The following is a 57671-nucleotide window of genomic DNA, read 5'->3' on the forward strand; positions in this document are numbered from 1 at the left end:
CGCTTTAAAAGAAAGCACCATGTGCTCGTTTAAAACGTTGGCGATTCTCGATTGCTCAAGAATCTATATTCTCACGACGATCTTCATCATCGCGACTCACTTACTGTTCAGTTTTCAAGGAGCAAACTGTATTTCTCGTTTCTGTCGCTCAGCGTTTCGCTCGCAGCAGCAACTCTTATATATTAGCATGTTCGTTTTCGTTTTGCAAGTCTTTTTTGAAATCTTTTTTTCGGCTTCTTTCGAAGCTTCTTTTTCGATCTCATCTGGACTCGCTCACTTTTTCGAACCGCACCGGCGCTCTCTCAAGGCCGTTCCTAGAATATATCATGCTGATATTCAGAAAGCAAGCACTTTTTCAAAAAAAGGCATCGAATTATTAAGAATTATGATAAATCGTGCCTTTTCGACCTTTAAAGCTGCTATTTTACGCTTCGAATTCTTGCTCTCGGCCCGATTGAAGCATGCCGTTCAATTTATGCTTTCGATCTTTTCGTATTTCTTCTATATGTTTTCTTACTATAGATTCAGCTTTTTATTAAGCCTGCTGCTTACTTCTTGCTTTCTCCCCTTTGGGCCAAAGCGTATAGCTGAAGCTAATCAGGAAATCAATGCCCAACACGAACGCCCACCGCAAGATCCACTGCCGCAGTGCTTCCGACTTGCTCGCGTCCCCGATCATCCAGATCATTCCGGCCAACAAAGCGCTGCCGATCGTCCAAGCGAGCAAGTGCCGATACCACCCGCGTCTTTGCACAGCCGCATGGGCGTATCCCGTCTTTGGCGATTGAAGAGGTTGTGGTCCGTTCGCATAACGGTACGCGAAACGTTCGTCCGCCCATTTGATAATCCGATGTCCGAACGCGACGGTGCTTCCGATATACACGGCTGCCAGTCCGTGCACGAAGCCCGCTTCCGTACCCTGCCGAATATCGATCACGGTCGCACCGAGCAGGATTAGGTCGACCACAGGCGTCATCGCCAGCAAAATGGCTCCCGCCTTCTTTTTCTTCCATACGTAACGCGTTATCAATCCGGCTAACACGATGACCCAAAAGCCGATTTCGCAACTCACGATTAACCAGCCAATCATATTCATTTTTTCTCCTCCTTTTTTAGTACGAATGTGTTATAAAAATATACTAGCACAGTCGTATTAAAAAGAAAACTATTTTGTGTGCCGGTGTTATAATTGGAGCATGCCGAAAATAGTCGATCATGAACAACAAAAAATAAAAGTCGCCGAAGCCGCTTGGAGAGTGATTCGTCGCGCAGGCATCGAAAACGCTTCGGTGCGCAACGTCGCTCAAGAAGCCGGAATCTCTCCGGGGTCGATGCGCCACTACTTTTCCACGCAGGCCGAGCTGTTTTCTTTTTCCATGAGCCTGGTCTCGGAACGGGTCGTGGCCCGCGTCTCTTCCTTGTCTTTCGATCGCCCGATTCCGGAAGTAGCCAAAGACGTTTTGCGGGAACTGGTTCCTTTGAATGAAGAAAGCCGTCCGGAAATGGAAGTTTGGCTCGCGTTCGTGTCAAAATCGTTGTCGGAACCATCCTTACGGGATCACGCGGACCGCGTGTACGAGGAATTGCGAAATACGATGTTTTTTATCGTACGGGGGCTGGTTCAGTACGGATTCGCGCCGAAAAACTTAAACATCGAAGAAGAAACGGAACGCATGCAGGTTTTCGTGGACGGCGTTGCTTTGCACGGAGTGACTTACCCCGATCGGATGACGCCCGCGCGCATGGAAAAGCTACTGGACGAGTATATCGATTCTCTGTGCACAAAGAAAAGTTGAAGTTTAGCAAACCGGATTGCGAAAGGAGGACAACTAAAAAAGAGAAGGCGCGAATCGCGCCTTCTCTTTTTTGTTTCACAACCCTTACAGGTTACGCATATGCGGGAACAGCAGCACGTCGCGGATCGACGGCGCATTGGTCAGCAGCATCACCAGGCGGTCGATGCCGATACCCAGTCCGCCTGTAGGCGGCATGCCGAATTCCAGCGCGCGGATGAAGTCCTCGTCCATTTCGTGTGCTTCGTCGTTGCCTTGTTCTTTCTCCTGAAGCTGCGATTCGAAACGCTCGCGTTGATCGATCGGATCGTTCAGCTCGCTGAACGCGTTCGCGTGCTCGCGCGCCACGACGAATAATTCGAACCGGTCCGTGAAGCGCGGATCTTGATCGTTCTTTTTCGCAAGCGGAGAGATCTCGAGCGGGTGGCCCGTTACAAAGGTCGGCTGGATCAGCGTTTCTTCGACAAATTGTTCGAAGAAGGCGTTCAGGATATGACCGAACGTCATATGCTTCTCGACCGGAACTTTGTGTTCTTTTGCCAATGCGTGCGCTTCTTCGTCGGTCATATGAACGCCGAAGTCTACGCCTGTTACTTCTTTAACGGCATCAACCATCGATACCCGGCGCCATTCCGGCTTGAGATCGATTTGTTGGCCTTGATACTCGATCGTAGTCGTGCCCAGCACTTCCTGCGCGATATGAGCGACCATGTTTTCCACCAGGTTCATGATGTCCTTGTAGTCGGCATACGCTTCGTACAGTTCGATCATGGTAAACTCCGGATTGTGGCGCGTCGACGTGCCTTCGTTCCGGTATACGCGGCCGATTTCGTACACTTTTTCCAGACCGCCGACGATCAGACGCTTCAAGTGAAGCTCGATCGCGATCCGCATGTACAGCTCCATGTCGAGCGCGTTATGATGCGTCACGAACGGACGCGCTGCCGCGCCGCCCGCGATGGAGTGCAGGGTCGGCGTCTCGACTTCGAGATAGCCGAGCGAGTCCAGGTAACGGCGCATCGATTGAATGATCTTCGAGCGCAGAATGAACGTTTGCTGCACTTCCGGGTTCACGATCATGTCCACGTAGCGCTGGCGGTAACGCAGTTCTACGTCTTTGAGGCCGTGGTATTTGTCCGGGAGCGGTTGGAGGGACTTGGTCAGAACGGTCAGTTCGGCCACTTTGATCGTCGTCTCGCCCGTCTTCGTCTTGAATACCGTTCCGCGCACGCCGACGATGTCGCCGAGGTCGAGAATGGTAAACGCATCGTACTGTTCTTCCGGCACGCTGTCTTTACGTACATATAATTGAATACGACCGGTCAGATCTTGAATATGCGCGAAGCTGGCTTTACCCATAGCACGCTTGGCCATGATGCGACCCGCCAATGTAACTTCGATCGCTTTTTCTTCCAGCTCGTCTTTTTCGATCGTATCGTACTTGGCAATGATACCTGCTGCTGTCTCGTTGCGTTCAAACTTGGCGCCGAATGGATCGATGCCCAGTTTCGTCAATTCGCCCAGTTTTTCGCGACGTACCTTGAGCAGTTCGCTCAGTTCGATTTCCTGGTTTTCTTGGTTTGTGTTTTCTTCAGACACTTGGGGTTCAGCTCCTGTCCTTATCGTCAACCTATATTATCGTTCCAAATCGCCTTGTTCGTCAACCGCGAAAGCCGCTTGAGTGCAGGGTAAATCCGCGTTTGCGGAACTTTTTACAATAAAAAACTTCCTGCTTCCGTTTAGGCAAAAGCCAAACGGTCACAGGAAGCCGAGTACCCGAAGATGCCAAACGGCATCCGGTCGGAAACGTCATTATTTTTTGATCTCGATAATTTCGTATTGAAGAACGCCTGCCGGAACGGTAACGTCGACTTTTGCGCCTTTGGACTTGCCGAGAAGCGCGCTGCCGACCGGGCTTTCGTTGGAAATACGGTTTTCGAGCGGATTGGATTCTGCCGAACCCACGATCGTGTATTCCATCTCGTCGCCGAACTCCAGGTCTTTGACCAATACGGTCGATCCCACGCTAACGATATCCGTACCGATTTCGTCGGCATTGATAATCCGTGCGTTGCGCAGCATTTTTTCCAATGTAATGATTCGACCTTCGATGAAGGCTTGTTCGTTCTTGGCGTCTTCGTACTCGGAGTTTTCGCTGATATCTCCGTAACCGATTGCGACTTTAATACGCTCCGCGACTTCGCGGCGCTTTACGGATTTCAGGTTTTCCAACTCGTCTTCCAGCTTCTTCAGCCCGTCCTGGGTGAGAATGACCTCTTTATCGCTCATCTGTACCGATTCTCCTGTCATGTGAATAGTAGATTTTCGCACTCTCACATCCGGTTAATTACGAAATCCCTTTGAAGACGGCAACGGCAAAATAGAAACGATCACGCCTTAAAGACATAGACGTGTTCCGTTTCTCGAATGAAGAAATATAGTGACGGGCAGCCAGGGCCAAAGCCGTTATATCTCCAAGAACGTCGGTGACTTCTATTGACCGATCGGTCAACGCAAACCACCATTCGCGTCTATCGAATGCCGCATCCAGACAAAGCGTGCATATTCCGCATTTTGGAATTTATGTTGCTGAGGCGAATTTTATACTGACAAATTATATGGGAAGGACTACGAAAAGTCAATGCGTTTCCTTGCTCGATTGTAACCGTTTTATTTCAACAAAAAAGGACCGGATTCGCTGGCCCTTTTCGTCGAAAGTTCGAGAATTTTGCCTAAAGATGTTCCACGGGGAGCATTCAAGCTTCCGCAGCGACCAGTTCCGGCAGGTTGGCGAGATAATGATCCAGTACTCCGATCATCTCGCTGCGGGTCGTGCCTTCCATAATGGAGTCTTTGATCCGCGACGAACCTTTCAGTCCTTTGAGGTACCATGACAGATGTTTGCGCATTTCGCGAACCGCCACGTGTTCCCCCCGAAGCGCGATCAGACGATCCATATGCAGCACGGCAATCCGAATCTTTTCTTCCGGTGCCGGATCTTCGATCAGTTCGCCCGTTTCCAGATAATGAATGGTGCTGTACAGCATCCACGGATTGCCCAGCGCGCCGCGTCCGATCATGACTCCGTCGCAGCCGGTCGTGTCCAGCATGCGCTTGGCGTCTTCCGGAGTATTCACGTCGCCGTTGCCGATGACCGGGATGTTTACCGATTCTTTAGCCAGCTTAATCCAACTCCAATCGGCCGTACCGGTGTAGAGCTGTTCGCGCGTACGCCCGTGCACGCTGATCGCACTGGCTCCGGCGGCCTCGGCGGCTTTGGCATTTTGTTCGATAAAGATATGCTCGCTGTCCCAGCCGATCCGCATTTTCACGGTAACAGGCTTTTGCACGGCGGCGGTAACGGCGCTCACCATCTCGTAGATTTTTTCCGGGTTTAGCAGCCAACGCGCACCCGCATCGCATTTGGTGACTTTCGGGACCGGACAGCCCATGTTGATATCGATGATATCGGCATTGGTATCCTGATCGACGACTTTCGCCGCTTCGACGAGCGACGTACGGTCGCCGCCGAAAATTTGCAGGCTGAGCGGTTTTTCCCGGTCGTCGACGAACAGCATTTCGCGCGTACGCTTGTTGCCGTTCAGGATCGCTTTGTCGCTGACCATCTCCGCGCAAACCAGCCCCGTTCCGAACTCTTTGGCGATCAGGCGGAAAGCGGGGTTGCAGACGCCGGCCATAGGAGCCAGCACGACGCGGTTTTTCAGTTCGATATCGCCAATCTTCAGCATGATGAAATCACCTCTTAGATAGAAAAAGAATAAAATGAATCAAATTTGAGATATGGCGGATGCTTTCATCGAAAAACAGCCGCCTGCACGCAGTCAACGTTATCAAGCAGAGTTAAAGAAACAAAGGGCTTCCAAAACGGACGATGCCCGAGGCTTCTCCAAGCTCGATTAGCGAATCGTCCACAAGCTTGCGCAAGCCCGAAGGCTCATCCTGCGGCACGACGTCGTCAAGCGGGATCAGTACGAAAAAGCGCTCATGCATCCGCGGGTGCGGAAGCGTCAGGTCCGTGCTCTCGATCGAAAGCCCGTCCATCCACAGCAAATCCAGATCCGCCGTACGCGGTCCGTAGCGGATATCCCGGACCCGGCCGAGCCGATTCTCCACGTCCTGCATCACGGCCAGCAGTTGATGGGGAGCAAGCGCTGTCCGAAGGGCCGCGGCCATATTCAAAAAAGCAGGCTGGTCCGCATATCCCACGGGATCGGTCTCATAGACGTCCGAAGCGCGAACCACGTCGATCTGCGAATGTTCATTCAGCATCCGGAGCGCTTCGCGCAGCGTCTCTTCGCGGCGACCCAGGTTAGCCCCCAAAGCAATATAAGCCTCTGATCGCTCAGAGGTGAAATTCGGCGTCGTATCTGTCATCGTCTACCGGTCTCTCTTTCGGCTGCGCCGGATTTCTACCGTCACGCCTTCGAAATGGATATCGAACGGCGGATGCGGCTTGGTTACGCGTACCGTCGCAGCGTCCACCCTAGTATACGTGCGCAATACGGCGGATGCAATACGCTCGGCCAGCGCCTCGATCAGTTGGACCGATTCCCCCTCAACAACCCCTTTTACCGTCTCATGCACTTCTGCATAGTTAACCGCCTGAGTCAGATCATCCGTCAATCCGGCAGCGGACAGGTCCATCTCAAGCTCCAACCCGACATAAAAACGCTGCCCCAATCGGCGTTCTTCCTCGAACACCCCGTGGCGTCCGTAATATTCCATGCGCGAAATGATCATTTTATCCATAGAGTGAACCCCGCCTTTTCATAAAAAGTCATGGTAATGTCGTTAAGTGAGTGCCGTATAGGATCGACCTGGCTCTGCGTACAACATGGCGTCGCACATTGCAACGGTACGCTTAACGGAAGCTACATCATGCACGCGCACGATCTGACAGCCCTGGGCAATGCCGAAAGCCACCGTAGCAGCCGTACCTTCGACAACGTCGTTGACCGGAAGATCCAGCACTTCCCGGATGAACCGTTTGCGCGAAGTGCCGAGCAGCATCGGGAATCCCAGCTCCACAAGTGAGTCAAGCTGCGTCATCAGACGCAAATTTTCCGCTCCGTTTTTGGCAAACCCGATTCCGGGGTCAAGAATGATATGGGCATCCTGCACACCGGCCGCACGAGCGATTTGGACACTCTCCATCAAGTCGGAAGCAACATCCGCATACAGATCGGCGTAATCCGTTTCCGGCCGATTATGCGTCAGAATGACCGGACAACCTGCATCCGCGGCAACCTGCGCCATGCGGGTGTCCGCTTTGCAGCCCCAAACATCATTGATGATGTGCGCGCCCGCAACCAACGACTGACGCGCGACCTCGGCTTTGTATGTATCGACCGATAACGGAATGCTGGGCAGCTCGCGACGCAGCGCTTCGACTACGGGCAGAATGCGCGACAATTCCTCGTCCAGCGATACCGGATCGGCTCCCGGGCGCGTGGACTCTCCCCCGATATCGATCAAGTCCGCTCCGGCTAACACCATCTCGCGCGCATGCCGCACGGCCGATTCCGCGTTCACGTAGCGGCCTCCGTCGGAGAAGGAGTCCGGTGTCGTATTCAGAATCCCCATGATGCGAGTGGCACGTCCCAGATCCAAACGAACGTCCCCCCAGGCGTAGTGGCGGATATGAAGGGTAGGCTTCATGTTCAATTCCCCGTTTCTTTCGTATAGTGGCGGTACTGCTCGGTCAGCTTGAGGGTAAGTGGGCCCGGGCATCCTTTGCCGATCATCGCTTCCGCAGCCTCTGATTCTCGAAGCAAGCGAACCGGAACAATCTCCTGCACCGAGCCGGTCAAGAAGATTTCATCGGCTTGTTTTAAATTCTCCAACGTGTAGATGCCTTCTTCGGCCTCGATTCCCATTTTGACGGCAAGCTCCAGTACGAAAGCTCGAGTGATGCCGGGCAGGATGCCGGTATCGATCGTCGGCGTGTACAATTTTCCGCTTTTCGCAAAAAACAGATTGCTGACAATGCCTTCCGCGATATGTCCCTCTCGAGTCAGCATCAACCCTTCCGCGCCTTGCGCGCCGGGAATGCCGCTCAGTTCGCGACGCCCCAGAATGCCGTTCATATAATGGAGCGATTTTAATCGCTGCGACCCTTCCGGCGTATTGCGAGGCGTACGAAGCACCTGAAGAGTCCGCCCCTGGGCGTACCAGGATTCCGGCGATTTCGGCAACTCCTTGATGTATACAATGCGAGTCGGCGATTCGTAGAGCGGCCCCGTCGGCAGGCCCATCTCGTCTTCGCCCGCAGTGTAGGTCAAGCGGATATAGGCTTCGGCGAGCTGATTGGCTTTTAAAAGAGAGGCAATCTCGGCATGCAGTTCATCGGCGTCGATGTTCCATGCGATTCCCAGCTCGGCTGCCCCCTGCTCCATCCGCTCCAAATGGCGTTGCAGCAGAAAGGGCTTGCCGTTATAGGTGCGAAAAGTCTCGAATAGCCCCATGCCGTACATCAGTCCGTGATCCATCACCGAGACGGACGCAGACGCGGCTTCGACGATCCGGCCATTTAGGCCGATCAGGTTCGCGCCTTTGCTCATGACGATGCGCCTGCCAAACGTTCACGGCCTAAAAAGCGGGCAAGCATCCGGTGTCCGTGTTCGGTAACGATCGATTCCGGGTGGAACTGAACGCCTTCGATCGCATATTCGCGATGGCGCAGTCCCATAATCTCGCCTTCCGCCGTCCAAGCCGTGATCTCCAGGCAGTCCGGCAGGCTCGTCCGCTCCACGATCAACGAATGGTATCTCGCCGCGGTCAGCGGCGAAGGAAGCTCTTCGAAAACGGACGTACCGTTATGGAGCACAGGAGATGTCTTGCCGTGCATCAATCGCTCGGCCCGAATGACCTTTCCTCCGAATGCCTGCCCGATCGCCTGATGGCCGAGACATACGCCGAGAATCGGAATTTCTCCTTTGAACGCCTCAATGACCTCAAGCGTGATGCCGGCCTCATTCGGCGTGCAAGGACCCGGCGACAGCAAAAGGCGATCCGGAGCAAGCTCTCGGATACCGTCGAGATCAATCTCGTCGTTGCGCCGCACCGTCACCTTCTCGCCAAGTTCGCCCAAGTACTGCACAAGGTTATAAGTGAAGGAATCATAGTTGTCGATGACCAGAATCAATGTACTCCCCCTCCCTCGTCAGCATCAGCCGCCGCACGTTCCGCACACCAGACGGCACGACCTACGGATCTTGCCTTGTTATGACACTCCCGATATTCCCGATACGGCTCGGAGTCGATCACGATCCCCGCTCCGGCCTGCATATGACCCACGCCGCCTTGAACGACGAGTGTACGAATAATAATATTTAATTCCATATTGCCTGCATAGTCAATCCAACCCATCGAACCGGTATAGGGTCCGCGTCGGACCGGTTCCAGTTCTTCGACGATCTGCATGGTGCGCACTTTCGGCGCTCCCGTGATCGTTCCGCCGGGGAAGACTCCGGCGATGACGTCGTACGCCGTTTTGCCCGGTGCCAGATCCGCTTCGACCTGGGACACCAAATGCATCACGTGGGCGTAACGCTCAATCGTCATCAGCTCCGGCACGTGAACGGAACCGTAAGCCGCTACGCGCCCCAGATCATTGCGCTGCAGATCGACAAGCATGATATGTTCGGCCCGTTCCTTTTCGCTGCCGCTAAGTTCTTCGGCCATGCGCCGATCTTCTTCGCCGTTAGCCCCTCTTCGTCTTGTCCCCGCTATCGGCCGAGCTGCCAATCGACCGTTTTCCAATCGAACGAGCAGTTCGGGAGATCCCGACACCAGTTGGAAATCCGGGAAGCGAAGAAATCCCATGTACGGCGAAGGGTTCACGATGCGCATCCATTCATAGACTTGCTCGGGCGAAGCTTCAAGTTTACGCTGTTTGCGAAGCGAAAGATTGACCTGAAATACGTCGCCGCTGCGAATATATTCCTGAATGCGAAGCACGGCGTCCTGAAAAGCCTCTTGCCCAAAAGCCGTATCGAAGCCGTCGACATCGCTGCGCCCTGACATATGCCGTTCCGCTTCGGCGATCACATCGTCGCGTCGAGCCTCGCTCCAAGGCAACTCCGCCTGTTCAAAGTTCCGCCAGCTTTCCAGCATATGCCGGGCTTCTGCGGTCGCACGCTCATAAGCAGCAGCAAGTTCTTGTTCGCGAGAAACCGAATCCGTTTGCGCAAGTTCGTCGATCGGCACGGAAACGCAGGCATATACCGCCTGCTGTTCGTGGTCGATTACCCACAACTGCCGCAGGCGCATAAAAGCATAATCCGGCAGCCCGGCCCGAGCCAGATCGTCATCAGCCAGCAGCGGCAGCTTTTCGAGCGAACGCGCTACGTCGTACGCCAAATATCCGACTGCGCCGCCGAAGAACTTCGGTGCATCGGGCACGCGCGGCGAACGGTGCGGCTCCATCCACCGGCGAATTACGTCAAGAGGAGCACCTTTGCTTTTTGACGACCCCGATTCGGATGGAGCCCCCTGATTCTCTGCTTCCGATGTATGAGGTTCATATTCGTAATCCGTGACTTCCGCTTCTTCTCCCCGGCCGCGAAGCACAGACTCGGCTTCAAGTCCCAGAAACGTATAACGACCTTCTTTGCCGCTTTCCAGCACGAAGGCATGCGGAGAAGCTTCGCTCCAGGCCTTCAACCAGGACTCCGGCCGTCTTTGCAATTGATCACGCAATAGATAAGGAAAACGGGTATACCCCTGTTCCTTCCACTCTGCCCACTGTGCAAGAGTTGTCAGGTTCTCGCTCAATCTGTCCGCACTCCTTCGAATATCAGCTAAATGATCCGATTTGATTTTTGTTCATTATACGATGAAGGTGCCGGATGCGGTAGCCATAAACGGAAAGTGAAAGCCCCCGACTCATGCAATCGCACGAATCAGGGGCTTTCCATTCGATTTTGTATAACGCTGTTCGTCAGAAAACGAATTAAGCTTCGAAGTTGTACAGCGGCGTGCTGAGGTAGCGTTCGCCGTTACTTGGCACGATCACGACGATCCGTTTGCCTTTGCCCAGTTCCTTCGCTACTTTGAGTGCCGCGAATACGGCTGCGCCGGACGAGATACCCGACAGAATGCCTTCTTCTTTGGCTACATTGCGCGCAGTCTCGAACGCTTCGTCATTTTCCACGTGCAGAATTTCGTCGTAGATCTTCTGATTCAAAATATCGGGAACGAAGTTGGCGCCAATCCCTTGAATTTTGTGCGGGCCCGGCTTGCCGCCAGCCAGAATCGGGGATGCCGCAGGCTCAACCGCGTATATCTTCACTTCCGGGAAGCTCGCTTTCAGCACTTCGCCGGCACCGGAAATCGTACCGCCCGTACCGATACCCGCGATGAATGCATCCAACGTACCGCCGATGGACTGAATCGCTTCAACGATCTCGGGTCCTGTCGTCTCGCGGTGGATTTTGACGTTCGCTTCATTCTTGAACTGCTCCGCCATGAAGTAATCCGGATTCTCCTTGAGCAGCTCTTCCGCTTTGCGTACTGCGCCGTTCATGCCTTCCGCTCCCGGCGTCAGTACAAGTTCCGCTCCGTAGGCACGCAACAAGTTGCGACGCTCCAAGCTCATCGTTTCCGGCATGACGATTACGGATTTGTATCCTTTCGCCGCTGCTACCATGGCCAGGCCGATCCCCGTGTTGCCGCTGGTCGCTTCGATGATCGTGCCGCCCGGCTTCAGGCGTCCGTCTGCCTCCGCAGCTTCCACCATACTGATCGCGATCCGGTCTTTCACGCTTGCGCCCGGGTTTTGGTATTCCAGTTTGACATAGATTTCCGCGCTGTCTTCCGGTACGATCCGGTTCAGTCGGACAAGCGGTGTATCTCCGATCAGATCGGTAATGCTGTTAACGACTTTGGCCATGGTAAATCCTCCTTCGGAATGGGTGAACTTATACGCATCTTGTTTGCACTCGATATTTTTGCCGACTTAATCCGAGTGAAAAAGTAGGCTTTTAACTTTCTTTATCTTAGCAAATCCCGACGCAAGCTGTCAACGAACGCAAGCCCGGATTAGCGACGTATTTCAAACTTTATTCCGTTTTGGATTTATTTAGAGACGTTTAAAATCGGGAGCAGCGGGTAATTTTCCAATAAGAAATTCACGCAACCCAAATTATCCGTACGCAAAAGGAGGACGACAACATGAAACGGAAAAACACACTGCTTGGAGTCGCTGTCGGTCTGGGAGCCGCTTACCTGCTTCGCAACAAGGATTCCCGCGGCAAACTGATGAATCAGATTCAATCGATGGGTCGCAGCAAATCGGACAAGACCAGCAATAGTACCGTGATCTAAAATCAAGATAGGTTTGATCGGAATAGTAAAAGACCGTTCCTTCCCGGGAACGGTCTTTTTGTATGTTCTCGATTTATGATCGTACAAACTTTCCTCCGTACCGCGTAAAAATAGGCTGCGGCGGGGTTGATCGGATATTTTTAAGCGCGAGTCTGTTCCAAAATATGCTCAAGGTCTTCGCGTTCGAATTGGTAGGCTTCGTTGCAGAAGTGGCAAACCACTTCCGCCACGCCCTGTTCGTCGATAATCGCCTGAATCTCTTCCGATCCCAGACTGATCAGCGTGCGTTCGACGCGTTCGCGCGAGCATTCGCATTTGAATTGTACATCCATCGACTCCTGAATCTGCACGTCCGGGAGTACCCATTTGATCACTTCTTCCGGAGACAAGCCCTGATCGATCAAAGCGGACACCGGAGGCAGGGTCGAAATGGCGCGCTCGATCGCGTCGATCTCGTCATCCGCCAGGCCCGGAAGCAGTTGGACGATCAATCCGCCCGAGCTGATCACCGCGCCGTCAGGAGCAACCAGCACGCCGATTCCGACTGCGGAAGGCGTCTGTTCGGAAGCTGCGAAATAATAGGTGAAGTCTTCGCCCAGTTCGCCCGATACGATCGGTACGCTGCCCCGGTAAGGTTCTTTGAGACCCAAGTCTTTAATCACATACAGGAATCCTTCCGTACCGACTGCGCCCGCGACGTCCAGCTTGCCCATCGCATTGCTGGGAAGGTGTACATGAGGGTGATCGACATAACCGCGCACATCGCCTTTTGCATTGGCGTCAACGACGATCTGTCCGAGAGGACCGTTGCCTTTGACTTGAATGGTCAGCTTCTCTTCGCCTTTCAACATAGCTCCCATCATGGTTGCGGTAGTCAAAGTACGACCCAGGGCTGCCGTAGCGGTCGGGAACGTGTCATGCCGGCGGCGCAGCTCTTCAACCAACTTTGTACTGCGTACGGCAAAAGCGCGAACCTTACCTCCAAGTGCCGTACCTCTTACCAAATAATCGCGCTCTTCCGTGTTCTCCGAACCGTCGTTATGCGCATGCTCCAGATTTTCCATCTATATTCTCCTCCGTTCCGGTTACCGGCAGCTTGTCTCGCGGAGCTGCTCGGCAACTAGATTTTCATTTATGCTTTGACGATGCGATTACGCTCATAAATCAAACGCAGTCCTTCAAGGGTAAGCAGGGGATTCACTTCGCGAACGGATTCGGTCTCCGCACAAATTAAAGGGGCCAAGCCTCCCGTTGCGACGACCTTAAGATCCTCGGCATCCATTTCCTTGCGTATGCGTTTAACGATTCCGTCCACTTGTCCGGCATATCCGTAAATAATACCGGCCTGCATGGCATGAACCGTATTGCGTCCAATGACCTTCTTCGGCTTTTCCAGCTCGATTCTCGGCAGCTTCGATGCGCGCTGATAGAGCGCTTCGGTAGAGATGCCGACCCCGGGTACGATCGCGCCTCCCAAATAATTCCCCTGCGCGTCAACACAGTCAAATGTCGTTGCTGTACCGAAATCGACGACAACCAGCGGACCCCCATATAATTCGACGGCGGCTACGGCGTTGACGATTCGGTCTGCGCCGATCTCCCGCGGATTTTCGTAACGCAGGTTTAATCCGGTTTTGATACCGGGTCCCACGATGAGAGGTGTCTTTTTCAAGTACTTCCGGCACATCTGCTCGATGACGCCGACAATCGGCGGTACGACCGAAGAGATCATGACGCCTTCGATCTTATCCGCATCCACGCCCGACATACGAAATAGATTATAAATCATTACCCCATATTCGTCGCTCGTCGCCTGCCGACTGGTACTGAGACGAAAATGATGCAGCAGCTCACTGCCCTCGTACATACCGAGCACGATATTGGTATTCCCGATATCCACTACAAGAATCACGCGGTTGTTGTCCTCCTTCACGGTCACTTTGACCGCCTTCTGCATTGTACCATTATCCGGGGAAGGGGCACTAGTGCCTCTTCCCCGGCATACGAAAAGACCGGAAAACGAGGGTTCGTTTTCCGGTCTTGCTTAATCATAACGGTGCACCTGGCTTGAGAAGAAGATCAGTATCCGAAATATGGGCCAAGCGGCCAGTTCATTAGGATTGTGTCGTTCCGCCGCCGGAATCGCCGCGTTTATTCAACGGATCGTTCGGAATATCGCCGTCTTTACCGAGGTCTACCGGATCGGATTCGTCCAAACGAACTTTGGATTCCCCGATACTATCGAATGTCGGTTCAGCAGTCGGCTCGGAACCTTCGCCTTCCGGTTTGTTCGTTACGCCTTCCGGCGCTTCGAGCGAACCGTACTCGATCAGGTTGCGGATCTGATCCAGTTCCAGCGTTTCGACTTCAAGCAACGTATTGGCGATCAAATGAACTTCTTTCGCACGTTCGGTCAGAATCTGACGCGCTCTTTCGTACGATTCGTTGACGAAGCGCTGCATTTCCTGATCGATCTCGTGAGCTACGGCGTCGCTGTAATTCGGCTCGTGTCCGAGATCGCGGCCCAAGAAGACCTGACCTTGACCGGTTCCGAACTGCATCGGGCCGAGCTTCTCGCTCATTCCGTATTCCATGATCATGCTGCGCACGATACCTGTGGCTTGTTGGAAGTCGCTATAAGCGCCCGTACCGATTTCGCCGATGAAGATTTCTTCCGATACGCGTCCGCCCAGCAAGCCGGTTACGCGGTCAAGCAGTTCCTGCTTGGTCACGAGCATCCGATCTTCCTTAGGCATCATGATCACGTATCCGCCTGCGCGTCCGCGCGGGATGATCGTAACCTTATGCACGGTATCGGCATGTTCCAAGAAGTAACCCACGATGGTATGACCCGCTTCGTGGTAAGCCACGATGCGCTTCTCGCGATCGCTGATCACCCGGCTCTTCTTCTCCGTACCGACGATTACGCGATCGATCGCTTCGTCGATTTCGCTCATCGAAATATCTTTGCGGTCGCGCCGAGCCGCGATCAATGCCGCTTCGTTCAGAAGGTTCTGAAGATCCGCGCCGGAGAATCCGGTCGTGCGCTTCGCGATTTTGTCCAGCTGCACGTCCTTCGTCAGCGGCTTGTTGCGCGCGTGAACGTGCAGTACCGCTTCGCGTCCTTTCACGTCTGGGCGGTCAACCGTAATTTGACGGTCGAAACGTCCCGGACGCAGCAAGGCCGGGTCGAGAATATCCGCGCGGTTTGTTGCCGCGATGATGATAATGCCTTCATTTTCGCCGAAACCGTCCATCTCGACGAGCAATTGGTTGAGCGTTTGCTCGCGCTCGTCGTGCCCGCCGCCGAGACCTGCGCCCCGCTGACGTCCGACGGCGTCGATTTCGTCGATGAAGATGATACAAGGCGCATTTTTCTTCGCATTCTCGAACAAGTCGCGCACGCGCGAAGCGCCGACGCCGACGAACATTTCGACGAAGTCGGAACCCGAGATGCTGAAGAAGGCTACGCCCGCTTCGCCGGCTACCGCACGGGCAAGCAATGTTTTACCCGTACCCGGAGGACCCACGAGCAGCACGCCCTTAGGAATCCGCGCGCCCAGCGCCGCGAACTTGCGAGGGTCTTTGAGGAACTCGACGACTTCGACCAGTTCCTGCTTCTCTTCGTCCGCACCCGCAACATCGTTGAAGGTGACTTTTTTCTTTTCTTCATTGTACAGTTTGGCTTTGCTCTTGCCAAAGTTCATCACTTTGCCGCCGCCGCCCTGAGATTGATTAAAGAGGAAGAAGAACAACACGAACATCAGAATGAGCGGAATGAACGAAGTGAACAAGGTTACCCAAATGCTTTGTCCCTTCATCGGCTTCCACGACACCTCTACGCCGTTCGTTTGCATTTGATTCGTCAGACTGTCAACCACCGCTTCGGTGGATGGAATATACGTCGAGAACGTCGTCGGACCGTCTTCCTTCAACGGTGCCTTATACGTACCGGTTACCAAATAAGCATAGTTTTCGAATTGGAACGTGGCATTTTCCACGTTATTCGCTTCAACCTGCTGCACCAGTTCGTCGTATCTTGGAGCTTGGGCCGTATCCCGACCGCCGTTCAAAAATTGAATGATGCCTACCACAACAAGAAAAAGGATTAAATAAAAGCCAGAATTCCGGATGAACCGATTCATCCCCAACCTCCTCTCAAGACACTGAAGTTATTTTAACATAGTCGGTTCACACATCACAAATTCAGATGCGGAGCGGACTTCGAAGAAAAAAACATCTGATCCCGACACGCTGCTTCGCTTTGCATTCCGCCATTCGGAATAATGCTGAATTCGAACGCCGGCCGTTCTTTTATTTCGTGTAAATTTCCGGCTTGAGAACCCCGATGTAAGGCAGGTTTCGATAGTGCTCCGCGTAGTCCAAGCCGTAGCCTACGACGAATGCGTCCGGCAGAACGAAGCCCGTGTAATCCGCTTCCATGTTGACGGAACGGCCTGACGGCTTGTCGAACAGCGTAACGACCTTCACGCTTTTCGCGTTGCGGTTCTTCAGCAGTTCGATCAGGTGGCTGAGCGTAAGCCCGCTGTCGATAATGTCTTCCACGATCAATACGTCGCGTCCTTCCACCGTCGTATCCAGATCTTTGATGATCTTGACGACGCCGGAAGACTTAGTTGCGGCTCCGTAGCTGGATACCGCCATGAAGTCGAGTTCGATCGGTACGGTGATGCGTTTGACCAGATCGGCCATGAAAATGAATGCGCCTTTGAGCACGCAAATCACGAGCGGGTCTTTACCTGCGTATTCGCTGCTCAGCAGCTCGCCCAGTTCCTTAATCTTGGCCTGAAGTTCCTCTTCGCTGATCAGTACTTCTTGAATGTCATTTTGCAACGTGCTTGACCCTCCTGTAATTATGATCTGAGTTAAAGCTTAAGCTTCTTCTATCTTATAAACCAAAACCGTCAACAAAGAGCCCGATCTATCCGAATATATAGAATCTTCTCGCTCTGCCCGTCGATCCAAGCATGATTCGAACGCTTTAATCCCGCCAACCAAATGACGCGACCTTGCGCATCGCATACAACCGGAATCAGACTGCGTTCGGACGGAGCGACTTTTTCGTCGATCAGCAGATCCTTGACTTTCTTCGTGCCGGCTCCGCGCGGAAGCTCGATCCGGTCCCCCGGAAGGCGCGAACGCACGGTCAGCGGGTATTGCAGACGATCCGCATCGAAAACGACTTCTTCCCGGTTCAAACGCATAAGCGCCGAAGCGGCAGGAATCTCTCCGCTTTCCCTGAAGGTCAGTTCAACACTTCCGAAATCCAGCTTACGAATACCCGACTCCCTGTCGATCTCCTTGGCTTCCAAAACACCGGACCGCGATCTGCCAAGACGGAAAAACGCACGAGCGTATTCGCGCGTACACGTCCGTCCGTATCCGAGATCCAGCGTCCAGGTCGAATCGCTTGGAGAGAGAAGGTGTCGGCAGACCCGGTCCACCTTCGCAAAATCGGTCTCCGCTCCCGGTTCCGACAGGTAATTTAATATTAATTTAATGAGCCTGCGTTGTAAAGCGAAGGGCTGTGCCGAAAAGCCTGTCACATCAAGCTCAACGACTCCGGAAACCTCCGTACAGGACCGTTCGTACGCCTGCACGGTCAATTCCTGCAAGTAATCGTCCTCGGGACCCAATGTATCCGCTAGACGGTTCAGCGCTTGCGAAAGCCTTCCGTTATAGCTTTCCAGATGCGGAAGCGTCTCCAGCCGCAATCGATTTCGGGCATAATCCGTATGCGCGTTGCTGCTGTCGATCACGTAAGCAATACGATGACTTTCGCAAAAAGAAATCAAATTTTCCTTGTTCAGGCGCAGAAGCGGCCGAACAAACCGAACGCCTTCCCATAGTCGAACGCGGCGCATGCCGCTAAGCCCGCTCGTCCCGCTGCCGCGCAGCATATGCAGCAAGACCGTCTCGGCCTGGTCGTCCGCATGATGGGCCAACGCCACGGCCACGGCTTGATAACGCCGGGCAACCTCCCGCAGAAAGCGATATCGGAGTTCGCGAGCCGCCGCCTGCGTTCCGAGCTTCGCTTGCTTTTTATAGCTGCCCACGTCCGGTTCCCCAAGCTCGAACGGAATCGCAAGGCTGGCCGCGACGGCGCGAACTGCCTCAGCCTCGGTTGCCGATTCTTCGGGCCTTAAACCATGATTCACGTGCGCGCAGACCAACCTGAAGCCTTGTCGGCCCGACAGACCGTGCAGGAGGTGTAACAAGGCCATGGAATCCGGACCGCCGGATACGGCTGCAATGACCGTCTCGCCCGCAGCCCACATGCCGTACTCCTCGGCTTCTTGCTCGATCTCGCGCAACCATGTATGTTCATCCTTCAACAAGGCTAAGCCTCCATTCCTCTCGCCTTCCCGGCATTACAGCGATAGAGCCGCATATAACACGGTGCCCAGCAGCAGCAACGATCCGCAAAAAGCAACGACAAGCAGCTTTGAAGCACCCTTTTTCCCCTGCGGCGGATATAGCCGACAAAGCACTTTCCACTGGGCATAAGCTTCGCGCGAATTCGCAAACCCGCCTCGAAGCGCACGGGCAAGCCATGGTTCAAAAGGTTGCAAAGCAGTAATCCGTCCGGCTAGCTGCACCAGATCCTCCGTACTGCGCGTCTGCGGCAACAGAGCCGCATCCACCCGACGCAATGACCGCTCGTCGAACACATGCAGGCAGAGTACCGCAAACGCGAACAGATCATAGCCGGGATCCGCTGTTCGGGTACCGGCATTCCAGTACTTTCGATCGTACCAGCCGCTGTATTGCTTCACATTGGCTCCGATGGGACTTGCCCCGCCGTAATCGACCAATTCCACGCCGCCGCTCTCTTCCACCAACACGTGACAAGGCTTCAGATCCCCGAAAATGAACCCTGCCTGATGCAACCCCGACAGTTTATCCAATAATCCGAGTCCCGTCGTTCCGATCTGACGATAACCGTATTTACGGATATAAGCGTCTATAGGTACGCCCCGAACGAACTTCATCACATAAAAAGGAACGGAACGCCCCTCCGTTTTATACCGATCCGCGTCAAGCAGAAAAGAACGGCGATCTCCGTTTTCAAGCTCATGCTTTTTCAGTTGCGCCAGCACTTCGACCTCTGCCTTCAATTCCGGCTTCTCCGGTCCCGCCTTCAACGCCGCCTGCTGCCCGCTCGCTGTCCGAACCAGATAAACGTTGCCGTTCGCCCCCCGGCCGATCAGGGATTGAATCGTATATTGCCCGCCTTGGGACGCGCCGGTTACGACCGTTCCCGGCCTAAATCCCGGCAGATCTGGTGCAGCCACTTCGCATCCCGTCCTTTCCGGTGCGACTCCTCCCGAATTCCAAACCAGGAATTCGCATCCATTTTATCATAAAATCACCTTGTCAACACCGAAGATAAGGTCGTGCTCCATTGAAAGGATACTATTCTTGTATTTGCTTATTATCGGAAGACAAGGTTCTTTCGCTGAAGCCTCTGCTGTGCAAAGCAAAAAACCGCGAGCGGCTGAACTGAGCCATTCGCGGTATTTCAAGCTATAATTACGATCTTTTTGCGCCACGGCCTCCGCGCTTGGATTCCGTGTTTTTCTTGATCGAAGAAATTCGTTCTTCGCTATCCTTGAGGAAACGAGTCACTTTATCATCGAACGAAGGCTTACCGAATGCGGGCTTGCCAAATGCAGGTTTACCGCCGCCGCCCGGAGGTCTCGAAGGTCTTCCGCCGCCGCTACCGCCTCGGTTGAATCCGCCGCCACCGCCGCCGCTAAAGCGTTCGCCGCCACCGCCGCCGCTAAAGCGTTCGCCGCCACCGCTGCTAGGACCGCGATCTTGTCTAGGCGGACGTGAAGATGGCGCAGGGGCAGAACCGGCAGGTCTGTCCACGGTTTGCTTGATAGACAATCCGATCTTGCCGTCTTTGTCGACGTTGATGACTTTTACGGTCACCGTATCGCCGATCTTCAGATGATCATTCACATCTTTTACGTAGTTGTCGGCGATTTCCGAGATATGAACGAGACCCGTGACACCTCCAGACAAATCCACAAATGCTCCGAAATGCGTAATGCCTGTCACTTTGCCCTCTAATTTGGTGCCTACTTCAATTGCCATAGAATAAAATGATCCTCCCTTAAAAATATACAGCCGAAAAAGTCAAATTTCGGTCTGCGGTGATTTGATTATAACGGAAGCGTAAACGTCGGTCAACAAACAAAACCGCGTGAAACCGCGGAAAATCTACTCTCCGCCGCCTTCTCCGGTAACGCGGATCGGGATCTCTTCCGGTTTGTACATATTGTATTCTTTGCGGGCGATTTGCGAGATATATTCCGGATCCTGCAGACGCTTGATCTCGGCTTTTACTTCGCCGAGTGTCTTCTCGCTTTCAGCCTTGACCGTCTGACTTGCTTCAAGTTTCGAAGCCTTGTCCGCGATCACGGAACTTTGCCCGAAGAACGTATACCCAGCCCAACCGAACAAAACGATCATGAGGACGGCCCATAGTCGAAGGCGTTTCTTGCCGCTCTGCTGCCGGTTTGACGATGTACGCCGAACCGAGGTCCGGGTTGTCTTGGGTGATTGTTCGGGCTGATGTCTATTTGGTTTGGTTGCTGCGGAAGTCGCTCTCATGGAACCCTCCTTCACCGAACGTATTCACTCGCGCAAAAAGGCAGCGCAGTGTGTCGGCTATTATGTAAAATTGCTACAGCGGACCGATGTTTTTCGACAAAGAAAGGCCGCTAAACACGACTACTCTAGTTTTATCGGAATGTTAGTCGCCAAGCTCGATAGAGCGACAGAACTATTCTTGTCAGAATTAGGAACGGTCAATAGTCTTTACTGCCTAACTTCTACGCTTATCTTAAACATTAACACAATAAAACGCGAAATGACGCGGGAATCCGCAAATTTAGCCGAAAAAGGCGTTTCCGCTCAATATGCGGAAACGCCTTTTTCCTATTTTCAAACAGCAATCAAAAGTTCAAACCTTCTTCACGCGGAATAGGTTCTTCCTTCACGACGGTATACATGCCTGCTGCTTCATCTTTTCGGGTCGTGTCGGCGATGCGTTCGACGCGAACCGTGACGAGCTTCTGACCGAACTGTACGGTAATTTCGTCGCCGACTTTCACCGAAGCGCTGGGCTTGGCCTCGCGGCCGTTGATCAGCACGCGACCTTGCTCAGACACGTCTTTCGCTACGGTACGACGCTTGATGAGCCTGGACACCTTCAGGAATTTATCGACACGCATAATTACTTAACCGCTTCTTTAAGTTTGTTGCCCGCTTTGAATGCAGGAACGCTGGACTCGGCAATGGTGATCGGCTCGCCCGTTTGCGGGTTGCGGCCTGTGCGACCTGCGCGTTTGCGAGTTTCGAACGTACCGAAACCGATCAGTTGAACTTTGTCGCCGCCTGCCAGTGCTTCGGTTACGCCGTCCATGAAGCCGTTCAGTACCGCTTCGACTTCTTTTTTGCCTACGCCGCTTTTTTCCGCGATGCTGTTGATCAGTTCTGTTTTATTCATTCGTTTCATTCCTCCCGGGATTTTAAGGTTGCGTTTGACGGCCCCCGAACGGGAAACCTAACGCTCAATTCAATAATGATAAGCGGAGTTCGGATTGAGTTCCTTGCTGCCGCGGTTATCCGTTTTTGCGGACCCGTCCGTAAGCTTCCGTACGGTTTCAAACAGGTTCCGGCCATCGTTTCCGCATGCCCTCTTCCTCATATTCTGGATGGGAGGACGTATTCCTTTCGCGCAAACGGCGGCTTTGAAAATTTTGTGCGAAGATCCAGTTATTCCGCCGCCTTGGCTTCATTCCAGAGCGCATCCATCTCATCGAGCGTGCTGGTTTGCGGGGAGCTTCCCCGTTCGCGCAAGCGATCTTCGATGTAACGAAAACGTCGACGGAATTTGTCGTTGACGAGGGACAGCGCCTCCTCCGGATCAATCTTCAGGAAGCGCGCCGCATTGACCGCGGAGAATAACAGATCGCCGAGTTCAAGCTTGAGCGCTTCGGAGTCGGCCCCCTTGGCCAACCCTTCGCGCAGCTCGCCCAGCTCTTCTTCGATCTTGGCAAATGCGCTGGAGACTTCATCCCAATCGAAGCCGGCCTTAGCCGCCTTCTTCTGGATCTTGTAAGCCTTCATTAGCGCAGGCAGATCTCTCGGAACCCCGTCCAGCAGCGAAGCTTCAGGCTCGGATAAGCCTTTTCGCTTCTTCTCTTCCGCCTTCATGGCATCCCAATTCTTGAGAGCTTCCTCGGCATCGCCGGCGGCACTGTCGCCGAATACATGCGGATGACGGAAGATCAACTTCTCGTTCAGACCGCGGATCACGTCGTAGACGTTGAACGTCCCGACTTCCTCTTCCATTTGGGAATGAAGCATGATTTGCAGCAGCAAATCGCCCAGTTCTTCCCGCATATGATCCGGGTCGTCCTCGTCGATGGTCTCCAACACCTCATAGGTCTCTTCAATCAGGTTCTTGCGGATCGAAGCATGGGTCTGCTCCATGTCCCAAGGACAACCGCCCGGACTGCGCAGCATATTGACGATTTCATGCAAGCGGGCAAAGCTGCCCGCCCTCAAAGCCTCGTCTTCGCTGCGCGGTATGTACACCAACGACAAATTGCCGTAGCCTTCCAGGCGATCCAGTTCGTACAGGGGAACGCGCAAAATGCGTTCTTCCCCTTCTACGCCGAGGGCATGCCCCACTATGACCGGATGGTCGTCCGGGTACACGTCCATCAATCCGAGTTTAACCTCAGATGCGGTCAGCGAATCGTAGACCTGGCCGATCAGCGTATGCAGCGAAGGCCGGATGTGCTCCGACGTGACGTCGGAAGAGTCCAGCAGTTGGAAGCCTTCGATCGGATCAAAGCCGAGTCGAACGAATGCCTGATCGAGGAAGCTTTCCCCGCCGAGCACCGTCAGGGATACGTCTGCCGCTTCCGCGTATTCGCGCAGCAGCAGCACGGTCTTCTCGGCCACCATCGGGTGTCCGGGAACCGCATAGACCAAGTCTCCCTGATCGGCCAGTTCGATGATCCGGCGAGCAATACTCTCGTAAACGTCGCCGAACGACTCATTGGCCTCGTAAACGGAGTCGAACGACTCGAAAGCGATCCCTTCGGCAGCGATCCGGTGCATGACCGGATGCTCCTTCGTTCTTACGTAAACCCGGCTTGCTCCCTGAAGAATTTTCCATATGCCCAGCGTGAGTTGATCCGGGTCGCCCGAACCCAGTCCCACGACCGTAATTGCCTTACTCATTGCCGTTCCTCTCCTTCCGCTGCACCTCGCATTTTACCACTATATCACGGGTTTCGACGAATTGCGAATCTAAAATGCGCACAAGCGTTCCCCGAAGCGGCATGCTAGCTCTCGCGGCGAAGCCGTCTTGCCAGGGCGGCGAGTTTCGCGCCGCCGGGCAGTGCGGACAGCTCCGCGTCCGAGACCGCACGGGTATAGACCAGCACGGCCGCGAAGGCGAGCACGCCGGCGGCGACGCCGAAGGCGCTGGTCAGCAGCGCGCCCGTGCGGCCGCCGAGTCCCGCGGCGGACAGCAGTTCGCTCGTCAGCAAGCGAACGGCAAAGGCGGCCAGCGCCGTCAGCCCGGCGAGCAGCAGGGGCTGAAGCAGCGTGCGGCGCACTCCGCCGCGCAGCCCGGTCAAACGGGCGAGCAGCAGCACGCCGAGCAGCGCGGCGACGAGATAGGAGACGGCGCCTGCCAAGGCGGCGCCCGAAATGCCCATCAGCGGGACCAGCAGCAGGTTCAGCGTCAGTTTGAGCGTTGCCGAGACCAACAGGAACAAGGCGGGCGCCCGAACGGCTCCCATGCCCTGCAATAGCGCGGCAGAGACGATGCCGAGCGTGCCTCCGGCAGCGGACAAGGCGGTCCAACGCAGCGCGTCGGTGCCTTGCGCGTCCGCGTACAGCATGATGTTGACCGGACCGGCCAGCACGGCAAGGCCGGCTGCGGCCGTCAGGCCGAGCAGCCACAGCCAGCGCAGCGCCACGCCGGCGGAAGCGGCGATCCGCTCTTCTTGCCCCCGTGCCTTGGCCTCGGCAATAGCGGGCAGCAGCAGCGTAGACAGCGATGTTGCCAACATAAAGACGAGTTGGACAATCGGAATCCCGCGGTTGTAAATGCCGAACTGTTCCATCGAAGCCAGATCGTCCCACCCTGAACCTTGCAATAGTCGAGGTACGGTCAGCGTGTCGACCAAGCCGAGCAGCGGTTGGGACAGGGAGCCGATGAACACGGGAACGGCGTAGATCAGAAGCCGTTTGATCCAGGTTCGCGATGAAGAGCTTCGCCGATCTTCCGTACGGGGTTCCGTGCCGGGCTCGCCGGCGGCAGCCGTATCCGACGCCGCCTGCGACAGCTTCGTCGCTGCCGAAGGCGCCGAGCGACGCGTTCGTCCGTAACGCCGCCAGAACAACAGCATAACCCCAAGACCTGCCAAGCCTCCGGCAAACGAGCCCAGCGCAGCCCCGGCCGCAATCCGTTCATCAGCTGCTCCGGCCGCGTTCAATGTCAGAAGCAGCGCCACCATGACGGCAACGCGGACAATCTGCTCGGCAACTTGAGACACGGCCGTCGGCAGCGCCTGCTGCAACCCCTGAAAGAAGCCGCGCAGCGCCGCCATAGGCGGTACTACCAGCAAGGCAAGCGATACGGCTCTCAGCGGCAGCAGCGTATGGTCGCTGCCGATCCAGGCCGAGACCTGCGGCGCAAGCGTCCACATGGCCAGCGCCATCAGAAATCCCGCGGAGCAGGCCGTCAACAGTCCTGCACGCAGCACGCTGCGCACTCCCCGCTGATCCGCGCCGGCCGTGCGTTCGGCGACGTACTTGGATATGGCTGCCGGAAGCGCGGCTGTCGCAAATACGGCCAAAAACGCATAGAACGAATAAATCGTGGTATAAATGCCGAATACGCCGTCCCCGCCAATGTTTTGCAGCGGGATTTTTTGCAGCGTGCCGATCAGCTTGGATAGGATTGCCGCGGCTCCGAGAATAAACGCGCCTCTTAGCAAGCCCGATCCCGGCGACTGGGATGTTTTCACGCCGCGACCTCCTTTCGTTGTCGGAATCATCCGTTTTTGACCTAAAAAAATAGCGCGTAAAACCGCGCTATTCAGGTACTCTCATATAGACGAGAGGGCGGACCCCAATCCGCCTTCTTGTCGCATCCGTTGGTTTTACTTGCCGTCCGTCGTCGTGTCGGTCGAAGCATCCGCATCGCCGGACTCGTCCGTCGTCGTTCCTTGATCCGTCGCTGCACCTTGGTCCGCACCTTCGGTTACCGCGCCGTCCGTTCCTTCAGCCGCTCCGTCCGTCGAAGTTCCGTCCGTACCCTCGGCAGGAGTCGTCTCCGTGCCTTCGGCCGCCGGAGCTTCCTCATCAACGAACTCTTCCTTGCTCTTCGTGATGCCTTCCAGATCTTTTTCCATGAATTCGTTCAGCTTTGTCGAAGCCAGGCCGCGACGAACCGTATCCTTCATTTCATCCGTCAGCGTATCATTTCTCTTCTCGACCTTGATGATGTGGTAACCGTAATCGGTTTTGACCGGATCGCCTACCACGCCGACTTCCTGCTCCAGCGTCGCTTTTTTGAACTCTTCTACCCAACTGCTGACCGGTTGGTTTTCGTACAGGCCGCCGTTCGAAGCGGAACCCGGATCTTCCGAGTACTCTTCGGCCAATGCGGCAAAATCGCCGCCTTCATCAATCTTCGTCTTCACTTCGTCCGCCAATTTCTTGGCTTCCGCATCGGTACGTTCTTTGCCTTCCGCATCGGCCAGACCGATCAGAATATGGCGAACGTCGGCCGTCACGTAAGTGTCTTTGTTGGCATCGAACTCTTTTTGCACTTCTTCGTCGGTCACTTGGTCGGACATGTATTGAACGGCCGTCATGACCTGAGTCATATAAGTCGTCAGATCCGCTTCCGTAATGTTTTGCTCGGTCAGCATCGTTTCGAGCTGTTCCTGATCGACTTGCGCTTTCAACTGATCGATCTGCTCGGTTGCCATTTTCGCGCCTTCGGTTTTTTCTTCTTCGGTCGCTTTGCCTTCCAGATAGTTATATGCGATCTGTTGGTCCAGCATGTAGTTCTTGATTTCGGCCGAATCCATCATGGCGGCATAAGTCGGCTGCAGGAATTTCATCACGTTCAGTTCTTTGTCGAACTGATCTTGCGTTACGGTTCCCCCGTCGTACGTAGCCAATACCTTGCTGTCATCGGTCTTCGCGGTGTCGTTATCGGCTTTATCGCCGCAAGCGGCCAGCACGGAAAAAGAAAGTACCGCGACCGCGCCGAGCGACGCTAATTTGCCCCATTTTTTATGACTTGACTGCATCATGAAGTTCTCCCTTCGATTTGAACGCTTCTTGGAGGGCGCTCAGAACCTGCTCCAGCGTCTCAAGACGTCCGGCCTCCGGCAGATTCTTGCCTTTGATTTGAATCGCAAAAGGCACACCCTGCTTAAATTGTACACTGCTTTCGAATTGATTTCCAATTTGCGCGAGTTTCTTGGCATCCGCGACTTTTTCCTGTCCGTCGTAGAAGGTCACGAGCAGATCGTCGCCTTTTCGGGCAATGCTTTCGATCCCGTACAAGCGTCCGTAGATCTTGAAGCGCGCGACCTGCATCAGGCGCACGACCGCTTCCGGAAGCTCGCCGAAACGGTCCAGCAATTCGTCTTCGAGCTCCAGCACATCCTCGAACGTCGTCGCGGAAGCCACTTTTTTGTAAATTTCGATCTTCTGGATGCTGTCGTAGATGTAGTCCGAAGGCAGGTAGGCATCGATCGACAGGTCGATCATCGTGCTCCAATTCTTTTCTTCCGACGGCGCTTCGCCCAGCATCGAGATTTTGCGCTTCTGGATTTCTTCGGCCAGCATCTGCGAATACAGATCGAAGCCGACCGACGCGATGAAGCCCGATTGTTCCGCGCCCAGCAGATTGCCCGCGCCGCGGATCGACAGGTCGCGCATCGCGATCTTGAAGCCGGAACCGAGTTCCGTGAACTCTTTGATCGACTGAAGGCGTTTTTCGGCGACTTCGGTCAGCACTTTGTCTTTTTGGTAAGAGAAATACGCATACGCGATCCGGTTGGAACGTCCGACCCGGCCCCTCATCTGGTACAGCTGCGACAATCCCATTTTATCCGCGTCATGCACGATCAGCGTGTTGACGTTCGGAATGTCGACGCCCGTCTCGATAATGCTGGTACTGACGAGCACGTCCGATTCGCCTTCCAGGAAGTCGAGAATCGTCCGCTCCAGCTCCTGCTCGCTCATCTGCCCGTGCCCCACGCTGACGCGCGCATCCGGCACAAGCTCGGAAATTTCGGCCGCTTTTTCATGGATGCCCTGCACGCGGTTGTAGAGGTAGTAGACTTGGCCGCCGCGGGCAAGCTCCCGTTCGATCGCTTCCCGTACCAGCGTAGGGCTATACTCCACGACATAAGTCTGCACCGGGAACCGATTCTCCGGCGGCGTCTCGATAACCGACAGGTCGCGCACGCCCAGCATGGACATATGCAGCGTGCGCGGAATCGGCGTCGCCGTCAGCGTCAGCACGTCCACGTTGGTCTTGAGGCGCTTCAGCTTCTCCTTATGCGTCACGCCGAACCGCTGCTCTTCGTCGACGATGAGCAGGCCCAGGTCTTTGAATACGAGGTCCTGGGACAAAATGCGGTGCGTGCCGATAATGACGTCGATCGTGCCCTGCTTGACGCCTTTGATCGTCTCGTTCTGCTCTTTGCGCGAACGGAAACGGCTCAGGACGCCGATGTTGAAAGGATACCCTTCGAAGCGTTCTTTGAACGTCTCGTAATGCTGCTGGGCCAAAATGGTCGTCGGCACGAGAATCGCCACCTGCTTGCCTTCGATCGCCGCTTTGAACGCCGCGCGGATCGCGACTTCCGTTTTGCCGTAGCCGACGTCGCCGCACAGCAGCCGGTCCATCGGACGCGTCATTTCCATATCGCCTTTGATCTCTTCGATCGCCCGCAGTTGGTCGCGCGTCTCTTCGTAAGGGAACGTATTTTCGAACTCGTTCTGATCCGGCGTGTCTTTGTCGAAGCTGTACCCCGCGGAAGCTTGGCGCTCCGCGTACAGCTTGATCAGATCGTCGGCGATATCCTGCACGGACGAGCGGACTTTGGTTTTCACCCGCGTCCATTCGTTGCCGCCCAGCTTGTACACCTTCGGTTCTTTGTCTTCGGCGCCGACGTATTTCTGGATCAGGTCGATCTGCTCGATCGGCACGGACAGCTTGTCCCCGCCGGCGTACATGATATGCATGTAGTCTTTGTGGATGCCCGCGACTTCAAGCGTGCCGATCCCCAGATATTTGCCGATGCCGTGATTCTGATGGACGACGTAATCGCCGACCTTCAACTCGGTATAACTTTTGATCCGTTCCGCGTTGTCGATCTGCTTGGCCGCGGTGCTTTTGCGAACTTTGCGCTGTTTCTGCGCGAACAGTTCGCCTTCCGTGATCACGACCAGATGCGCGGACGGAAGCTCGAAGCCGCCTTGCAGATGGCCTCGCATAATTTCCGGCATTTCGATCTCGTAATCGTCCAGCACGGCGCGTATCCGTTCGGCCCGCTCCTCGTCGCCTGCCAGCATGATGATGCGCATATTGGATTTTTTCCAACGCTCCATCTCCGCCTTCAGCACGTTCATCTGCCCGTGGAAGTCCTGCATGGTCCGGCTGACGACATTGACCACCTGACCCGGATGCGTGCGCGGAATCTGACGGACGAACAGCGACAGGAACAGCGTTTGGAAAGGACGATGGTAGACGGCACTGTCGCCTTCAAGCGCAAGCGGCAGCTCCGGCAGGCTTTTTCCGCTTTGCAGCAGATGCAGATTCCACTCGGCTTCGTCGCGTTCGAGCTGCGATGCCGTATCGAGCAGGCGTGAAGGTTCGTCCATTAAGAGCAGCGTGTTTTCCGGCATGTAATCGTACAAGGTACGGCGCTCCGGGTAGATCAGCGAGACATACTTGTACATTTCCGGAAAATGAATCTGTTGGCGCAGCCATTCGATCTCGCGGCCGATTTCCTGCTGCATCGAAGCTTTGGCTTTGCGGTCAGTCATCTTTTCAAGCTGCTTCTCCAGCAACAATGCCGCCGCATCCGCCGCTTTGCGCATCCGCTCGCCGCTTGCGATCAGCTCTCGGCTTGGCATGATGGCTACTTTTTTCACCTTATCAATCGAACGCTGGTCCTCCGGATCGAAGGTGCGGATCGAATCGATCTCGTCATCGAACAGTTCAACCCGGTAAGCAAGCTGAGACGTCGTAGGGAAAAAGTCCACGATCCCGCCGCGAACGCTCATTTCTCCGCGTGTCTCGACACGCTCGACGCGCGAGTAACCAAGCTCGACCATGCGCGAAAGGAACGTTTCCAGATCAAGCGTTCCGCCTTCTTCCAGCGTAAACCTGGCTTCGCGAATAGCGGAAGGGTCCGGCACGAAACGACGCAGGCCGGAAAAAGGTACGACTAATATGCCCTTAAATCCGTCCGCGCAGCGAGTCAGCACTTCGATACGCTGGGCGATCGTTTCCGGGCTGGAAATGGCGGATTCCGCCGCGACCAATTCGTTGGCCGGGTAGAACATCACACTGCCTTCGGGAAGCGCTTCCTGAAGATCATCTGCGATTTTTTGCGCCGAGAAAATGTTATGCGTCACAATCAGCAGCGGTCGTTCCAGCTCCTGATGCAGGCCCGCCATCATCAACTGGCGCGCCGAGCCCGACAAGCCCGCGACCAGCTGTTCCTTCATCCCCGCCGATACGGCGTCCTTGATCGAGATAAAGTCCTGATCCCGGGCAACTTCTTTGATAAGCGCGTTTAACAAAGGGGGCACCTCTCTTATGCTTGTGTTGGTTCTATCCGTTAAACCGGGCCATCGTTTGTTCAAACGTATGATCCAGGCTGTATTCGATGGAGTCGCATGTTTTTTCGATCATTTCGTCCAGCAGCGGCTGTTCGGCCTTGGTGAACGGCGCCAGCACATAGTCGACGACGGCCATGCCGTTTTGCGGACGGGAGATTCCCATGCGCACCCGGTCGAACGTCTGCGTGCCGGCGTGCGCAATAATCGACTTGATGCCGTTATGGCCTCCCGCACTGCCTTGATAGCGCAAGCGAATCCGGCCGACCTCCGTATCCAGATCATCATAGACAACGATCAGGTCTTTCAGTTCGACTTTGTAATAGTTCATATAAGCACGCACCGATTCGCCGGACAAATTCATGAATGTCATCGGCTTAATGAGCGCGACTTTTTCGCGTCCGATGAAGCCTTCGCCGACCAATGCCTTGCACTTGCTTTGCGTGATCGAAATGCCATGCTTCTGCGCCAAGCGATCCAACGCCATGAATCCGACGTTGTGGCGCGTTTTTTCGTAATTTTTACCGGGATTCCCCAGCCCAACGATCCATTTCATCCGATATGACTCCTCGCCTGCAATCGTTATGGTTCTGATGCGTATTTTTGTTACAATATAGGGATAAAGCACAAGTCACCGCAGTAACGCCGCGGCGCGCTTTTCCAGTACGTTCAGCAAAGGAGCTGTAAAGCGACATGTACGAATTCGGAGCCCTGCTCAAAGATAACCGTCATTTCCACGATCATATGAACGCCGGCGTTCCCGTCGAGGTCTATCACCAAGACGTTCCGGTCGACATCGGACTGGTCACCGGCATTCACGAAAGCTTTATCGAAATCGGCCAAGCCCTCTACCATCGAGGCAGATACGTCTTCCTTTCCCGTCCGGGGTACTGAATATCGTCCCTGCCTGCACGGGCATGACGGAAACGTTCACGCCGAGAAGGGTTACGTCTCTTTCCTTCCGGAAAGGAGGCGTAACCCGCGTTATACATTGTCAACTTTTAATCAGAGGATTACGTTCGAATGAAAGGCACACGCTTCAGGTGCGTTTCATTCGAACGTAACCTTACTTTTAGCGTTAACAAGGCAGTAGGCTTTATCGCGATGGTAACACTTAAATTTCAAACAGCTTGCTGATCGACAGTTCCTCGTGGACGCGAATAATCGCTTCGCCCAGCAGCGGAGCTACGGACAGCACTTTCAACTTATTCGTCGGATTCGGATGCGTGATCGGAATGGTATCCGTCACGATCACTTCCTTAAGCGGCGAATTTTCCAGACGATCCATAGCCGGTCCGGACAGGACCGGATGCGTGCAGCAGGCATAGACTTCTTTCGCTCCGCCTTCGACCAATGCGTTGGCGCCCAGCACGATCGTGCCGGCCGTGTCGATGATGTCATCGATCAGAATGGCCGTTTTGCCTTCGATATTCCCGATAATGTTCATGACTTCGCTGACGTTCGGTTCCGGACGGCGCTTGTCGATGATCGCCAGCGGAGCGTTAAGCAGGTCCGCCAATTTGCGTGCCCGTACAACGCCGCCGTGGTCCGGCGAAACGACGATCGGATTTTCGATCTGCTTCGAACGGAAATATTGCGCCAGGATCGGCACGCCGAGCAGGTGGTCAACCGGAATGTCGAAGAAGCCCTGAATCTGCATGGCGTGCAAATCCATCGCAATGACGCGATGCGTCCCCGCTTTTTCGATCAGGTTCGCAACCAGTTTCGCCGTGATCGGATCACGCGAACGCGCTTTACGGTCTTGACGTGCATATCCGTAATACGGAATCACGACATTGATGCTTTTTGCGGAAGCACGTTTGAGTGCATCAACCATAACCAGCAGTTCCATCAGATTGTCGTTGACGGGCGCGCAGGTCGATTGGATGATGTACACGTGGCTGCCGCGAACGCTCTCGGACAATTTGACCTGAATTTCACCGTCGCTAAAGCTCGTCGTGTGCGATTCTCCCATCGGAATACCGATGTAGTCGGCGATTTGGTTCGCCAGTTTGGGATTCGAATTGCACGTGAATATTTTCAGCTTTGAATCGCAATAAGTCATGTTTTGTAAACCCTCCGTGCTGGTCATTAGTGGTATGGCACGCTGAAAGCGCCCTGGCTCTGGGAATAACGATACAGCTCCTGCCATGCAACGTGCGGAGCCTTGCCTGCTTGTTCTTCGCATCTTGATTCAGCGGTCAGCCTTGGACAATGTCTCGGGTTGACCGCTGTTTTTCATTACCCTTTACTTGCTTCCTTCTTCGCTTTGGCACGGGCCTTGATCTTATCGGCATAACCGGGCTTGTTTTCCTGACGGGCTCTACCGATTGCAAGGTCGCCTGCCGGAACCTGCTTCGTAATCGTGGAGCCTGCTACGACATAAGCACCTTTACCGACATGAACCGGCGCAATCAGGTTCACATTGCTGCCGACAAAAGCATCGTCTTCGATCTCCGTCAGCGATTTGTTGAATCCGTCGTAATTGACAGTGATGGCACCGCAGCCGATATTGACGCGGCTGCCGACCTTAGCGTCGCCGACATAGCTCAGGTGGGAAACTTTCGAATCCTGCCCGATCTCGGCATTTTTCACTTCGACGAAATTGCCTACTTTTACGCCCTCGGCCAAGCTTGCACCCGGACGCAGGTGAGCGAACGGTCCAACCGATACATGGTCGCCGACTTTCGAATCGCGGACAACGGAATGCGATACCGCCGTACCGCTGCCGATTACCGCATTCTCGATTTCGCTGTTCGGTCCGATCTTGCAGTCTTCCCCGATCGTCGTTCGGCCCGTAATGACGGTTCCCGGATACAGCACGGTATCCGAACCGATCGTCACGTCCGCGCCGATGTAGGTGGAAGACGGGTCGATCACCGTAACGCCGCCCAGCATATGCTCGCGCACGATACGCTCGCGCATCGCAGCTTCAGCCTGAGACAGCACGACGCGATCGTTGACGCCGATCGACTCATCGAGATCCTTCGTCGCATACGCAGCGATCTTGTCGCCGTCGCCGCGAAGGATACCGATCACATCCGTGATATAGTATTCGCCCTGAGCATTGTTGTTCGTAACTCGGGACAGCGCGTCGAACAATTTGCGGTTGTCAAAGCAGTACGTACCTGTGTTGATCTCGTTCACGGCCGCTTCTTCAGGCGTGCAATCCTTTTGCTCCACAATTCGAAGTACGCCTCCGTCTTCGCCGCGGATGATGCGGCCAAGTCCAGTCGGGTCCTCGGGAATCGCAGTCAAAATCGTGGCTGCCGCGCCTTCGCCTTCATGCAGAGCGATCATGGCTTCAATCGTCTCGGCGCGAACCAGCGGCGTATCGCCGCAGATCAAAATCGTCGTCCCTTCTTCTTTACCCAGAAGTTCTTCTGCCTGCTGCACGGCATGACCCGTGCCCAGCTGCTCCGCCTGGAGCGCATACTCCGCCTGGTCGCCCAGGTAAGCTTGCACGTCTTCGGCCCCATGGCCCACGATAACGACTGTACGCTCGCTGTTCGTCAGGCGAACCGTATTCACGACATGCCCAACCATAGGCTTGCCGCATACCGGATGCAACACCTTGTACAGCTTCGACTTCATTCGCTTGCCCTTGCCGGCGGCAAGAACAATCGCCATCCTCTTCAATGCTCCGCCTCCTCTTTGTTTACCCGGAAATAACCGTTGCCTGTAGAGGCGACGGTTATGTTGGGTTCGGCCCTTCGGCCGTTATTTTTGCGTCTGCTGCTGCGTCTATGTCATTCATCCGACCGCGACACTCGTTCGCGACCTTCACAAATGCGAGTTTCATCCTTCGAATCAACCTTTACGCTTGATTTCATGATAAGCAATACCTGTATTGAATATATCGCATTCCCGGCAAAAAGAAAAGGGAACCGATTCCCCCGGCTCCCGCTTCCGTCTGATTATGTGTAACTTACGCGCCTTCCTCGATCGCTTCTTCGACTTCTGCGCCTTCCACGCCGGCACGTTCGTATTCTTCGAGAACGGCAGCCTGGATCTTCTCGCGCGTGCCGGAAGAAATCGGATGGGCGATATCCCGGAACTCTCCGTCCGGTGTACGCTTGCTCGGCATTGCGACAAACATTCCGTTGTTCCCGTCGATCACCCGAATGTCGTGAACGACAAACTCGTCGTCGATCGTAATCGAAGCGATTGCCTTCATTCTACCTTCGGAGTTGACGCGGCGGAGTCTCACAGCCGTAATTTCCATCTAGGTTCACCACCTTTATCATTAGAAGACTTGGTGTATTATTCCACACCGGCTTCCAAAATCCTTCTTTTTGCGGCCGCAAATTGAGGAATTCAGGAATTTTTTTTGCTTTTATTCACGAAATCGACAGATAACGCCGTTTTCTGCTGAAACTCGTTATCAATACGTTTTGACCCATAAATAGTTTCAAAATTTTAGAAGTCATTTTCAGCCTTCTGCCTTCATTTTGAAGGAGAAACCTTTTCTATACATTCAAACCACTCATTATGCAAAAAAGCGCCTTCCCGAACGGGAAAACGCTGTTTCGATTTCTTATCTTTCAAAATAATTGCCCGGCTTAACGCCGACAACCCGATTCTTCGAATCTACCGTCTCCAGCGTAACCAAAGACACATACTCTTCCACTTGACGCTCTTCCGAGTCTACCGATCCGGAATCAAGCAGTACGCCTACGCCCGCTACCTCCGCGTCGAACTCGGCAAGCAGGTCGATCATGCCGCGCACCGTTCCGCCCGCTTTCATGAAATCGTCCACGATCAGGACACGCGACTTCTCTTTCAATGCCCGGCGCGACAACGTCATCGTATGGATGCTCTTATGCGAACCCGATACGTAGTTGATGCTGACCGCCGAACCTTCCGTTACCTGATGATCCCGGCGTACCAATACGACAGGCAGGTTCAACTTCGCGCCCGTTGCATACGCGATCGGAATTCCTTTGGTCTCCACGGTCATCACCACGTCGATATTCTTCCCGCCGAAGATCGTCGCAAAAATATCTCCGATCTCGTTAACCAGATGGGGCTGTCCGAGCAGATCGGACATATACAAGTAGCCGCCCGGCAGAATCCGCCCCGGTTCTTCCAGCTTGGTGCATACCTTTTCGATAATGCCGAGCGCCCGCTCTTCCGAGACGCGCGGAATGTACTTCACGCCGCCCGCGGCTCCCGCCAGCGTCTGCAGCTCGCCCATGCCTTCTTGCTCGAACACTTCCTTGATAATCGCCAGATCCTCGCTGATCGACGATTTCGCAGCTCCGTATCGCTCCGCAAACGTGGTCAACGGAATCAAAGAATGCGGTCTAGCCAGTAAAAACTGGGTTAACTCTACCAAACGTGCACTACGTTTTAATTTTTTCACAAAAGTTTCCTCGCTAAATCCGAATATTTTATAAAAAATATAACACCTTTGTACGTGATTGTACAAGTGAGTCTTTTAATGTTTTATAAAATATCCAAAAATAGCGAGCCCAAAACCAAAGAAAATTAGCCGGAACGGTCCAACCGGCTAATTTTCTTACAATACTCCGAGCGATCTTCAATCGAATTTTATAAAACATGAAGTACGCTTTTCGGCAAATTGAAATGTTCAACACCTCAGCGAACAAGCGACCTGACGTTCATCAGCGCTTGCACCGTTTCCGCACGCGTTACTCTGCCGGACGGTCGGAACGTACCGTCGGCGCAGCCGTTCACCATACCGAGCGAAGCGGCTTCCGCAATAGCATTCCCTGCCCAAGGACCGGCAGTTGGTTGATCGTTCTGCCGACCATACTTTGTTCAAAAAACCACTTCCACGACCCCGCCCGCTCCGTCCACCCTCACCGTTTGCCCGTCCCGCAGCAGCGCAGTCGCGTTCCCCGTCGCTACGATAGAAGGAATGCCGTACTCTCTGGCGATAATTGCCGAGTGGGACAAAATCCCGCCGGAGTCCGTCACCAGCGCGCCGATGCTCGGAAACAAAACCGACCATGCCGGCGTGGTGATCGGGCAGACGAGCACGTCGCCTTTGCGTATGCTGCCGAACTGCGATTCGTCGCGGACGATGCGCACCGTTCCGGTATACTTTCCTGCCGAAGCGGCAATGCCTCGGATGCGGGAAGGATCGGTTTGCGTTTGCCCGCTTTCTTCGGTCGCGAAAATGCGTTCGATCGCCCAGATCGCCGCTTCGGCGGACAAACGGGCTTCGGCCGGAAACGACGCGAAAGAAGGCGGAGGCGGCGGAACTTGTCCGTAGCTGGCCGGTCCGGAGTGCAACCGTGTCCTATTCATTTCGCTTTGTCGATGTTCGACCGCATGACGGATAGATACAACTTCGTTTTCCAATGCTTGCCGCGTTTCGTCGAACTCCAACCAAAATACGTCGCTTTCGCGATCCAACCGTTCCTTTTCCGCAAGGCGCCGTCCGGCTTCAAGCAGCGCGTAACGCAGCAAAGCACACGGCGCGTCGCGGTCGTAAAACCCGTGCTCTTCGCGAACGGCATAGGCCGTTTCCGCACGGGCCAGCAAATGCTTGAAGCGCGCCCGATCGCGTTCAGAACGTTTTCGCAACTCGCTTTCCGCTGCCGCCAGCCTTTGTTCGCGTCGTTGTCGGTGCAGACCGGATTTCCGTTCGGTATCGTAATCATGCCTGACCTGGCTTCGCAGAAGCTGCGTCAACAGTTCCGGCGATTCCGCCAGAGTCGGATAAGCCAATTCGGAACGCAACGCGCGGCTGCCGAACGACCGAAGATACTTATCTAGTTTGGTTGCGAAATTCCGATCCAGCTTTCGAAGTTCGGACAGCGACGCGCCGGCTTCCAATCGACGATGCAGCTCCGGCACGGCATACACCAGGCGCGCCAGTTCGGACATTTCGCGGGCAGGCGCGCTTGAAGCGACCGATAACCCTTCAAAACAGCCCATCGTCTCCGTATCTCCCCACCCGAACCAATCGCGGCACATAAAAGCAAATTCGGCCAAAGCCAGTTGCAGCGCTCCGTTGAGCAGCATATGCCGATCGAGACAATCGTTCAGGAATTCCCGCGTCTGCCCGAGATAAGCCCGCAGTTCCGTATTCGACAACGCGTGCAGATCGACCGATGCCAAAGCTTCCGCGCGGCGGATCAAATCCGGCTTCCAGTCTCGTTCCCAGCTCGCCAGCGTACGGCCGCCCACGTCCTGCCGAACAGCCTGTACCGCTCCCGCGATTCTCGACCGGATCGACGGCACGACGCGGATCAGCACCGGCATCAGCCAATCGGGCGGAGCCGGACGGTCTTTGCCCCCGAGCGGCACGGTGCGCTGGTACATCCATCCGCCGATCGAACGCTGCTCCAGCGTTTCGATCATCAACGACATGTCGCTGCACATGAGCCGCATGGCATGATTCATAGCCGGAATAAACGTGCTGCGCGTCGCGGGCGACAACGGATCGGGATAATGGGAAGCTTCCCTTTCCCAATAGCCGTCGGGAACAGAAATCGGCGTTTCCGGCGTTTCCGGCGTTTCCGACACCGGTTCCGAAAATTCTGATTCTTTCTGCGGGAACGCCGATTTCGGTCTGTCCAGCGTCGTGATCGGACGGGCTTGCAGCAGATACAACTTATCGCCGCAAATCGCCCATTCGATATCCTGCGGTTGCCCGAAAAAGGTCTCCGTGGCCCGTGCCAATTCCGCGATACGCAAAACCTGGTCGCGATCGACCGCTTTTTCCGGCGTGCTCGCGCTTACCGCTTCATTCCCGCGCACGCTCCATTCGTCGGGCGTCGCCGTTCCCGAAACCAGCCGCTCTCCGAGTCCCCGCACCGCGCTGACGACGATTTCGGAACGGTCCCCGTTGACCGGATTCGCCGTAAACGCGACGCCTGCCGCATCCGGAGCGAGCATCGGCTGAATCAGCACCGCCATAGCGCCGGCTTGTACCTGCTGCTGTTCGCGATAATGCAGCAGATGGCCGCCAAGCGCGGAAGCCCAGCATTTGCGTACGGCAAGCTCTACGTTTTCCGCCCCTTGCACATTCAAAAAGGTATCGTATTGTCCGGCAAAAGAAGCGTGGCGGGAATCTTCGGCAATACCGGAAGAACGAACGGCCAGCGACAGACCATCCAGCCGTTCCGCTTCCCGCTTCAACCGCGATTGCCATGCGGGGCCAACAGGAGTCGACAGGAAATATTCCCGCATCTCTTTCTCGCTCGCCCGTTCCGGCCTTTCCGAGACATAGGCCGCATGCGCGAGCGTCGTGATGACGAAGCCTTCCGGCACCGGAAATCCGGCTTGCAGCAACTTTGCCAGATTGGCGGCTTTGCCGCCCGCAAGTTCCGTATCGGCGCAAGCCCGTTCCGACAGCCCGATCAGCAGACGCGGACCTTCGTCGTTCGAACCTTCAACAAACAAGCCACCGGTCAAGTCGTTCATCGGGACTCCTCCTCTTTTTCGGAAAATGCCGGGGTCGAAGCTTCTGTCCGCAAAAAAGCGATTTGAGCACGCAGGCCGGTTTGCAGCGCACGGATCAAGGCGGGTTGATCTAATCCGTAACGTTCCTGCATATCGACCCACGTATTCATGCTCAACAACTGACGGATCGTTATATAAGAAGCCTGTCGCAGATCCGCATCGCTCTCGCCCGGCGCTTCGCGTTCCACCAGCAGACGTATCCATTCGTCCCGATCGCCGGTGCTGGAATGTTTGGCGTTCAGCCGAAGCGCCGACACGATCAACAGCAGCGCGCGGATCTTGGGCAGCAAATCGTAGACTTGCGGAATCATCTTCCCGATCCATTCCGGCAGTCCGTCCAGCGTGCCGCTATAAGCCGGAATCTGCCCCATATGACGATCCAGCCACCAATTCCGCAATCCTTCCAGCAAAGCTTCCCGCGAAGCGTAGTGCCGATATACCGATCCGTACGATACGTTCGCCCGCTCCGCCACTTCATGGATCGTGAAATTATGAATCCGTCCTTCCAAGATGAGCTGCTCGACCGCCTCCATAATGGCTTGGCCCGTCATTTCCTGCTGCTGTTTACGAATAGGACTTTCGTAATTCCGTTTGTTTTTGGAGGTGTTCAGTATATTCGACCTCAATTCAATGAATAATTTATACATCGAATATAAAGTGGTATTTATTTATTGTCAAACTCAAATAAAGTCCCGATTTGCATGGCGGCCGGAACTTCAAAGGTAATTGTTGTTTAAACTTTATTGATTGTCTTTTCAAAACAGTAAAGCCCCCTGCTTTTGCAAACAGGGGGGTCGCTTTTATCCTTTATGCTCTTAATCTATCTTTGTTATCGTCTTTACTTTTCGCAGCGAAATCGACGCCTCGACCTCTCATTCACGAATCGTTTTGTCCATACCGTAGATCATTAGCTAAAGGATCGCATGTCCGTTAGAACGCTCATGTTCGCGATCTTTAATCCGTAACGTGTGATCGCTTCTTGATTAAGCTTGTCCGATTGGGTCTCCAGAATCGAGGTCACATTGCGCCGCGCCAAATCTCGGCTTCCTTACGGTCAAGGGACTACCCCAACGTCCTCACCGCATAAACTTCTTCGCAAAACCCTCTTAACCCGTTACAAATCCGCTTCGCCTTCTCTTCCTTACTCACCAATCCAAATACCGTCGGCCCGCTCCCGGACATCAGCACGCCATCCGCGCCCAGATTCTCCATGACCTGCTTCAGCCGCGCCACGCCCGGATACAGCTTCAGCGTCACGTCCTCCAGCACATTCCCCAGACCGCCGCAGACGGCTTCGAACGAGCTTTGCTCCAGTGCTTCTCTCATACCCGACGCCGAAGGATGAACTGCAATCTCTGCTGCCTTCAGGTTGCCGTACACATCAGCCGTCGAGACATTGATCGGCGGCTTCGCCAATACGACCCAACAGCGCGGCGGACTCGATAACGCTTCCAGCTTCTCGCCCCGCCCCGTGGCAAGCGCTGTGCCGCCGCGTACGCAAAAAGGAACGTCGGAGCCGATCTCTGCGCCTAAATCCTCCAGTTCCGCCGTAGACAGCCCCAGCTCCCACAAACGATTCAATCCACGCAAGGCTGCCGCCGCATCGCTGCTGCCTCCAGCTAATCCAGCCGCAACCGGAATCCGTTTCTCCAGATGCATATGCACCCCGCGATTGATCCCAAAGCGCTGGCGCAGCAGGCGTGCCGCACGCACCGCCAGGTTTTTATCGTCAAGCGGAATATAACCGGATTGGCTGGACAACGAGATTCGGCTCGTCCCCGGATCATGCAGCGTCAGCCGGTCGGCCAGATCCACCATCGTCATAACCATTTCTACTTCGTGAAATCCGTCGTTGCGTTTATGTAAAACGTCCAGCATCAGATTGATCTTTGCCGGCGCCTTTTCGTAAATAAACAAACTTTCCACCGCCCCTGCCTAGTCACCGGTATCCCGGTTTCTTTTTCCGAAGAACTTAGGTTATTATATGCAAAATCCGACACGAAGTCTATTGACCTGTTACCTTATCAACTGGCGTCGACAAGGTACTTCCCCATACACAAACAAAGGCGACCTTCACAAGCGCGAAGGTCGCCTCTCAAAAATAACGTGTCAATCAGGCGCCGGCGTAAGCGATTGGAATCTCCGAATCGTCTTGCACTAGCGAAAGCTCAACCGTCTCTGTCAAAACATCGGCATAGCTATAAGATACTCGGCCCGAAGCGTGTTCAGCCTCTTCTTCAAGCATGACGGTGAATACCGCCGGGTAAGTTCCTTCGAGGACTCCTGTTTGCTCGACCGTCTTGCGTCGTCCTCCATTGGCACGAAGCATGACTCGGTGTCCTACATGAGCTTCGAGACTGCGTTTGATATCCGATAGCGTTTGATGTGCCATTCTTCTCAACCACCTCTCTCATACAGTTAATTGTAACATTTTGAGAGGCAGTTGTCAAATCAAATATTTCATTATATCAGTATTATTTTAACGCTGTCAACGGGGATTTTTTCGGAAAAATAGCCTTCTCCCGCACCCTAGCCCGATATGCGAATGGTGACGGCAATTCACGCTCCGTATCAGGCTTTAGGGCACTCTTTTACATTGGCTCTCTACGCATTTTGCGAATTCGCTCGGCAGGCTGAATCGATTCTTAACGAAGGCCTTCGCGAAGGAAGATACCGCTCAAACGCGCATACTCCTCCATCGATACGGTCTCGGCACGCCGCGAAGGTTCGATCCCCGCTTCATGCAGCAGCCCCTCCATGCGCTCGCGTCCTTCTTGCGAGAAGTAACGTGCGCGAAGGTTATTGGCAATCGTTTTACGACGTTGGGTAAACGAGGCCTGCACGAGCGTAAAGAAATGCTCTTCGTCCGCAACTTCGACCGGCGGCTTGTCCCGCACCTTCAAACGAATCACTGCGGACTCGACATTCGGCTGCGGAATAAACACGGTGCGCGGCACGATGCAGACCAACTCCGGTTCGCTGTAATACTGCACGGCAATGCTCAAGCTTCCGTATTCCTTGCCTCCGGGAGAAGCGGACATGCGCTCGGCAACTTCCTTTTGGATCATGACCACGATGTTCTCCAGCGGAAGCTTCTCTTCGAGCAGCTTCATCAGAATCGGCGTCGTCACGTAATACGGAAGATTGGCAACCACGCTGACTTTCTCGCTGCGCACGAACACTTCGTCGAACAATGCCTTCAGATCCACCTTAAGCACGTCTGCCTCGCGTACGGTCACGTTGCCGTACGGGCCCAGCACGTCCTTCAGAATCGGAATCAGACGGCGGTCGATCTCGACGGCCGCAACCTCGCCCGCGCCGAGCGCAAGCTTTTCCGTCAACGCTCCGATACCCGGTCCGATCTCAAGCGCGCCCTTGGTCGGATCGAGATCGGCTGCGGCTACGATTTTACCCAGAATATTTTGATCGATCAGAAAATTCTGACCGAGACTTTTTTTGAAGGAAAAACGGTGTTTGTCGATAATTTCTTTGGTTCGCTTAGGCGAAGCAATACTTTCTTTTTCGTTCATGAACTCACGATCCTTCATTTTCGATTTGGGCCAGCGCGTCAGCGAACTCTTGCGGCGAGATCTGGAACATCCGCATGCGATTGTGGAACTGCTTGCCGTTGCAATAGCCGATTCCGAGCAGATTGCCCATCGCCATCCGACGCGAAGCCGCGTTTTTATGCACGATCAGTCCGGCTTCGATCAGATCCTGCCAGTCGATCATGCTTTCCTTGCCCGGCATCTCCGTGTGCACGCGCTCCAAAGCAAGGCGAATCGCTTCAGGCGACGCATTTTCCACGCCGATATCGCCTTTTCGCGTCGCGTCTGCTTCCGGAATAAAAGCATGTTTGCAGCCGGGAACCTTCTGAGCGACAATCTTCCGAATTCGCTCGCCCGCAAAGTCGGGGTCCGTCAAAATGATCACGCCTCGACGCTCCATCGCAAGTTGAACGCGACGAATCACCGCGGCGCCTATCGCGGATCCGCCCGTCTCGATGGTATCTGCCTCGACCGCACGCTTGACCGCTACGGTATCGTCGCGGCCTTCCACGACAATCACTTCTTTAATCATGTGATATCCCCTTGCCTCTCATAACAAAAAGAAGGGTCAACGTAGTCTCCCCTTCTTTGATTTCGATCCTGCTTCAATATCGTTGATTATACCACTTCCGAGCCATCAGCGTAAACGACCGCTTTGACGAAAAGAATCCGGCAGATCGGATTCGATCTGCCGGATTCCCTAATGACGAAGCTTATTACGGCTTGTTCGGTCCGATAACGTAAATCGTCAAACCGGACTTGCGGCCGAAGTTCAGCGCCGTGCTGAGTCTGTCATAATACATGTCGATCTTCTTGCCTTTGATTGCGCTGCCCGTATCTTCCGCTTTGCGGTAACCGTAACCTTCGATGTATACCCACCATCCGAGCGGGATCACGTTCGGGTCGACAGCGATAGTGCGTCCTTCAGCTACCGTAGTGCCTGTTGCGGTACGCGTACCGATTCCCGGTTGCTCCGAAGAATAAGCGGTTGCGGCCACTCCGGTCAGCACAGTCTTATATTCAAAGCCTTTAGCGGACTTCGACTCGGAAGAAGACGTCGTTTTCGCGGCCGCGGCCGGAGCAAACGTCTTCTCGACGACCGGTTCTTTCGTTCCGACCGCGATAATCTCATCCTGCTTTTCGGTTTTCACTTTTTTGTCCACGACATACTTCGTCACGAACTCTCCATCTTGGTAGACCTTCTCGACCGTTTGAATCACGACGCCTTCGACGCCGGATTGAATCGTTTTGGTTTTCCCTTTGAGCAGAGTCGAATCTTCTTTTTCCGTCGTCTTGTACGGCACTTTGACTTCGACATCAGCCGTGAACTTGTTGATCCGGTATACGGATACGTCCATGTTCTCCGTCAAAGGCGTCGACTCGCCCGGATACACTTTATCGTGGTCTCCGATCGCGACGTCTTTGTCTGCCAGAACGGCTTCAACGGTTCTGGCCGTCGTGAAGGTGGTGCTGCTTTCGCCGCCCACTTTCAGGTTGACCGGAATAGCCGTCGTGATATCGATCTTGCCGTCTGCTTCGACCGCCGAACTGAGCGGTACCGAAATTTCGTCGTGCGCGCCGAACTCGATGTCCCAGCCCGCAAGCGCAGCGGCTACCGTCGATTCTGCCGTGTACGCTTTTTTGCTTTTGCCGTCGACCGACAAGGTTACGGGAACAGCCGAAGTGATTTCGACCTTACTGCCGTTTTGCACGGCGGAGCTAACCGGTACCGAAATCTTGTCGAACTGTCCGAGTTCCACGTTCCAGCCTTCAAGCGCAGCTGCGATCGTCTTCGCGGTTGTGTACCGCTGTTCGCTTTTGCCGTCGACTGTCAGAGTGACCGGCAATGCCGTCGTGATCGCGATGCGATCGCCGTCCTGAATCGAAGCGCCAAGCGACTTGGAGACATCGTCCTGCGGTTTAAAGCTGAGCGAATGCTCGTCCAGAAGTTCCTGGAGGCTGCCCTTGTGCGTGGTCAGCGTTTGTTCTTTCCCGTCTACGATCAGCACGATCTGCTTCTCGGCCTGCGCATACAACCCGAGGAGCACCATCGTCACGACCGCGACGACGAATAATGCGACACCCAAAATTTGGAGCCCGTTCTGGCGCTTCCAACGCAAAGCGTAAGTCATGCTGGATGATCGTGAACCATGGGTGTCTTCTTTCGTGAAAATGCCCACTCTTCCGTCCTCCTCCATAGCCCCGCCGTCAAGTACGTACATGAAAAGATTGACGCGACTACTTGCTATTTTTTCGTAGAAACGCGCAGCACAAAAATCGTGTTTTCCCGAACATGCCGGTTGCGCCGTCTCTACGTTCATCCCGTTCTAAAAGCCCAGCCGGATCCTGTCGAACCTATTCGAACTTAATCGCCCGAAATCCGCATCAACCGATCCTGCGCTTACGTACGCCATTCCTTATCAAGCAAACCTGCCATAAAACAAAAGAAGCCTGTGGAAAGAGGACTTAAGGAATCTTAAGAGGTCTCTTCCGCGGGCTTCCCTCTTAAAAATCGACAAGTTGACGATCTGAGGAAAACATAAGGCGCGTGGCTGCCTCTCTCTTATTTTTGCGCTTACGAGGTTAGCTGTCGGGTTCGGACGAAGAGAGTCGTCCTATGGCGATTCTTCCGCTCATGGCGAGAAGATCTCCAATTCACCCCGTAGACCCATTGGAAAAGGAATCGACCACGGCTGCTTTTTCCGTCACTTAAGTTTCGGATTTCGAACAAGCATGCCGCTTCGGGTTCCCCCGTTCTCCGTTATGTATGACGAAGATTCAGCGAGACGGTACATGAATTTGTCGGATTAACCGAACATACGGCCGGATTAATCACTGACAAGATAATAGCGTTTTTCGAAGGGGTTTGTAAAGCGGCGCAATTTCACGTTTAACGGATTAAAAGGTTAAAACTTTGTAACATTCTCTCCTTTTTTCGGACAAAGAGATTAATTTCTCGTAAATACTCCCTTTTTCGGCCAATTTGCTCCCTTTCTTAGCTGATACCAAAAAGCTTATTCGCGTTTTTCATCGTCTGTTCGGCAATTTCTTCCAAAGAAACCCCTTTTAGCTGAGCCGCCGTCTCGGCAACGAGGCGAACATACGCGGTCTCGTTTCGCTTACCTCGATAAGGATGCGGAGTCAAGTAAGGAGCATCGGTTTCGATCAACAAACGGTCCATCGGCGTCTTCTCCAGAACCTCTTTCGGCTGCTTTGCGTTTTTAAAAGTAACCGGGCCTCCGAACGAGAGATGGAAGCCCATATCGAGACAGATTTTCGCCGTTTCCCAACTGCCCGAGAACGCGTGCATGATCCCGCCTACCTCGCTGGCATTTTCTTCTTTCAAAATCCGAATGGTGTCTTCATGCGCTTCGCGGTTGTGAATAACGATCGGAAGCTTAACCCGCTTCGCCAAAGCGATTTGTTCGCGGAGCACGCGGTGCTGCACGTCTTTCGGCGATTTATCCCAATGGTAATCCAGCCCAATCTCGCCGATTGCGACCACTTTTTCATGACCGCACAGCGATTCGATCCATTCCAGGTCTCCTTCTTGCATATCGATCGCGTCCACAGGGTGCCAGCCGATCGCCGCATAGACGAAATCGTACTTTTCCGCCAATGCCAACGTCGTCGGAATCGTTTCGCGATTGAATCCGATATTCACCAGTCGACTTACTCCGGCTTCCACGGCCCGAGCCATCGCCGCATCGCGATCTTCCTCGAATTCCGGTGCATCCATATGAGTATGAGTATCAAATAACATGCGTTCAGCTCCTTTTCATAAAAAAATCGGCAACCAAGCGTCAGCTGCCGACTTGTTTTCTATCCTGGCGATTTTGCAAAAAACAGCTTTAAAACCCGTTTAATCGGCTGAAATCGGGAAAATTGACGCAATTTCTTGCGGGAGACGCGAGATGACCCCTGCCAATTTATGATGCGGATAGTAGAGATGGTATTTTCCTCGATGCAGTCCGGTAATCGATCTTACAATATCGGAAACTTCGGAAATTTCTCTCAATTTATCCTGTTTGGTCAGCAGTAAAATTTGACTTCCGCGCTTCGTATTATTCGGCAGCAAAACGTCGTATGGAAGATCGGTCGGGAAGTCGATTTCAAAGTCGTATTCCGGGTTCAAACCCACCTCTTTGAAGCTGCTTCGAATCTTGTCTACCGTCTCTTGGTCGATCGCATCGACCTCTACATATTTATACAGCCTGCGGTGGAGGAATCGGCAGCAAAGCTCGCTAAGAATGGAATCCTGCTCGTCGCTCCACTGCATAAACGTCGTTTGGATCAGCGATTCATCAAGCTTCAGATACTCTTTCACCGTGAGTTCGTTTTTGAATAACCCCGGGAGCGGCTGCGGCAAAAATGCAAAATCGTATCCTTCCTTATACAGCTCGCCCGCCCGTCTGAAAATTTGTCTTAAAATGATCTCCGAGCTTCTCGTAACCGGATGGAAATAGACCTGCCAGTACATCTGGTAACGGGACATTAGATAATCTTCGACGGCGTGCATCCCCGACTCTTTTACCACGATTCTTCCATTATAGGGGCGCAGCATGCGGAGAATCCGGTCGATATCGATCGTGCCGTAATTGACGCCGGTAAAATAAGCATCTCTAAGCAGATAATCCATACGGTCCGCATCGAGAGGGCTGGTAATCAGATTCACGACGATTTCCTGTTCGTAGTCTTTGCGGATGACCGCTGCGACTTTATCCGGCAGGTCTTCCGACACTTCCCGCAGCACGCGGTTCACGTCGGTATCGCCCAAAATGATTTTGCAGGTCCAGTCTTCGTGGTCCATATGGAATGCTTCTTCGATTGAATGGGAAAAAGGTCCGTGTCCCAAGTCATGCAGCAGCGCCGCACACATCGCGACCATGTTTTCCTCGACCGGCCAGTCTGGATAATTGTTACGCTCGAATTGGGAAATGATGCGCCGGGTAATTTCATACACGCCGAGCGAATGCGAAAAGCGGCTGTGCTCGGCTCCGTGGAAAGTGAGATACGTTGTACCCAACTGCCGAATACGACGCAAACGCTGGAATTCGGCCGTATTGATCAAAGACCAGATCGTTCGATCTTGTACATGCACATAATTATGTACCGGGTCTTTGAATACTTTCTCCTCGCGCAATGGTTTGATATAGTTCGGCATATTCTCACTCCTTTGATTTGGACTATTAGGGTTATAAGTAGCTTGACCAAGTTATAATGTAAGGTTATGTTCACCTAAAGCGTATACGTTTCAGGTGAACGTATACCTCTGATTAAAGTTGGTTAAACTACTGGAATATCGAATTTTGTCGCACAAGGTTTTTAATTCATTTTTAAACGTTTTTATCGGGCTTTATCGAAAATATGAGACGTATTTGGTTTATTTTACAGACAAATTTCGGTCACGTTTCATTTTTTATCAAAATTTAAGGAAATCTTCAGTCTTGTTGGGTTGACTGTTCTGGGAAACATTGTTATTATGAGGAGCATAAAAGCTAGAACAATGTCGAATAATGACACTGGTTGTATAAATGGGCAGTCTATCCATGAACATGTACAACTGCTAACCTTTTAAATTCACATTTTGGGAGGCAATACATGATGATGAAATCAACGGGTATTGTAAGAAAAGTAGACGAACTGGGCCGCGTTGTAATCCCTATCGAACTTCGCCGCACACTCGGGATCGGCGAAAAGGATGCGTTGGAAATTTATGTCGACGGCGAACGGATCATGCTGAAAAAATACGAGCCTGCTTGCATCTTCTGCGGCAACGCGGATAACGTGACTTATTTCAAAGGCAAAATCGTCTGCTACGACTGCGTCTCGGAAATCCCTGCTCCGGTGACGAAGTAAGCGGAGTTTATTTTCTCCGCTCACTTCGTCACATCAGATCCAAAACAAAAGGAACGCTCCAACCTTTTATTTTGGATCTGTACCATTAAGCTTTTAGGCTCTTAAGTTCCGGCTCTTAAGTTCCGGCTCTTAAGCTTTTACGCTTTACTCTTTTAATCTCTTACGCTTCACTTTCAATCTCCACTTCCCCATTGGTTCCAATTCTGTTACCCAATATCAGCCGTTTCCGTTATAATAAAAAGACGAACAGAAAAACCGATCCAATCGGGGATCAAAGAAGTCTTAACGATGTTAATTCTAACCTTTTTTATATCTCCTTGCACCTCTGAGCGTCCGGCATCGGCACTCGGAGGTTCTTTTTATGTTTTTATGCCTTATTTTCGTCTTTTTGTCTAGGCCGTGTTTGAAAACTCAACGACGTGCATCTTTCACCGCCTTTTCGCCCTCCACTGATTCGCTCCTAAACCGTGACCGAATCAGCAACGCTGCGTCACTTCTCCTTGAAGTGCCCCGGCACGCCTGCGGAAAAGTTCCTTGTTGAGAACGAAAATTCGTCGAAATCTGCTTCCTTCGGAGTTTTCAAACACGCCCTAATCGAGCAGCGCATTATACACATCACGCTTCGACAATCCGCGATCCGCCGCTACTTTTTTCATCGCATCTTTACGCGATAGCCCTTCCTGCTCCTCGTAATGAGTCACATGAGCTTCCAATTCCAAGTCCTGCCACCAGGCGTCCTTCCGCTCTTGAGCCTGCTCCCGACTTTCACCTTCCACCGCGATACAATATTCGCCGAGCGGCGGATATTCGTTCAGCAGCGTTAACAGCTCCTCCAACGTCCCCCGCGCAATCTCTTCGTGCCGCTTCGTCAGCTCTCGTGCCAGTACCGCGTTTCTCGGCCCCCAGGCCTCCAACATCGCTTCGATCGTTTTCGTGACCCGATGCGGCGATTCATAGAACAGCAAAGTGCCTTCGAGCTGCCCGAGCGACTCCAAAGCGAGGCGACGATCCTTATTTTCACGCGGTAAAAATCCGGCAAACGTAAATCGTTCCGTCGATAGTCCCGAGACGATCAAAGCGGACAACGCCGCGTTGGCTCCAGGCACCGGAACGACCGCGATTCCCGCTTCTATAGCCAGTTTGACAAGGTCCGATCCGGGGTCGGAAACGGCCGGCAGACCGGCATCGCTGACGATCGCCAGATTTTTTCCTTCTATTATATAGCGTATCAGTTCAGGGCCGCTGGCCGCCTTGTTATGCTCGTGGTAACTGAACAGTTTTTGCGGCACGATCTCGAAATGCGTCAGCAGCTTGCGCGTCTGCCTTGTATCTTCGGCCGCGATCAGCTCGCATTCCCGCAGCGTGCGGATCGCCCGATACGTCATGTCTTCCAGATTGCCGATCGGCGTAGCCACGAGATACAAGGTACCCGCGCCGTTCGCGTTCGGTTCGAAGCTTTTCTGTACCTGCATCTTAGGCTTCTCCTCCCGGTTTTCCGTAATAAATCGTCATGATTTCTTCACAATATTCGCCCTGCTCGTTGTATACGATCAATGGCGGCATGACTCGCATCTCCGGCTTGCCGTCGCGCAGACCTTCGACCAGTACCATATTCGCTTCCATGCCGGCGCGCGGATGAACGAATCGTATACGCTTCGGCTCGATTCGGTATTTGCGCATCAGCGTCAAAATATCGGCTAACCGATGCGGACGATGCACCATCGATACTTTGCCGCCCTGCTTCACGAGCTTGCCGCAAGCCTGCACCACGTCTTCCAACGTGCAGTGGATCTCATGCCGGGCGATCGCTTCGTGCATATTGGCTTTGATATCGCTTCCGGTCAACGCCGTATAAGGAGGATTTACGGTAACCGCATCGTACATGCCGTGTCCCGCCGTTTCGTGAAAACCTTTCAAGTCGGCATTATGGATGACGATCCGGTCTTGCAAATTATTCATCGCGATGCTGCGCTCTGCCATTCCGGCCAGACGCTCCTGAATTTCCACGCCTTCGATCATCGCTTTGGTCCGGGTAGACAGCAGCAGCGGGATCACCCCGTTACCCGTACACAGATCGAGTACGCGTCCGCGCGCGGGTACGGAAGCAAAACGCCCCAAAAGGACCGCATCCATCGAAAAGCTGAATACCTCGGGGCTTTGAATGATATGCAGATTTTGTGTGAGCAGGTCGTCGACCCTTTCACCTGCGTACAAAGGGACTTCATTCAACGATTTTTCCATTGTTCCAAACGCTCCTCTTTCAAAAAAAAGCCGCAGGCAAAAAACGCCGCGGCTCTCAGACTTTTACGTTGACCGGATTATTTATTCAAAAAAGACAGGCAGAACAAGCAGTCGCCTTCCGTGCGCAAATGGCCGTAGTACACATTGCAGATATGGAATCCTTCGTGGTACAAACGAGCCAAATTATCGTATCCTTCGCCGACCGTGTCGCTCGATTCCTCATCTTTCCTTTTCGGTTCGTTGAGAACGTTGAACGGCTCGGTACGGGTGCCGGAAACCGATTCTGCCTGGACTTCCCTTTTCAAAATCTCTCGCAGACGTTCGTTTTCGGTAATGAGCCTGTGATTATCCTCCATCAGCTCTTTGACCGCCTGCTTGATCGTGCCGAGTTCATCTTTGAAGCTTTCCACTTGCGTTTCCATCTCGTGTATTTGCGCGAAAACATTTTTCTTCTCCAAGTAAACTCCACCCCAGAGCGGTTCCGATTGACTTACTTGACGACGATGTCGTCCATGGCTAATTCCTTCACCTTGCCGATCTCGAACAACTGTACGTGTACCATGCGTTTGCCGGTATTAAGTCCGACTACCTTGCCTTCACCGAGCGACGTAACGACCATCTTGCCGACAGCAGGAAGTTCTTCCTTCGAGCTCTCGTAATTGTCATGCTCGAACTTCAAGCAACACATTAATCTGCCGCAAAGTCCGGAAATCTTCGTCGGATTCAACGATAGATTCTGATCTTTCGCCATCTTGATCGATACCGGTTCGAAATCGCCCAGCCACGACGAGCAGCACAGTACCCGTCCGCACGGTCCGATTCCTCCGAGCATCTTCGCTTCGTCCCGAACGCCGATCTGCCGAAGCTCGATACGGGTCCGGAAAATGCTGGCCAGATCTTTGACCAACTCGCGGAAGTCGACGCGGCCTTCGGCCGTGAAGTAGAAAATGATCTTGTTGCGGTCGAACGTATACTCTACATCCACCAGCTTCATTTTCAATCCGTGATCCTTGATTTTATTCAAACAGGTTGCAAACGCCTTGCGGGCCGCATCCTTGTTCTCCTCTACCACGCGCGCATCCGTGTCGCCAGCGATACGAATAACCCGCTTGAGCGGAAGCACGACGTCGCTCTCTTGCACTTCCTTCTTGCCTACGACGACCTTGCCGTACTCGACGCCCCGAGCCGTTTCCACGATCACGCATTGTTCCTGCTCGATCGGAAACTCCAAGGGATCGAAATAATACACTTTGCCCGCCTTTTTGAAACGGACTCCGACTACACTGTACAAAGCTAAACCTCCCTTGCGCGCATTCAAAACGTTAGGTCCTTGCTGCCTGACCTCATGCTTAAAGTCCCGGCTGCCCCGGCCTAGTGAACGCGTTGACGGTTCCTTTTCGCGGAAGCCGCCCGAACCCGTGCGTCGATCGCATTAACGGTTGCTTTCGAAGTCCGAAAACGCGCCAGGTCAAGGGCCCAGCCTTACCAAAAACTGCTCAAGACAAAGCTGCGTGTTCATGTTGGATTTGAGCTTTTTTTTGCTCTCTGCGGCAATGGACATGCACGATATCCAATATTCCGCACTGCGGGAACCTGCCACTTGGGAGATAAACTCCAACTGATCTATGAAAACGATGTGCTCGCGCCGTTCGGAAAGAACGTAAATCATATCTCTAAACCACAAATGGAAAAGATCGAACAGGCTGTCCAGGTGCTCGCCGAGTCCCGCCTTGAAGACTTGCTGTTGGGCGGTAACGAGGCTTGCGCCGCTTCGGCCGATCGACTCCTTCCCTAATTGTATCACTACATTTCTTGTTTCTGCAAACCAATTCTCTGCCGCGAGCGCTTTGCATTCTTCCGGTCCCGGCGTGAGTTGGGCGGCGCAGCGCGCGGCCGGAGTCGCCAGACCTTCTACAGCCAACTCGCTTAGAATCGATTCGGCCCCCATTGCGGTAAAAGGAACAAGCTGCACGCGCGAACGAATGGTCGGAAGCAGCGTCTGGGCATTTTCCGAAAGAAGGATCGCGACGGCCGGAGCCGGCGGTTCTTCCAGAAATTTGAGCAAACTGTTCGAAGCTTGCACCGTCATTTTGTCGGCTTCATCAATGATATAGACTTTTCGGCCGCTGGAACCCGAGCGATAAGAGAACATCTTTTGCAGTTCGCGGATCTGTTCGATTTTGATCGATGCCCCGTCCGGTCCGATCGCCTGCAAGTCGGGATGGTTGCCGTGCTCGACCTTACGGCAGCTCAAGCATTCGCCGCAGGCGTCGCCCAGCTCCGTACCGCGTTCGCACAGCAGCGCTTTGGCGAACGCGTCTGCCGCTTTGCGACGCGCGCCGCCGCCGGGGCCGCTGAACAAATAGGCGTGCGAGATCCGTTCGCTGCGCAGGCTGCTGCCGAGCAATCGCTTGGCTGTTTCCTGGCCGCTGATCGTTTGTAAAGACATGGTTTGGCTCCTTAAGGCGCTCGCCGTTTTCGAAATCGCTCAGCTCGTTTTCCTACGGAAAGCCGAAAGTCGCTCTTTCGAACACGGCTCGCTACGTATGTGGGGGAGGGAGTAAAAACCGACCCTTTGTTTGGTTAAAAGAATAACGCCGCATAGCGGCGTCGGCGTGCGAAAATTATGATTTTCGGCACTTGAAGGCGGACAAGCGCGAAATCGTTAAGAGACAAGGTAGCTCATTTTTGCATAACGCTTCTTCTTCAGCTTCCGATTCTGTGCCCGCCTAATCAGAACAACAAGTTCATCAACAAGCCGCGCACCTCGCCCAATTGTTCGAGCAGGTCGATTCGGCCTTCTTCGCTGGCAAGAAGTTCGTCGGCCATGGCGAGCAGTTTGCCGTCGATTTCGTCGATCAGTTTATAGCGTTTGGTACGGCCGAGGCGGTCCCAGCCTTTGGTGTCTTTCATGCCGACGCCGCGGCGCACGGTGTCTTCAAGGAAACGCTTGACCATCGTGCGGTAAGCTTTCAGCTCGCGGATGGTCATGGATCTTGCCAAGCGGTCGCCTTGCTTGTTGATCTCCTGCATCCGGCGTCCGAGTTCGTCTTGGGTCGCTTGCGCCTCCTGGTTGCGGATCGTATCCGCGAAGCTGCGCTGCTCGACCGGACGGGCGCCGGTATCCGGCGTAATCGGCGTATTGTTTAAAGGGCGAAAGCCCGGATTGATTTTCATCACTGATCCCTGCCTTTTTTATCCGTGAAGACGAGAGGTCTCCCTAAGGAGACCGAACCCTTCTTCAGGCCGGCTGTCCGCCGGTAAAATGGGTCGTGCAAACGGTGACTGACTATGCACTTCGCTTATTTTCGACGGACGGCAAGGCAGCACGCATGTTGGACGCTTCCTTCAGGAAGCATGCGCCTTAGAAATGCTCGAAACGGTCGACCGGAAGCACGAATACCGTCGCGCCGCCGACTTGTACTTCGACGGGCAGCGGCAAATAGGAATCTGTCGTTCCGCTCATCGGCGTAACCGGCGTCACGAGCTGCTCGCGTACTTTACAGCTGTTGCGAATCACGCTCATCACGTTCTCGACCTGGCTGTCGTCCACGCCGATCAGAAAAGTCGTATTCCCCGCTCGCAGGAAGCCGCCCGTACTTGCCAGCTTCGTTGCCCGAAAATTCGATTTAACCAGCTCGCCCGACAGTCGGTTGCTGTCTTTATCCTGCACGATCGCGATAATCAGTTTCATCCGTGGTCCCTCCCTTTCGATTGGCTGATTGTCCATACGGACAAAAAGAGCCGTATGCTCTTTATTCGACGTCGATAGGTCAAATTCCTGCTTTTATGAAGGGCCTTAGAAAATAAGCTTTTCCAGCACTCCTTTTATATCGGCAAAAACAGCCTCTTCATTACGCGAAGCGTCAATCATGGTAAACTGTCCTTCATACTCGGCCATCAACTTCAAATAACCTTCGCGAACCCGGCGGTGAAAATCTTCAGCCTCCAGGTCCAAACGGTTGATTTCACGTCCCGCATGCTTCGCATGAATACGTTGAAGGCCAACCTCCGGCGTTACGTCCAAGTAAATATTCATGCTCGGCCAGTATTCCACGCCATCCACATTGATCGCGCGTTTATTGATGTCCAGCACCGCTTCGCCCAATTCGCGACCGTAGCCCTGATAGCTGAGCGAGGACATCACGTACCGATCACAGATCACGATCTTGCCTTGTTCCAGCGCCGGAATGACCTTTTGCATCAGATGCTCCCGACGCGCTGCCGCATAGAGCAGGCATTCGGTCAGACCGCTCATCGCGTTGTCGACATCCAGAATGACGCTGCGGATTTTTTCCGCCACTTGTACGCCACCCGGCTCGCGCGTGGAAATAAAATCCGCTCCGCGCTCGCGAAGATAAGTCTCGATCCGGGCAATCTGCGTCGTTTTACCGCTGCCGTCCGGACCTTCCAGTACTATAAATTTACCCGAATGCTCCATGTTTGTTTACCGCCTTCTATCTTTTTTCTGCCGGATAGCTCGTTCGTACCCGTATTGTGTGTAATGAAGCATCCGATGCTCCCTGAAACCGGGCGCCGACCTCTCTCAGCCGAATCAAATGCGCAACCGTAGATTCCGTAATTTCTTCTCCCGCATACACCAGCGGAATGCCAGGCGGGTAAGGAACGATCATCTCCGCGGCGATCCGTCCCGCTGAAGCTTCCGTATTTACGGTGTCTGAAGCTGTCGGCGGACGCAAATCGAACGGTACCGGGTCGGAGATTGCGGAAAACATTTTCTGATCAAGCGACGCAGTCGCATTCCGGTGAACGGACGAACGCTCGCTTACATGCTGTTCACTCGCCGAATCCGCCATATGAACGTCGGCTTCGACTTGCATTTCACGAAGTGCTGCAATTAATCTTACCGCATCGTCCATCCCAGTTCCCGGTCCGAGCGCCAATACCGTTCGCCGCTCGTCGCTCATCTCCGCCACACAGCCTGCATCCGCGATGCGCTGATGAAGCTCGTAACCGCTCAACCGTCCCTCAACGTCTTCGATCGAAATCTTAAACGGATCTTGTTCCGTATAACGACCATCCCTATTGCTGCTGATTGTTCGGCTGTTATCTTGATCCGACCGACTCGGCCGCACATAGCCGAACCGTGGCAATTGTTCCAGCTCCGTACGAATATAGGCCGCCGCCTCCAACGCATCCTTCCAGCCTGCTGCTCCGCTTTGCTCTGCTATGCTGCGTGCCAGATCCAGCGAAGCCATGATCGGATACGACGGACTGGAGCTTTGCACCATGGCCAGCCGTTTGCGCAGCAGCTCGCGATCGATCCGTTTCCCCTGGACATGCAGCATCGCACCCATCGTCATCGCGCCCAACATTTTATGCGTAGACTGCACCGCGCCGTCTGCTCCTTCTGCAAGCGCCGACGCCGGAAAAGCCGAATGCAGCCCGTAATGGGCACCATGCGCTTCGTCCACCAGCAAAGGAACTCCGTAACGATGGCACAGCTCGGACGTTTCGCGAATACTTCGCCCCATCCCGTAGTAATTAGGCCGGGTCAGCAGCACCCCTTTGGCCTCGGGATAACGCTCCAATGCCTGCTCCAGCGAAGCTTCGTTCGGAAGCACCGCCAGTCCGTTCAACGATTCATGCTCCGGGGAAACGAACACCGCACGCGCGCACGCCAACATCAAACCGTTTAACACGGACTTATGCACGTTGCGCTGTACGATCAAAATATCTCCCGGCTCCGAGCAAACGGTCAGAATCAACGCCAGATTCCCGACCGTGCTCCCTCCGACCAGAAAGAACGTCTCCTCTGCCCCGAAAAAAGCGGCCGCTTTCTCCTGAGCTTCCCGAATCACGCCTTCAGGATCGTGGAGATCGTCCGTCCCTTCGATCTCCGTCGCGTCAATGGAAAGCACCTCGGCGAACCCGTAAGGTACTTTTCCTTCTATATCCCGATAAAAGTTCCCGTCTTTGTGACCGGGCACATGAAAAGAAGCTTCCTTGCGTGCGGCGTAACGCAGCAGCTCTGCATAAAGCGGAGCGTCGTTATGATTCGATTCCTTCATGCCGCGCCTCCTGTACCCTGCATTTTTACTTATCTATTGTACCTGATTTAGTGCCGTCGCTGAACTACATTTTATATCCGGTTAGGAAGCGTGACTTTTCAACCTTCCGATTACTGCAGGTTTGCGTTATGATAATAGCAGCTTGATTCCCAATTTCGGGAATGCTTGATCTGGAAAAGGAAGGAAGGTCGGACATGCTGGAGCAACAGCGCGAGAACGGCAACGCCACGATCTATCAATATCAGCTCATACGCAAGTTTCACGTTCCACAGCTTCTGCTTTTGATTTATTTACTAGTCCCCATTCCTGTACTGCTTGTCGGAACCTTTTTATTCTCCTGGCACGCACTTTTCTATATGCCCGCTGCTTTTCTTATCGTTCTTTGGATTCATTTTGTCGTTTCTCATTCCGTCTTGCTGATTCGCGGCCCTATGTATCGGAAAAAATGGCGTTTGCGCTTCTCCGGCATCTGGTTCGGTTTCCTGCCTGATCAACACATGGGTTATTCCGTTCTTCAACAAGTCCTGCTGCAAAACCTGTGGATCGGATTCGTCTTTATCGGAGTGCTCGTCGCCTGGCTCCCGCTGCCTTTCACTTTAGCGCTGTTATTCTGGCATTTCTGGTTCATGGCGCCGCGGATCTCGATCCTGCTCAGCATGAGAGGCCAGAGCAAAGACGTTATGATCAAACTTAATCCTCAAGACGTCTCGTATTATGTCCAGTGATCGATTTTTCCCGTATAAACCAAAGAAAGACCGGGCCCGACTTTATTGTCGGTGTACCGGTCTTTTTATTAAACTATCCATTCTATACGTTTTCCGTCTCTGCCGTCCTTAGTTTTCCTTCGGGACCAGCACCGTCAAATAACTGCCTTCCAGCGATAAATGTACCGTTGTTCCGCCCTTTGCAAAAATGAGGATCGGATTCGGTTCTTCGAGGTTTTCCTGATCCGTTTGTTCGGTCCAGCCCCACGCTTTGATGGCATCCAAGTAAGCTTCCGGAATTTGGTCCAGACTATCGAGTCCCGGTACCGAATAGCGTATATAGCTCATTTTCGTGTTATCGGCTGTCACTTCGGTTTTACTTGCTTCTTTAGGCACGGGAAAACTTTCTTCAATCGTTGCACCATCGTAAACCGCCCAAGATGAAGGCTCTTCCGATGAGCATCCCGCTAGAAGAAGAAGTGAAGTGCAGAATAGGCAAAAGGCAAAAGACATTACCTTCCGCTTCATATTCAATTCCCCCTTACATCGTTCTGCGCAATTCTATGAAACCCCCATATAGTTCTTCTCTCCCGGTTCTAAATTCCCTGCTTAAAACCGAAAGTCCCCTAGAAAAACCGGTGATTTTTGTGCAGACTTTGACTTTTTCCCCGGATTAAATAGCGATTAGGGCTGATTAATCCATTTCATCATTATACCGAGGAAGTTTTGGGGAACGGTTACAAAAATGTTACCGAGGGAGCGGGAGTCGGT

The 57671-nt window shown here is 53.8% G+C and carries 54 protein-coding genes, 1 pseudogene and 1 riboswitch; of the genes and pseudogenes, 5 read left to right on the forward strand and 50 right to left on the reverse strand.

Translation table 11 applies throughout. The features are described 5' to 3' along the window. Window positions 1-535 precede the first annotated feature (535 nt). Entirely contained in the window at window positions 536-1096 is a 561-nt protein-coding gene (locus tag HRQ63_RS25115; RefSeq protein WP_308809942.1) for a hypothetical protein, read from the reverse strand. 100 nt (window positions 1097-1196) lie between these two features. Between HRQ63_RS25115 and HRQ63_RS25120 the strand changes: the two genes are divergently transcribed. After that, window positions 1197-1796, forward strand: a complete 600-nt coding sequence (locus HRQ63_RS25120) for a TetR/AcrR family transcriptional regulator (RefSeq protein ID WP_172247854.1) — start codon at window positions 1197-1199, stop codon at window positions 1794-1796. 84 nt (window positions 1797-1880) lie between these two features. Here HRQ63_RS25120 and lysS read toward each other — a convergent pair whose 3' ends face one another. The 10 genes from lysS to cysK form a co-directional block, all read right to left on the reverse strand. Further along, window positions 1881-3392, reverse strand: a complete 1512-nt coding sequence (gene lysS / locus HRQ63_RS25125; RefSeq protein WP_172247855.1) for a lysine--tRNA ligase — start codon at window positions 3390-3392, stop codon at window positions 1881-1883. Window positions 3393-3605: 213 nt separating this feature from the next. Next, complete coding sequence (gene greA / locus HRQ63_RS25130; protein ID WP_172247856.1) at window positions 3606-4082, reverse strand: transcription elongation factor GreA; 477 nt, start codon at window positions 4080-4082, stop codon at window positions 3606-3608. 467 nt (window positions 4083-4549) lie between these two features. Beyond that, a complete protein-coding gene (gene dusB, locus HRQ63_RS25135) occupies window positions 4550-5542 on the reverse strand; it encodes a tRNA dihydrouridine synthase DusB (protein WP_172247857.1) in 993 nt (330 codons plus the stop codon). A 112-nt stretch (window positions 5543-5654) separates the two neighbouring features. Next, the gene (folK, locus tag HRQ63_RS25140; RefSeq protein WP_172247858.1) at window positions 5655-6188 is read right to left on the reverse strand and encodes a 2-amino-4-hydroxy-6-hydroxymethyldihydropteridine diphosphokinase; all 534 of its coding nucleotides are present in this window, start codon (window positions 6186-6188) and stop codon (window positions 5655-5657) included. Between the two features lie 3 nt (window positions 6189-6191). Beyond that, on the reverse strand, window positions 6192-6563 hold the full coding sequence (gene folB / locus HRQ63_RS25145; protein ID WP_172247859.1) for a dihydroneopterin aldolase: 372 nt from the start codon (window positions 6561-6563) through the stop codon (window positions 6192-6194). A 42-nt stretch (window positions 6564-6605) separates the two neighbouring features. After that, the gene (gene folP, locus HRQ63_RS25150) at window positions 6606-7472 is read right to left on the reverse strand and encodes a dihydropteroate synthase (RefSeq protein WP_172247860.1); all 867 of its coding nucleotides are present in this window, start codon (window positions 7470-7472) and stop codon (window positions 6606-6608) included. 2 nt (window positions 7473-7474) lie between these two features. After that, entirely contained in the window at window positions 7475-8374 is a 900-nt protein-coding gene (gene pabC, locus HRQ63_RS25155) for an aminodeoxychorismate lyase (RefSeq protein ID WP_172247861.1), read from the reverse strand. Beyond that, window positions 8371-8958, reverse strand: a complete 588-nt coding sequence (locus HRQ63_RS25160; protein WP_172247862.1) for an anthranilate synthase component II — start codon at window positions 8956-8958, stop codon at window positions 8371-8373. The genes pabC and HRQ63_RS25160 overlap by 4 nt, the downstream gene beginning before the upstream one ends. Further along, window positions 8955-10589, reverse strand: a complete 1635-nt coding sequence (locus HRQ63_RS25165; protein ID WP_172247863.1) for an anthranilate synthase component I family protein — start codon at window positions 10587-10589, stop codon at window positions 8955-8957. The genes HRQ63_RS25160 and HRQ63_RS25165 overlap by 4 nt, the downstream gene beginning before the upstream one ends. Window positions 10590-10767: 178 nt before the next feature. After that, window positions 10768-11706, reverse strand: coding sequence for a cysteine synthase A (cysK, locus tag HRQ63_RS25170; RefSeq protein WP_037286004.1), 939 nt, complete (start codon window positions 11704-11706; stop codon window positions 10768-10770). Window positions 11707-11987: 281 nt separating this feature from the next. Here cysK and HRQ63_RS25175 point away from each other — a divergent pair, with 281 nt between their 5' ends. Then, on the forward strand, window positions 11988-12140 hold the full coding sequence (locus HRQ63_RS25175; RefSeq protein ID WP_172247864.1) for a hypothetical protein: 153 nt from the start codon (window positions 11988-11990) through the stop codon (window positions 12138-12140). A 140-nt stretch (window positions 12141-12280) separates the two neighbouring features. Here HRQ63_RS25175 and hslO read toward each other — a convergent pair whose 3' ends face one another. From hslO to pth, 15 genes are all read right to left on the reverse strand, one after another. After that, the gene (gene hslO / locus HRQ63_RS25180) at window positions 12281-13204 is read right to left on the reverse strand and encodes an Hsp33 family molecular chaperone HslO (RefSeq protein ID WP_172247865.1); all 924 of its coding nucleotides are present in this window, start codon (window positions 13202-13204) and stop codon (window positions 12281-12283) included. A 68-nt stretch (window positions 13205-13272) separates the two neighbouring features. Next, the gene (locus HRQ63_RS25185) at window positions 13273-14052 is read right to left on the reverse strand and encodes a type III pantothenate kinase (protein ID WP_172247898.1); all 780 of its coding nucleotides are present in this window, start codon (window positions 14050-14052) and stop codon (window positions 13273-13275) included. Between the two features lie 202 nt (window positions 14053-14254). Then, complete coding sequence (gene ftsH / locus HRQ63_RS25190; protein WP_172247866.1) at window positions 14255-16285, reverse strand: ATP-dependent zinc metalloprotease FtsH; 2031 nt, start codon at window positions 16283-16285, stop codon at window positions 14255-14257. Between the two features lie 169 nt (window positions 16286-16454). Further along, window positions 16455-16994: a hypoxanthine phosphoribosyltransferase gene (gene hpt / locus HRQ63_RS25195; RefSeq protein WP_172247867.1), complete on the reverse strand. Its 540-nt coding sequence runs from the start codon at window positions 16992-16994 to the stop codon at window positions 16455-16457. 71 nt (window positions 16995-17065) lie between these two features. Then, window positions 17066-18499: a tRNA lysidine(34) synthetase TilS gene (gene tilS / locus HRQ63_RS25200; protein ID WP_172247868.1), complete on the reverse strand. Its 1434-nt coding sequence runs from the start codon at window positions 18497-18499 to the stop codon at window positions 17066-17068. Between the two features lie 33 nt (window positions 18500-18532). Further along, a complete protein-coding gene (locus tag HRQ63_RS25205) occupies window positions 18533-19456 on the reverse strand; it encodes a protein kinase domain-containing protein (protein WP_172247869.1) in 924 nt (307 codons plus the stop codon). A gap of 238 nt (window positions 19457-19694) precedes the next feature. Further along, window positions 19695-20264, reverse strand: coding sequence for a S1 domain-containing RNA-binding protein (locus HRQ63_RS25210; RefSeq protein WP_172247870.1), 570 nt, complete (start codon window positions 20262-20264; stop codon window positions 19695-19697). Window positions 20265-20390: 126 nt separating this feature from the next. Further along, the gene (locus HRQ63_RS25215; protein WP_172247871.1) at window positions 20391-20783 is read right to left on the reverse strand and encodes an FtsB family cell division protein; all 393 of its coding nucleotides are present in this window, start codon (window positions 20781-20783) and stop codon (window positions 20391-20393) included. A 344-nt stretch (window positions 20784-21127) separates the two neighbouring features. Next, window positions 21128-21406: an RNA-binding S4 domain-containing protein gene (locus HRQ63_RS25220; protein WP_037286016.1), complete on the reverse strand. Its 279-nt coding sequence runs from the start codon at window positions 21404-21406 to the stop codon at window positions 21128-21130. 2 nt (window positions 21407-21408) lie between these two features. Beyond that, window positions 21409-21681 (reverse strand): HU family DNA-binding protein, encoded by a 273-nt coding sequence (locus tag HRQ63_RS25225; protein WP_037286019.1) that lies wholly within the window; start codon window positions 21679-21681, stop codon window positions 21409-21411. A 269-nt stretch (window positions 21682-21950) separates the two neighbouring features. Continuing rightward, window positions 21951-23429 carry a bifunctional methyltransferase/pyrophosphohydrolase YabN gene (gene yabN, locus HRQ63_RS25230; RefSeq protein ID WP_172247872.1) on the reverse strand — a complete coding sequence of 493 codons (1479 nt, stop codon included), beginning with the start codon at window positions 23427-23429 and terminating at the stop codon, window positions 21951-21953. Between the two features lie 104 nt (window positions 23430-23533). Further along, window positions 23534-25228, reverse strand: a complete 1695-nt coding sequence (locus tag HRQ63_RS25235; RefSeq protein ID WP_229714351.1) for a putative polysaccharide biosynthesis protein — start codon at window positions 25226-25228, stop codon at window positions 23534-23536. A gap of 135 nt (window positions 25229-25363) precedes the next feature. Next, complete coding sequence (locus tag HRQ63_RS25240) at window positions 25364-26527, reverse strand: peptidylprolyl isomerase (protein ID WP_172247874.1); 1164 nt, start codon at window positions 26525-26527, stop codon at window positions 25364-25366. Then, window positions 26508-30041: a transcription-repair coupling factor gene (mfd, locus tag HRQ63_RS25245; RefSeq protein WP_172247875.1), complete on the reverse strand. Its 3534-nt coding sequence runs from the start codon at window positions 30039-30041 to the stop codon at window positions 26508-26510. Before mfd ends, HRQ63_RS25240 begins: the two co-directional genes overlap by 20 nt. Window positions 30042-30072: 31 nt before the next feature. Continuing rightward, on the reverse strand, window positions 30073-30633 hold the full coding sequence (pth, locus tag HRQ63_RS25250) for an aminoacyl-tRNA hydrolase (RefSeq protein WP_172247876.1): 561 nt from the start codon (window positions 30631-30633) through the stop codon (window positions 30073-30075). Window positions 30634-30770: 137 nt separating this feature from the next. Between pth and HRQ63_RS25255 the strand changes: the two genes are divergently transcribed. Then, window positions 30771-30971 carry a hypothetical protein gene (locus tag HRQ63_RS25255; RefSeq protein ID WP_037286034.1) on the forward strand — a complete coding sequence of 67 codons (201 nt, stop codon included), beginning with the start codon at window positions 30771-30773 and terminating at the stop codon, window positions 30969-30971. Window positions 30972-31191: 220 nt separating this feature from the next. Here HRQ63_RS25255 and HRQ63_RS25260 read toward each other — a convergent pair whose 3' ends face one another. The 14 genes and pseudogenes from HRQ63_RS25260 to HRQ63_RS25325 all read right to left on the reverse strand — a co-directional run bounded on the left by HRQ63_RS25260 (window position 31192) and on the right by HRQ63_RS25325 (window position 47228). After that, the gene (locus tag HRQ63_RS25260; RefSeq protein ID WP_037286036.1) at window positions 31192-32142 is read right to left on the reverse strand and encodes a ribose-phosphate diphosphokinase; all 951 of its coding nucleotides are present in this window, start codon (window positions 32140-32142) and stop codon (window positions 31192-31194) included. Window positions 32143-32318: 176 nt separating this feature from the next. Then, window positions 32319-33707, reverse strand: a complete 1389-nt coding sequence (gene glmU / locus HRQ63_RS25265) for a bifunctional UDP-N-acetylglucosamine diphosphorylase/glucosamine-1-phosphate N-acetyltransferase GlmU (RefSeq protein WP_172247899.1) — start codon at window positions 33705-33707, stop codon at window positions 32319-32321. A 298-nt stretch (window positions 33708-34005) separates the two neighbouring features. Continuing rightward, window positions 34006-34302 (reverse strand): septation regulator SpoVG, encoded by a 297-nt coding sequence (gene spoVG / locus HRQ63_RS25270; protein WP_037286039.1) that lies wholly within the window; start codon window positions 34300-34302, stop codon window positions 34006-34008. Window positions 34303-34614: 312 nt separating this feature from the next. Continuing rightward, on the reverse strand, window positions 34615-35442 hold the full coding sequence (gene purR / locus HRQ63_RS25275; RefSeq protein ID WP_172247877.1) for a pur operon repressor: 828 nt from the start codon (window positions 35440-35442) through the stop codon (window positions 34615-34617). A gap of 236 nt (window positions 35443-35678) precedes the next feature. After that, window positions 35679-35828: pseudogene (locus tag HRQ63_RS26410) on the reverse strand (S-layer homology domain-containing protein); the annotation flags it as partial. 33 nt (window positions 35829-35861) lie between these two features. Further along, window positions 35862-38477 (reverse strand): PEP/pyruvate-binding domain-containing protein, encoded by a 2616-nt coding sequence (locus HRQ63_RS25285; RefSeq protein ID WP_172247878.1) that lies wholly within the window; start codon window positions 38475-38477, stop codon window positions 35862-35864. Beyond that, window positions 38474-39067, reverse strand: coding sequence for a TetR/AcrR family transcriptional regulator (locus HRQ63_RS25290; protein WP_172247879.1), 594 nt, complete (start codon window positions 39065-39067; stop codon window positions 38474-38476). Before HRQ63_RS25290 ends, HRQ63_RS25285 begins: the two co-directional genes overlap by 4 nt. 511 nt (window positions 39068-39578) lie before the next feature. Next, on the reverse strand, window positions 39579-40433 hold the full coding sequence (gene ispE, locus HRQ63_RS25295; RefSeq protein WP_172247880.1) for a 4-(cytidine 5'-diphospho)-2-C-methyl-D-erythritol kinase: 855 nt from the start codon (window positions 40431-40433) through the stop codon (window positions 39579-39581). A gap of 196 nt (window positions 40434-40629) precedes the next feature. After that, window positions 40630-40908 (reverse strand): Veg family protein, encoded by a 279-nt coding sequence (locus HRQ63_RS25300; RefSeq protein WP_172247881.1) that lies wholly within the window; start codon window positions 40906-40908, stop codon window positions 40630-40632. Window positions 40909-41161: 253 nt separating this feature from the next. Continuing rightward, window positions 41162-42046, reverse strand: coding sequence for a 16S rRNA (adenine(1518)-N(6)/adenine(1519)-N(6))-dimethyltransferase RsmA (gene rsmA / locus HRQ63_RS25305; protein WP_172247882.1), 885 nt, complete (start codon window positions 42044-42046; stop codon window positions 41162-41164). Window positions 42047-42050: 4 nt separating this feature from the next. After that, window positions 42051-42596, reverse strand: a complete 546-nt coding sequence (gene rnmV, locus HRQ63_RS25310; RefSeq protein ID WP_172247883.1) for a ribonuclease M5 — start codon at window positions 42594-42596, stop codon at window positions 42051-42053. 184 nt (window positions 42597-42780) lie between these two features. Then, complete coding sequence (locus HRQ63_RS25315) at window positions 42781-44244, reverse strand: ubiquitin-like domain-containing protein (RefSeq protein ID WP_172247884.1); 1464 nt, start codon at window positions 44242-44244, stop codon at window positions 42781-42783. Between the two features lie 377 nt (window positions 44245-44621). Then, a riboswitch (cyclic di-AMP (ydaO/yuaA leader) is annotated at window positions 44622-44858 on the reverse strand. Between the two features lie 201 nt (window positions 44859-45059). Further along, a complete protein-coding gene (locus HRQ63_RS25320) occupies window positions 45060-45827 on the reverse strand; it encodes a TatD family hydrolase (protein ID WP_172247885.1) in 768 nt (255 codons plus the stop codon). Window positions 45828-45926: 99 nt separating this feature from the next. Beyond that, window positions 45927-47228, reverse strand: coding sequence for an HD domain-containing protein (locus HRQ63_RS25325; RefSeq protein WP_172247886.1), 1302 nt, complete (start codon window positions 47226-47228; stop codon window positions 45927-45929). A 440-nt stretch (window positions 47229-47668) separates the two neighbouring features. Here HRQ63_RS25325 and HRQ63_RS25330 point away from each other — a divergent pair, with 440 nt between their 5' ends. Further along, entirely contained in the window at window positions 47669-47923 is a 255-nt protein-coding gene (locus tag HRQ63_RS25330) for an AbrB/MazE/SpoVT family DNA-binding domain-containing protein (protein WP_172247901.1), read from the forward strand. 590 nt (window positions 47924-48513) lie between these two features. Here the strand turns inward: HRQ63_RS25330 and rsmI are convergent. The 9 genes from rsmI to HRQ63_RS25375 form a co-directional block, all read right to left on the reverse strand. Next, a complete protein-coding gene (gene rsmI / locus HRQ63_RS25335; protein ID WP_172247887.1) occupies window positions 48514-49395 on the reverse strand; it encodes a 16S rRNA (cytidine(1402)-2'-O)-methyltransferase in 882 nt (293 codons plus the stop codon). Between the two features lies 1 nt (window position 49396). Next, on the reverse strand, window positions 49397-50164 hold the full coding sequence (locus HRQ63_RS25340) for a tRNA1(Val) (adenine(37)-N6)-methyltransferase (protein WP_172247888.1): 768 nt from the start codon (window positions 50162-50164) through the stop codon (window positions 49397-49399). Between the two features lie 77 nt (window positions 50165-50241). Next, on the reverse strand, window positions 50242-50622 hold the full coding sequence (locus HRQ63_RS25345) for an initiation-control protein YabA (protein WP_172247889.1): 381 nt from the start codon (window positions 50620-50622) through the stop codon (window positions 50242-50244). A gap of 32 nt (window positions 50623-50654) precedes the next feature. Continuing rightward, window positions 50655-51455 (reverse strand): PSP1 domain-containing protein, encoded by an 801-nt coding sequence (locus HRQ63_RS25350; protein ID WP_172247890.1) that lies wholly within the window; start codon window positions 51453-51455, stop codon window positions 50655-50657. Between the two features lie 177 nt (window positions 51456-51632). After that, window positions 51633-52613, reverse strand: a complete 981-nt coding sequence (gene holB / locus HRQ63_RS25355) for a DNA polymerase III subunit delta' (RefSeq protein WP_172247891.1) — start codon at window positions 52611-52613, stop codon at window positions 51633-51635. A gap of 284 nt (window positions 52614-52897) precedes the next feature. Continuing rightward, window positions 52898-53341, reverse strand: a complete 444-nt coding sequence (locus HRQ63_RS25360; RefSeq protein WP_172247892.1) for a YaaR family protein — start codon at window positions 53339-53341, stop codon at window positions 52898-52900. Window positions 53342-53528: 187 nt separating this feature from the next. Further along, entirely contained in the window at window positions 53529-53858 is a 330-nt protein-coding gene (locus tag HRQ63_RS25365; RefSeq protein ID WP_018978459.1) for a cyclic-di-AMP receptor, read from the reverse strand. A 105-nt stretch (window positions 53859-53963) separates the two neighbouring features. Continuing rightward, window positions 53964-54605, reverse strand: a complete 642-nt coding sequence (gene tmk / locus HRQ63_RS25370) for a dTMP kinase (RefSeq protein WP_172247893.1) — start codon at window positions 54603-54605, stop codon at window positions 53964-53966. A 16-nt stretch (window positions 54606-54621) separates the two neighbouring features. Next, window positions 54622-56196 (reverse strand): aminotransferase class I/II-fold pyridoxal phosphate-dependent enzyme, encoded by a 1575-nt coding sequence (locus HRQ63_RS25375; protein WP_172247894.1) that lies wholly within the window; start codon window positions 56194-56196, stop codon window positions 54622-54624. Between the two features lie 194 nt (window positions 56197-56390). Here HRQ63_RS25375 and HRQ63_RS25380 point away from each other — a divergent pair, with 194 nt between their 5' ends. Further along, window positions 56391-56921 (forward strand): hypothetical protein, encoded by a 531-nt coding sequence (locus tag HRQ63_RS25380; RefSeq protein ID WP_172247895.1) that lies wholly within the window; start codon window positions 56391-56393, stop codon window positions 56919-56921. A gap of 108 nt (window positions 56922-57029) precedes the next feature. On the opposite strand, the gene HRQ63_RS25385 is transcribed toward HRQ63_RS25380, so the two are convergent. Further along, complete coding sequence (locus HRQ63_RS25385; protein ID WP_172247896.1) at window positions 57030-57296, reverse strand: hypothetical protein; 267 nt, start codon at window positions 57294-57296, stop codon at window positions 57030-57032. Window positions 57297-57671: the final 375 nt, after the last annotated feature.

Source organism: Saccharibacillus endophyticus, from assembly GCF_013185185.1.
GTDB classification, from domain to species: Bacteria; Bacillota; Bacilli; order Paenibacillales; family Paenibacillaceae; genus Saccharibacillus; species Saccharibacillus endophyticus.

Bases quoted from the DNA above. Each gene is read 5' to 3' on its own strand.
- HRQ63_RS25325 (WP_172247886.1), bottom strand. From the start codon at position 47,228: ATGCCGAACTATATCAAACCATTGCGCGAGGAGAAAGTATTCAAAGAC.
- holB (WP_172247891.1), bottom strand. From the start codon at position 52,613: ATGTCTTTACAAACGATCAGCGGCCAGGAAACAGCCAAGCGATTGCTC.
- HRQ63_RS25225 (WP_037286019.1), bottom strand. From the start codon at position 21,681: ATGAATAAAACAGAACTGATCAACAGCATCGCGGAAAAAAGCGGCGTA.
- HRQ63_RS25320 (WP_172247885.1), bottom strand. From the start codon at position 45,827: ATGTTATTTGATACTCATACTCATATGGATGCACCGGAATTCGAGGAA.
- HRQ63_RS25175 (WP_172247864.1), top strand. From the start codon at position 11,988: ATGAAACGGAAAAACACACTGCTTGGAGTCGCTGTCGGTCTGGGAGCC.
- HRQ63_RS25340 (WP_172247888.1), bottom strand. From the start codon at position 50,164: ATGGAAAAATCGTTGAATGAAGTCCCTTTGTACGCAGGTGAAAGGGTC.
- folP (WP_172247860.1), bottom strand. From the start codon at position 7,472: ATGAAGCCTACCCTTCATATCCGCCACTACGCCTGGGGGGACGTTCGT.
- HRQ63_RS25285 (WP_172247878.1), bottom strand. From the start codon at position 38,477: ATGAACGACTTGACCGGTGGCTTGTTTGTTGAAGGTTCGAACGACGAA.
- rsmI (WP_172247887.1), bottom strand. From the start codon at position 49,395: ATGCAGGTACAGAAAAGCTTCGAACCGAACGCGAACGGCGCGGGTACC.
- HRQ63_RS25375 (WP_172247894.1), bottom strand. From the start codon at position 56,196: ATGAAGGAATCGAATCATAACGACGCTCCGCTTTATGCAGAGCTGCTG.
- yabN (WP_172247872.1), bottom strand. From the start codon at position 23,429: ATGAGTAAGGCAATTACGGTCGTGGGACTGGGTTCGGGCGACCCGGAT.
- HRQ63_RS25380 (WP_172247895.1), top strand. From the start codon at position 56,391: ATGCTGGAGCAACAGCGCGAGAACGGCAACGCCACGATCTATCAATAT.
- folB (WP_172247859.1), bottom strand. From the start codon at position 6,563: ATGGATAAAATGATCATTTCGCGCATGGAATATTACGGACGCCACGGG.
- rnmV (WP_172247883.1), bottom strand. From the start codon at position 42,596: ATGATTAAAGAAGTGATTGTCGTGGAAGGCCGCGACGATACCGTAGCG.
- HRQ63_RS25210 (WP_172247870.1), bottom strand. From the start codon at position 20,264: ATGGCAATTGAAGTAGGCACCAAATTAGAGGGCAAAGTGACAGGCATT.
- HRQ63_RS25240 (WP_172247874.1), bottom strand. From the start codon at position 26,527: ATGATGCAGTCAAGTCATAAAAAATGGGGCAAATTAGCGTCGCTCGGC.
- rsmA (WP_172247882.1), bottom strand. From the start codon at position 42,046: ATGAACGAAAAAGAAAGTATTGCTTCGCCTAAGCGAACCAAAGAAATT.
- HRQ63_RS25300 (WP_172247881.1), bottom strand. From the start codon at position 40,908: ATGGCACATCAAACGCTATCGGATATCAAACGCAGTCTCGAAGCTCAT.
- spoVG (WP_037286039.1), bottom strand. From the start codon at position 34,302: ATGGAAATTACGGCTGTGAGACTCCGCCGCGTCAACTCCGAAGGTAGA.
- HRQ63_RS25255 (WP_037286034.1), top strand. From the start codon at position 30,771: ATGTACGAATTCGGAGCCCTGCTCAAAGATAACCGTCATTTCCACGAT.
- greA (WP_172247856.1), bottom strand. From the start codon at position 4,082: ATGAGCGATAAAGAGGTCATTCTCACCCAGGACGGGCTGAAGAAGCTG.
- HRQ63_RS25330 (WP_172247901.1), top strand. From the start codon at position 47,669: ATGATGAAATCAACGGGTATTGTAAGAAAAGTAGACGAACTGGGCCGC.
- HRQ63_RS25215 (WP_172247871.1), bottom strand. From the start codon at position 20,783: ATGAGAGCGACTTCCGCAGCAACCAAACCAAATAGACATCAGCCCGAA.
- HRQ63_RS25360 (WP_172247892.1), bottom strand. From the start codon at position 53,341: ATGAAAATCAATCCGGGCTTTCGCCCTTTAAACAATACGCCGATTACG.
- hslO (WP_172247865.1), bottom strand. From the start codon at position 13,204: ATGGAAAATCTGGAGCATGCGCATAACGACGGTTCGGAGAACACGGAA.
- HRQ63_RS25220 (WP_037286016.1), bottom strand. From the start codon at position 21,406: ATGCGTGTCGATAAATTCCTGAAGGTGTCCAGGCTCATCAAGCGTCGT.
- cysK (WP_037286004.1), bottom strand. From the start codon at position 11,706: ATGGCCAAAGTCGTTAACAGCATTACCGATCTGATCGGAGATACACCG.
- HRQ63_RS25115 (WP_308809942.1), bottom strand. From the start codon at position 1,096: ATGAATATGATTGGCTGGTTAATCGTGAGTTGCGAAATCGGCTTTTGG.
- glmU (WP_172247899.1), bottom strand. From the start codon at position 33,707: ATGGCGATTGTTCTTGCCGCCGGCAAGGGCAAGCGAATGAAGTCGAAG.
- ftsH (WP_172247866.1), bottom strand. From the start codon at position 16,285: ATGAATCGGTTCATCCGGAATTCTGGCTTTTATTTAATCCTTTTTCTT.
- HRQ63_RS25290 (WP_172247879.1), bottom strand. From the start codon at position 39,067: ATGACGGGCCAAGCCATTATGGAGGCGGTCGAGCAGCTCATCTTGGAA.
- dusB (WP_172247857.1), bottom strand. From the start codon at position 5,542: ATGCTGAAGATTGGCGATATCGAACTGAAAAACCGCGTCGTGCTGGCT.
- folK (WP_172247858.1), bottom strand. From the start codon at position 6,188: ATGACAGATACGACGCCGAATTTCACCTCTGAGCGATCAGAGGCTTAT.
- HRQ63_RS25365 (WP_018978459.1), bottom strand. From the start codon at position 53,858: ATGAAACTGATTATCGCGATCGTGCAGGATAAAGACAGCAACCGACTG.
- HRQ63_RS25260 (WP_037286036.1), bottom strand. From the start codon at position 32,142: ATGACTTATTGCGATTCAAAGCTGAAAATATTCACGTGCAATTCGAAT.
- pabC (WP_172247861.1), bottom strand. From the start codon at position 8,374: ATGAGCAAAGGCGCGAACCTGATCGGCCTAAATGGCCGGATCGTCGAA.
- tmk (WP_172247893.1), bottom strand. From the start codon at position 54,605: ATGGAGCATTCGGGTAAATTTATAGTACTGGAAGGTCCGGACGGCAGC.
- HRQ63_RS25120 (WP_172247854.1), top strand. From the start codon at position 1,197: ATGCCGAAAATAGTCGATCATGAACAACAAAAAATAAAAGTCGCCGAA.
- pth (WP_172247876.1), bottom strand. From the start codon at position 30,633: ATGAAATGGATCGTTGGGCTGGGGAATCCCGGTAAAAATTACGAAAAA.